This window comes from Collinsella aerofaciens, from assembly GCF_040926405.1.
Taxonomy (GTDB): Bacteria; Actinomycetota; Coriobacteriia; order Coriobacteriales; family Coriobacteriaceae; genus Collinsella.
In genome coordinates this window covers 7,676-65,346 of record NZ_JBCOIG010000001.1, presented here as the reverse complement: position 1 = coordinate 65,346, position 57,671 = coordinate 7,676, and the positions used below count along the sequence as shown (strand labels likewise).

Below are 57,671 nucleotides of genomic sequence, written 5' to 3'. Positions count from 1 at the left end.
ACGACGGGTGTGGAAGTCCTTCTGATGGGACTTCATGTGCTCGGTCAGCTCCTTGATGCGCTCGGACAGGATGGCGACCTGAACCTTGGGGTTGCCGGTGTCGACCGGGGTGTTACCGAACTGGGCAGTCAGCTCCGCCTTGCGCTCTTTGGAAACAGTCATTGTTTCACCTTTCTTTTTGCGTCGCCATCGGGCGACTCGATTCGCCTCGGACTGGGAAGCCGCCGGTGGAGCGAGCAACCAAGGTCGAGGTACCAACAGGTCGGTATGTTACCACAAGCAGCCCGCGCCTGCGCATCATCACCGACCCAACATGAATTCCATCGCACGGAGGCGCTGATCGGTGTGCGTCGCAGCCCAAACATGCGAAAGCCCCAGCAAAAAGGCTGCGGTATGCGGGTCGATTCGCTCGGCCAAAAGCGCATCGAAGGTCATGGACATGAGGGCGCGCAGCCATGCGGCCTCACCGGTCGACACCAGTTCGGCACCTGGAACGCTCGACGCGCACGACCCGCACATGAGGCCGCCCGCCTGGGGCGAAAAATACGACAGCATGGGGTCTCCGCACAGCACGCAGGCCGAAAAATCGGGTCGATAGCCAACGTGCGACAGCAGCTTAAAGACATATGCCGCCACAAGTAGATCCATATGCGCCGTGTCGAGCCCGCTGCCCACCAGGGCAAGCGCTCGCTGCGTGATGGCAAAGGTAAACGGGTCCTCGGCGTCCTCGAACGAGCACACGCGCGCGACCTCGGCGATCGCGCTTGCGGCGCAGGTCGTCTCGTAATCGGGCGCAACGCCGAGCGGCGCCTCCATAAGCTCGGCCTGGGAAACCACGTCGAGTGACCGTCCATGTGCGAGCAGCATATCTACCGTACAGAACAGCTCGCAGCGCGCAGCCAGGCGTCCGCCGGGTTTGCGGGCGCCCTTTGCCACGGCACGAACCTGCCGCCCCCGCTCGTCAAGCATCGTCAAGATCAGGTCGGTCTCTTTGAGCTTAGTCTTATCGAGCACGAGCACTTTCGTGCGATATGTCCGGGAGCCTGCCATGCGCGCCGCGCGTCCTTAGTCCTCGGCGTTATAGCCAAAGCGGCGAATCTGGGCCTCGTCGTCACGCCAGCCGGCCTTGACCTTCACGTCCAACTCCAAAAAGACCTGCGTGCCAAAAATGCGCTCAAGATCGCGACGGGCGTCGATACCGATATGCTTGATCATCTCGCCGCCCTTGCCGATGATGATGCCCTTTTGGCCCTCGCGCTCGACGTAAATGGTGGCGTGCACGCGCAGCACCTTCTTGGTCTGCTCGAGCGCATCGCAGATCACGCCAACGGAGTGCGGGATCTCATCACGGGTGCGGCGCAAGACCTTCTCGCGCACAAACTCGGCAACGAGCGTCTCATCGGAAGCGTCGGTACCCATGTCCTCGGGGAACCAACGCGGACCCTCGGGCAAAAAGTGCGCAACGGTCTCGATAAAGGCATCGACGTTGAAGTTCTTAACCGACGACGTCACAATCTCGTCGTCATATTCCATAAGCTCGTGGGCAGCCTTAAGCTGCTCCATGACCTGTGCGGGGTCGGCCTCATCGGCCTTGGTGAGCACCAGGACCTTCTTGCAACGAGCGCATCTGACGCGCTCGGCAACCCAGGCGTCTCCCCTGCCGATCGGCTTGGTGGCATCAATCAAAAACGCGACGACGTCGACATCGTTCAACTCGAACAGTGCGCTCTTGTTGAGCTCGGACCCCAGGCCGTCCTTGGGCTTATGAATACCCGGGGTATCGACAAAGACCAGCTGGTAGCCGGGACGGTTGACGACGGCGCGCATGCGGCGGCGGGTCGTCTGTGCCACCGGCGAGGTGATGGCGACCTTTTTGCCATAGCAGGCATTAAGCAGCGTGGACTTGCCGGCGTTGGGACGACCGACCAGGGCCACGAAGCCGCTGCGGAAACCGGGTTCCACGTCACCAAAGCCCATAGGACCGTCGTCCTCGTCGCACAGGGAGTCGAGTTCCTCGTCGCTCATGCCCTCAAACGGGTCGAACTCCTCGACATCCTCGAGCTCCTCGGTATCCACCGCGTCAAGGACCTCGTCATCCAAAACTTCATCGGTAGGCTGCATATTGTCGGACATGGGAATCCCCTTCTAAATAAAGCCGAGCGCGTGGGCAAATACCAGCACGCCCACAATCGCGGCGGTGATGGAAAGTATGTATACGGAAGCGGCGGCGATGTCCTTCGCACGCTTGGCCAGCGGATGGAGCTCCTGGGTCGCCAGGTCGACGATGGCCTCCATAGCGGTGTTGCACAGCTCGCCGTGAATCACCAGGCCGCAACAGATGATAATCGTGGCCCACTCGGCAATGTCGAGCCCCACGACGCAGCCGGCAATGACGGTGCACACGCCCGCAACGAGCATGATCTTAATGTTGCGCTCGGTCTTGACGGCGGTGACGAAGCCCTCCATGGCGTAGGAAAACGACTTTAAAAAGGACGGATGGTCCTTGTTCGATCCGGGAATCATAGACGGCTCCTAGTCGTGGGCGTGGTTGGTGATGGGGCCGACGTGGACTAGCTTAGGGTCCTCGCCGCGCTCGAGCGCCAGATCGCGCAGGATGGCGTCCTCGCGGGCCTCCATGACCTCGGCCTCGTCGTCCTCGATGTGGTCATAGCCCAGCAGGTGCAGCATTCCGTGTACGAGCATCAGACGGCACTCGTCAGCGGGGCTATTGCCAAAACCGGGGGCCTGACGGGCAATAACCTGCGGGGCCAAGATAATATCGCCGAGCTCGAGCGTCTCATCGGCGGGAATGTCATCGTCAAAGGCCGAATCGCACTCAAACGAGAGCACATCGGTGGTGCGGTCGATACCGCGCCACTCGTGGTTGAGCTCGTGCATCTCGTCCTCGTCGACATACGAAAGGGAAATCTCGACTCCACGTTCAACGCCCTCGGCGGCAAGCACAACCTCGCAGATGTGCTCCACCTCCTGCGCGTCGAGCAGCGTATCGAGCTCGGCATCGTTGCTGATCAATACACTCAACGGGACTCCTTTCGGTCGCGCGGGCGCTGCTCGCGCACGTCATCATAAGCTTCATATGCCTCGACGATACGACCCACCAGGGCATGGCGCACCACGTCGGCACGCTCGAGGTGAGAAAATGCGACATCGTCGACACGGCCCAAAATCTGCTCAACGTCAGCAAGACCGCCACGACGACCCACCAGGTCGCGCTGGCTCAGGTCGCCGGTAATCACGAACTTGGAGTTGAACCCAAGGCGTGTCAGGAACATCTTCATCTGCTCGGGCGTGGTATTTTGCGCCTCGTCGAGCACCACGAAGGCATCACTCAGCGTGCGGCCGCGCATGTAGGCAAGCGGGGCGATCTCGATCACGCCACGCTCCATAAGCTCATCGGTGCGCTCGCGATCCATCATGTCAAAAAGGGCGTCGTAGAGCGGACGCATGTAGGGGTCGATCTTTTCCTCAAGGGTACCGGGCAAAAAGCCCAGATTCTCCCCCGCCTCGACAACCGGACGCGTCAAGATCAAACGGCCCACCTCGTGACGCTTGAGCGCGGCAACGGCGAGCGCCATGGCCAGATAGGTCTTACCGGTACCGGCTGGACCCAAGCCAAAGGTGATGGTATGCGAGCGAATGGCATCCACGTAGCGCTTTTGCCCGAGCGTCTTGGGACGAATGACGCGGCCGCGATACGAAAGCAGCACGTCATCGCGAAGCGACGTAGCCTCGTGCTCACCGTCGCGCAAGACGGCCAGGCAGCGAGAGACATCGTCGGCAGACAGCGTGCGCCCGGCGGCCGCCTCGCGAAAAGCATGTTCGAAAAAACGCGCCACGAGTTCGACCTCATCCGGGTCACCGCTCACGGCGATGCTATCGCCACGGGCGACCACATGGGCGCGAACCAAGCTCTCGAGCGCACGAAGGACGCCGTCGCCGGCGCCCAAAACGCACGAGGGATCAATTCCCTCGGGAACGGTAAGTCTAATCTTCGAGGCTTCCATGAACCTCCCTGCGCGCATGGACCAAGCCGGAATCATCGACTCCGATGATAGCAACATCGAGCAGGCACGGGGCTGTAAGTCCACAGGTATCGTCAAGACGGGCATGATGGAACGAACCGAGCGTCAGGTTGTCGCCGTACTCGAGGACGGCACGCTCGACGGTGCCCACGCGACGACGAGCGTCGGCAATGGCGAGTTCCTGCGCCGCGGCTCGCATACGACGGCTGCGCTCGGCCATAACCTCGGGCGGCACCTGGTCGGGCATATCGGCAGCAAGGGTACCGGGACGCTTGCTATAGCGGAACACGTGCATACGCGAGAAACCCACACGACGGCACAGCGCCAGCGACTCCTCGAACTCCTCGTCCGTCTCACCAGGAAAACCGACGATGACATCGCACGAAAGAGACGCCTGGGGCAAGTTGGCGCGAATCATACGCACCGTGTCCTCAAAGGTCTCGGCGCTATAGGGGCGGCCCATGCGATGCAGGGTCGCCGTGCAGCCGGACTGCACGGGCAGGTGCAAAAACGGGGCGATACGCTGCGGATAGCGCGCCATCACCTTAAGCAGGCGCTCAGAGATATCCATGGGCTCGACCGAGGAAATGCGCACATGCGGAATAGACGTGCGCTCCATGATGGCCTCAAGCAGCTCATCGATTTCGACATGCTCGTCGGTCGCGCTCTTGCCATCGTAGGCACCCAGGTTCACACCGGTCAGCACCACCTCGGGCACGCCGGCCTCCTGGGCCTCACGAACTTGCTCGAGCACGGACTCGACGGGCACGGAGCGCTCGGGGCCGCGTGCCTTCCACACAATGCAATAGGTGCAGCGATGGTTGCAGCCGTCCTGAATCTTCACGCCCAGGCGAGAGCGACCGAGCGCATCGACCACCTCGCCATCGCTGCAGGCGGGGACGCTATCGGACTCAACGCCCAGCAGCTCGCAGACACGTTCGGCGACATCGATCTTGGACGGCTCGGCGATCACGCGATCCGAAAGCTCCAGCAGCTCCTCGGGATGCAAATTGACCACGCATCCGGTCACGACCACATAGGGCTCATTTTGATGGGCCAGTGCATGGCGAACGGCCTTACGGGTCTTGGCCTCGGCCTCGCCCGTAACAGCACAGGTGTTAATGACGATCAGATCGGCATCCTGGGGCTCCACCATAGCAAAGCCCAGGCGCATAAGATCGGCAGTGATACGGTCAGACTCAACCCGATTGACACGGCATCCGAGGTTGACGACGGAAATATGGGGTGCGAGCACGCGGGCTCCTTAATCGAGGATATCGTCGAGGGCACTCTTGATACGGTCGGTCACCGACTTCTTACCGGAAGCGACGTCATCGCCCATCTCATCGGCAAAAGCACGGAGCAGCTCGCGCTGCTTATTGGAAAGATTGGTGGGAACGACCACGCGCAGTTGCACGATCAGGCGGCCACGCGAACCGCCACCACCAATGCGCGGCATGCCGTAATTATTGACGCTCACGGTGTCGCCGTACTGGGCACCGGCGGGAACCGTCACCTTAACGACCTCGTCGGGCATAATGCCCTCGACCTCGATCTCGCAGCCGAGCGCAGCCTGCGCAATCGAGATATCGCTCACCAGGTACAGGTCGTCACCGTTGCGCTTAAAGCGCTCATGGTCGGCAACGCGCACGTTGACAATCAGGTCGCCCGAAGGCTCGCCGCGAAGGCCGGCCTCGCCAAAGCCGCTCACACGCAGCTGGCGACCGGTCGAAACGCCGGCGGGAATATCGATGTCGATCTTTTCATGCGAAGGCGTGCGGCCCTGGCCGTCACAGGTCTCGCAGGGATGATCGATGACCGTGCCCTCGCCGTGGCAGTCGGGGCAAGGCGAAGAGGACTGGACCTGGCCCAAAAAAGAGCGCTGGACCGTGGTGACATAGCCCGTGCCGTGGCAGCGGCTGCACTGTTTTTCGGTCGCACCGTCAGCCTTGCCCGTACCGTTGCAATCCTCGCAGGGAGCAAGGCGGTCATAGCTGATCGTCTTTTTGCAGCCGAGCGCCGCCTCCTCGAGCGTCACCGAAAGCGAGATGGCCATATCACGTCCGCGACGACGCTCACGACGGCTGCGGGCGCCACCGCCGGCACCGCCGCCAAAGAACGACGAGAACAAGTCGTCCATGCCCATGCCACCAAAGATATCGTTGATATCGACGTAGCCGGAGCCACCGGGGCCGTCGGCAGTGCCGTAACGGTCGTAGTTAGCACGCTTCTGCTCATCGGAAAGAACGGAATATGCCTCGTTGAGCTCTTTGAACTTAGCCTCGGCCTCGGGGTCGTCCGAAACGTCCGGGTGTACGGTACGGGCCTTCTTTAGAAACGCGCGCTTAATCGTCCGCGCGTCGGCATCCTTGTCGACGCCAAGCACCTCGTAGTAATCCCTATTTTCCGACACGACCGAATCCTTCCGACTTTCATTATTGTCACAGTGCGTCCTATACCCAAGCTGGGCCGGCCGCAAACAGAGGGTTTGATGTTATTGCATTGCGTAGGGCGAAAGCATGGCACGTTGCGAGCAGCTCGCAAACCAAACCGACACGAGCGCAAACATAAATCCGTTGGCAAAACCGTTGGCAAACTGCATCGCGCCGCGCTTCCACCACAGCAGGCTGCGGTGCAGCACGCCGTCCGAGAGCACCATGAACAGGCCCATGGCAAACGGAATAAAGCACATCACGGCAAAGGCCGAGAACACGCCCGAGATGGCCGATAGCACCAAAAACGGCGCCACGATGCCCATCAGGTAAAAACCGGTACGGGCCTTGCCTTCCAGGCGCTCGGCCTCAACATGGGCCCGACCGACCAGATCACCGCCAGAGGCGCCGTTGGTGCCGGCGTGACCCATGCCGCCAATACGGACCTCGTCGCCATCGTGCGTGCCGGCGGGAAACTCAATCGTCTGCTCGGAGGTCACACGGGTTCGCCCGCTGCCGCCGCAATCGGGACAGGGGTCGGCGACGACCTTACCGGAGCCACCGCACTCAGGGCAGACAGACTGGAACGTGCCGGCACCAAACAGAAAGGACAGGTCGACATCGATGTGGCCGCGACCGCCGCAGCTCGGACAGGTATGTGCATGCTCGGACGAAACAGAGCCCGAACCGCCGCAGTGACCACAGGTATCGAAGCGCGTATAGCGGACGGTCTTGCGGGCACCGCCCTTGGCCTCCTTGGCGTCGAGCTTAATATCGACGACCACGTTGGCGCCGTTCTCGGGATTATAGGCAGCCTGCCCGCGACGCGGCTGACCCCAGGCGCCACCAAAGGGAAAGCCGCCCTCAAAGGGATTGCCGTAGCCCGCGCTGCCGGCGTAACCGCCGCCATAGGGCGAAGCCGTGGGAGCGCCGGCAAAGGGATTGCCCGAGCGCATGGCGTCGTAGCGCGCACGCTTCTGCTCGTCCGAAAGCACAGCATAGGCCTCGGAAACCTCTTTGAACTTTTCCTCGGCATCCGGTTCTTTGTTGACGTCCGGATGGAGCTTGCGGGCCTTTTGCTGGAAGGCTTTCTGTATATCACGCGAGGTGGCGTCCTTGGAGACACCCAAAATCTCGTAGTAATCTTTTTCGTTCATCGTCGCCATGCGCGGCAACCTCCTGCTCACAGCAGCGTATATATTGCGGTAATTCTACCCGAGCGGCCTAGGCTAGACCCCAAAACAGCTCGAACAGCACATTTCCATCGAGCCAGCCCAAGTGAGTGGGCGCTAAACGAGCACGGACGCGACCTGCGATAACGTCTTTCGAGGTGACGCGCCCCGCATGTCCTTCAATATGATCGGGCACCCAGGTGGCAAGGCCCAACTCGACCGCACGGTCGCAGGCCGCCGCCAACTCATCTGCAGCGATCACGCTTGCCGAGCGAACCAACAGATCGGGCCCAATGCCACGCGTCATGCGACAGGCAAGCATCAAATCCTCGGCCGCCGCCTCGCGCTGCGACAGATACTCGGCATCAAACGTCGTCGCGGCATCGTCGCGTTGCACCAAGCGCACGCGATACGCATCGCCGCGAGCAAGCACGTCGGGAAACAGCCCGGCCAAGCGATCGAAATCCTCGGCGTCGAGCATACCGGCGGCAGAGCGGCCCAAACCCAGATAGCCCTGTCCGGTCCAATAGGCAATGTTGTGGGCGCACTCATGGCCGTCGAGCGCGTAGCTTGCCACCTCATACGGGTGATAGCCGGCCGCACTCAGGCGCTCACGCGCCGCATCCATGCATGCAGCCTGAAAATCCTCGTCGGGCTCGAGCGACTCGTCGCGACACGCCACGCGATAGAGCGGCGTGCCCTCCTCGAGCGTGAGCGCGTACACCGACACATGATGCGGCGCCGCCGCCAACACGCCATCGAGTGTGCGCTGCCAGCTTAGGTCGGTCTGCCCGGGAAGGCCGCACATCAGGTCGCACGACACGACAAGCCCAGCGTCCTTGACCGTCGTGATGGCAGCGAGCGCCCGATCGGCATCGTGAATGCGGCCGATGGCGGTAAGTTCGGCGTTATCGAGCGTTTGCACGCCCAGAGAGACGCGCGTGACACCCACCCCGGCAAGCGCAGTGGCAAGCTCTGCGGTCAGCGATTCGGGATTGGCCTCGCAGGTAAACTCAACAGGCTTGCACCACGCAGAGATACGCCGGGCAAATTCTACCAAACGCTCCCCCGCCAGCGACGGCGTGCCGCCGCCAACATAGACGGTGCGGATCTGTGCAAGCGCGCCTGCGTCGCCAAAAGCATCGAGGCGCGCATACAACTGCTCAAAATAGGTATCGAGCGCAACGCTCATGTTGCACGGAGCAAAACTGCGTGAGTCAAAGTCACAGTACCGGCATTTTTGGGCGCAAAACGGCACATGCACGTACAGCGCGGTAACGGCCACCGTTAGGCCTCCAACGGATGAGCGGGCACCGACTCGCCGGCGGCAAGTGCGGCCTCACAGGCCACCACATCGTGCTCGATATCATCGACCAGTGCCATGAACTCCTCGTATGTGGAGCAACGCACCACCTGAGCGCGCCAGGCGGCAGCATGGGGCATGCCCTTTAGATACCAGCTTGCGTACGTGCGGGCACGCGACATGAGCGGCAACAGCTCGTGCGTGAGCGTCAGGTGCTCGCGCAGGGCATCCAGGCGCTCAACCGAGGAGCGAGAAGGAACCGGCGTGCCATCGAGTGCAAGGGCTCGGGCATCGCCGAACACCCATGGATTGCCGTAGATGCCGCGCGCGATAAACACCGCGCTGGCACCCGAGCTTTGCAGATGCTCAGCAGCGTCCTCTGCCGAGAACACATCGCCCGAACCGATAACGGGAATCTCGACGGCGTCGGCCACCTCATCGACGACCGACCAATCGGCCTGGCCCGTATAGAGCTGCGTGGCGCAGCGACCATGTACCGCCACCGCGGCGGCCCCTGCTCCCTCAAGCATCTGGGCAAACGTCGCGGCGTTGCGGTCTTCGGCGTAAAAGCCCTTACGGATTTTTACGGTCACGGGCACATGCGCCGCGCCCACCGCCGCCTCGACGATCTGCTCGGCCAGATCGGGAGTGCGCATAAGCGCCGAGCCCTCGCCCTTGGTGACGACCTTGCGAGCCGGGCAGGCCATGTTGATATCGATCAGCGACAGGCGATCGCCCACACGCTCCTCGACGGCAGCAACAGCGCTCGCAAACTGATCGGGCTTGGAGCCAAAGAGCTGCACGCAGATCTGCTGCTCCTCATCGGCCGGCAGTACCAGGCGCCACGTCTTATTGCTGGCATAGGCAAGGCCCGCCACGCTCACCATCTCGCTATAGGCAAGATGGGCACCGCGACGGCGGCACATGATGCGATAGGCGGGATCGGTCACGCCCGCCATGGGAGCCATAAGGAACGGCTGCTCGGCATAGGCGCCAAGCAACCGCTTGCTGTATTCAGAAAGTGCCATGGACCTACTCGTCCACCTTGAGAATCGCCATAAAGGCCTCCTGCGGAACCTCGACCGAGCCGATGGCCTTCATGCGCTTTTTGCCCTCTTTCTGCTTCTCGAGCAGCTTGCGCTTTCGCGAGATATCGCCGCCATAACACTTGGCCAGCACGTCCTTGCGGCGCGCTTTGACGGTAGAGCGGGCAATGATCTTGTTGCCGATGGCGCCCTGGATAGGCACCTCGAACAGCTGGCGCGGAATGATTTCCTTGAGCTTGTCGCACAGACCGCGGGCCAGGCCATAAGCCTTATCCTTGTGCACGATAAACGACAGCGCGTCCACCTCGTCGCCCGAAAGCAGGATGTCGAGCTTGACGAGCTCGGAGGGGCGATATTCGTTGAACTCGTAGTCGAGCGAGGCGTAACCCTTGGTGCGGCTCTTGAGCTGGTCAAAAAAGTCCAGAATGAGCTCGGCAAGCGGCATGTCGAAACGCATCTCGACCGATTTGCTCGTGAGATGGATCATGTCGGTTGTAATGCCGCGATGCTCGATAGCGAGCTGCATGACGGCACCCGTATACTCGGGCGGACAGATAATCTTGGCCTTGAGGTAGGGCTCCTCGATGCGCTCGATGCGCGTAGCCTCGGGCAGATCCTGCGGGCTGCGAACATCAATCATCTCGCCGTCGGTCTTGTAGACGTGATAGTCCACCGAAGGGCTCGTGGCAATCAGGTCCAGGTTGAACTCGCGCTCCAGGCGCTCCTTGACGACCTCCATATGCAGCAGGCCCAAGAAGCCAACGCGGAAACCAAAGCCGAGCGCCACCGAAGTCTCGGGCTCCCACACCAACGACGGGTCGTTGACATGCAGCTTATCGAGCGCGTCACGCAGGTTCTCGTAGTCCTTGTTATCGATCGGGAACAGGCCCGTATAGACCATGGGCTTAGCCTCGCGGTAACCGGGAAGCGGCTCGGGGCAGGGGTTCGACGCCCAGGTAAGGGTGTCGCCCACGCGAACGGCCTCGGGGTCCTTCAGGCCCGTGACCACGTATCCGACCTCGCCGACCGTCAGCGCGTCGACCGGCGTCTCGGCGGGACGCTTGACGCCCACGCCATCGACCAAAAAGTCGCCCTTTGCCTGCATCATGCGCAAGGTATCGCCCTTTTTGATGGAGCCGTCAAAGATGCGCACCGTGGCGACGACGCCACGATACTCGTCGAAGTATGAATCCAGAATGAGTGCCTTGAGCGGCGCATTCGCATCGCCCTTGGGCGGAGAGATCAGAAAGACAATGGACTCCAGCAGATCGTGGATGCCCTCGCCGGTCTTGCCCGAGACACACACGGCATCATCGGCAGGGATCGCCAGGTCATCCTCGATCTCGGTCTTAACCTCGTCGGGATGAGCCGAGGGCAGGTCGATCTTGTTGATGGCCGGCACAATGTCCAGATTGGCGTTCATGGCAAGCGTCGCGTTGGAGACGGTCTGTGCCTCGACGCCCTGTGTGGCGTCGACAACGAGCACCGCGCCCTCACAGGCTGCCAGCGAGCGCGAGACCTCATAGGTAAAGTCCACGTGGCCCGGCGTATCGATCAGATTGAACTGATACGTCTCGCCATCGTCGGCGTCATAGGACACGCGAACGGCATTGGACTTGATCGTGATGCCGCGCTCGCGCTCGATATCCATGGTGTCGAGCAGCTGCGACTCCATGTCGCGCTCGTCGACGGTATGGGTGAGCTCGAGAATGCGGTCACTGATCGTGGACTTGCCATGGTCGATGTGCGCAACAATCGAGAAGTTGCGGATGTGGGAAATGTCAATTGAAGTATTCATGCGGACTATCTTACCCGAGCGGTACAAAAAATGGAGCCTGTTCCATAAAACAGGCTCCATTTATGCGCGTAATCTGTGTGGTGTGAAATTTACAACTTAAGCGTTGATGCTGTTCACGAGCTTGGCAAGACCGGACTTGCGGTTGGAAGCCTGGTTCTTGTGGATAACATGCTTGGCGGCAGCCATGTCGAGACGCTTGGTGACGGTCTTGAGGGCAGCCTGGGCCTTCTCGGCGTCGCCCTCGGCGACGGCGGACTGGACGTGCTTGGTCAGCGTCTTGAGCTCGGACTTGACAGCCTTGTTACGCATGCGAGCTGCCTCATTGGTGCGGATACGCTTCTTCTGAGACTTGATGTTTGCCACTTCTGGAGTTCCTTTCGAGTTCCTTGCAAAAAATGTATGACACCTCTGAGACACGGTGAGGTCATGCAAGCGCCTACTATAGCACGCTCCCCCTCAAAGGGATAGAACGAATTTGTCAAATAGGCAGGTATCATCACGATTTTCTCAAGATGTTCGTAATCCAGAGCAAAAGCGCGGCCTCAGAATCGGCCGAACCCTTGAGCGCGAGCTCTACATCGACCGCCCCCTCGAGCGCCGCGACGAGCTCTGCCATCGAAAAGCGACGTGCCCAGGTCAAGTGATTCTTGACCTGCCAGGACTGGAGCTTGAGCGTTGCGGCCAGCTCACGACCCTGTCCGCGCGCATCGAGCGCCTTGGCGACGATAAGCTCGCGGATGCGGCCGCACAGCAACGTGTAAGTCCACACGTAGCTCTTGGCGGGCAATAGATTGAAAAGCTCGAGCGAGCGTCGCATGTCACGTGCCGAGACCGCATTGAGAAAGTCCCAGGGTTGAACCTCGGCCGTACGTACAATCCAGCGCTCAACGTCGGTAAGCTCAATCTGGGGCGCCTCGACCATCTGGGCAAGCTTAGCCAAGTCGTTATCGAGCATGCGAGTGTTCTCGCCCGAACGCGAGACGAGCTCCTCGGCGGCCGCCGTCGAGATCGACTTGCCGCGCTGCGTCGCCATCTGCTGCACGCGACGCGGTAGCTCCCAGCGTTTGGTGCCGGAGCAATCGATCACGGCCTTCTTATCGATCTTGGCGATCGCCTTATACAGGCGTGTGTTCTTGGCAAGCGAGTCGGCAATGATGAGGCAGACCGTTGTGGGGCTGGGACTCGCCAAATACTCGACAAGCGGCTCCGAGACCGCCTTGGCGAGCTTTGAACAGCCGTCAAGGATTACCAGGCGAAACTCGCTGCCCATCGGAAAGGTGTTAAGCGATCCGATAATCGACTCGATATCGGGGTCTTTGGTCATATCGCGCTCGTCGAGGTTGAACTCGACCATGCCCGTCTTTTCCAGACGCGCTTTCATACGCGAGACGGCGTGATCGCGCTTGACGCCGTCGGTACCGACGATCAGATATGCCGGCAGCAGACCGGTTTCGGACATTGCGCTCCCCTCCCGCAGGCCTTCGTATTCGCTCCGTGCCATTCTAGCCCAGGGGCCCACCACACGCCAACGATGTCGTCACGGTTGCTGGCATCGCATCGCAAAGCCATTCGCAGTCGGCGTGACGGTAATGTCGCCGTGTTCGATAGTGCACGCGAACACGGCGCCCGCTTCCTTAACGGCATCGATGCAGGCATCGGACGGATGGCCGTATCGATTCCCTTCGCCCGCACTCGCGAGGGAAAGCTCGGGCTTCAGGACGTCCAGCAACTCATCATCGACTGAAACCTTAGAGCCGTGATGCCCAAGTTTAAGTACGTCGATATCCCCCACCTCCTGCACGAATTCCCGTTCTTGGTCGATCTCGGCATCACCGGTGAGGAGCATACGCAGGCCCTTGCCTTCCTGAACATATGAGAGCAGCAGGACAAGCGAGTCCTCATTTCCCTCACCATCCACGGACTCGAATGGCCACATCACGCGGGCGCAAAATGAGCCGATATCGACCGTATCCCCACGGCGCACCTGCCGATACTCCACGCCAGGTCGGTTCAATACCTCGGCAGGAGCATCCTCCAGCGCATCCGCCGCCACGGCAATCGTACCGACCGGAAACTGTTCGAGCACGGCAGGCAGACCACCCCAGTGATCCTCATCCCAATGCGTCACAAAGACGGCATCGATATGGTGCACGTTATTGCGAACCAACGCCGCCACCACGCGCTCGTCGAGCCCGCAGTCGACGAGTGCCACTGCACCGCCCTGGCGGATAAGAATCGCATCGGCCTGGCCCACATCGAGCACCGTCACAGAAGGCGGAGCGAATCGATCCCAGTAGACGTACGGAATCGCAGCCAGGAACACCAGACATGCAAGCCCCACCGCCACAGGACGTGCACGGGGACGCGGCCACCAGACCAGCAGCACCGCCAGCAAACACGGCACTAGATAAATCCACATGCTATCGGGCGGCACGCTCACGGATGCACCCGGCACGGCGGCAAACAGCTGCTCGAAGAACAGCGCGCAACGGGAGGCAATCATGGGCACAACGAGCGCCCAAGTCCGCAACGGTGCCACGAGCGAAAAGGGAACCAGCACGATCGACACGGCAAGCAGTACGCTCACCACCGGACCGATGACCGCATTTGCCAGCGGAGCAATGAGCGAGAACGTACCGAAGGCAGGAATGGTAATGGGAAGTGTCGCCAGTTGCGAGCACAGCGTGACGGAAAGCATGCTGGCAACGTCTGATGGCACACCCAGCTCACCCAAAGCGTAGGTCGCATAGGGGCAAAAGCACAGAATGGCTAAGACGCTGGCACATGAAAGCTGAAAACCCATCTCGAACAGCACCGTCGGCCGCAGTAGCACAAAGATGGACATGGTAACAAAGAGTGCCGATGCGCCGTGCCGGCGACGCCCCGCGCCGTTTACGACAAGCGTCGCGAACACCATGCAGCACGCGCGCACGGCCGAGGGAGACGCGCCCGTAAAGGCAGCGTAGCCCACAAGCGTTATCGCCAATATCGCCCGCTGAAGACCACGTGAACACCGAGTCTTTTGCAATACGCCCTCGATTACAAACCCCACGATAGCCAAATGGCTGCCCGAGACGGCGATAAGATGCGCCGTTCCCGTCACCGAAAACCAATCGCCAGCCGACTGGGCGCGCAGCTCGGACGAACGACCACAGACGACACCGGCTATGAGCGCACGCGCCAGGTCGGTCGCAGGCGCGATGGACGCAAGCAGCCCATTTCGCAGCCGAAGCAGCGGGCCCGGAGAGCCCTCATCGACCGGCACAATCCGAACGGCTTGAACCTTGCGCACCTCGCCTCGGAGCACACGCGATCGTCCATACGCATCGTTCTCAAAACGTGAAACGCGACCGATAACACGCATGTGCGCCCCGACCCTGAGCTCGCGGTCACACGATAGGCGAACCGTTGCCAAGTTCTTGCCGTCCGCGCGTGCCTCGCAGGTATAGGAATACACGTCGTCGTTTATGGATGGATCACCCTGCACGACAAACTCGAGGCTGCTTGCCGCTCGAGCGTCGAGCGCCTTCGAGGCGCTTAGCGCGCCCACAGCCCACCACGCCGAGACGACCGCTCCCGCCACGAGACCGACGGACGCGGCATACAGCCACCGCTTCCAAGGGGCAAGCCGCGCACAAAATTGAGCCAGCACAACGAATACCGCCGCCGCAACGGGAATGGCCCATAGCAGCCCGACCGCCGGCGCCTGCTCCCTCAGCAGCACATCAGCGGCCACGTTGAGCACCAAGGCGCAGCTCATGCACACGCCGGCACACAGAGCCATCGTCCACGGCATCAAGGGCCGCGGAGGCATCACATGCTCGCGCTCTGTCGCACTCATACGCAGATGCAATCTTTGATTTTGGCAAGCTTCTTCTCGCCGATCCCCGACACACGCATCAGATCGTCAACCGAGGCAAAAGCACCGTTCTTTGTACGCTCATCGATAATCGACTGGGCCATGGAGGGGCCGATGCCCGAGAGCGTCTGCAGCTCTGCCGCACTTGCCGTATTGATGTTTACTAGGCCTGTTGCGCCACTCACGCCCGATGATGCGGAAGCCCCACCATCAACACCGGCTTCCGAAATGGACGCCTCCTGTTCCCCTACCGTTGGAACGTGAATTTTTTGTCCATCAGTGACCTTAGATGCCCGATTGAGCCCCGTAACGTCTGCCTCGGGCGCCAGCCCGCCGGCGGCATCAATCGCCTGAGCCACCCGAGCGCCGTCCTTGAGCCGATATACGCCGGGCGACACAACGGCGCCATCAACATCGACATAAACCTCTGCCGCGGCAGAAGCCTTTGTCGAAGAACCTTCGGATGTCTTTCCGCTTGAGGCATCACCGGATCCCGGCTCCACCAACGAGCCCGAACCGTCAGTGCGCTCAAACGACACGCCACCGGAACCACCGCCAAGGTTCGCCATCGCCAGTCCACTCGCCATCGCAATGACGACCAGTATCGCCATCACCACTGCCTTATGACCGAGTAGCTTGTCCGCCAAGCGGTCCATCCGTTTGACCCGTTCGTGTTGTTCGCGCTGCGCCATAGCAAAACCTCCCAACAACATCGTGTCAGGAAAAGAGTCCTGCAACAGCCATTCTCCAAAAACCGGTTTTCGCGGTCAAACCAAAAGCCGACCAAAACCTTGCGAAATACTGTCCATTTATTCAGGCACACGTCAGCAAATGAACACTTAGCCGCAAAATGCCCAGATAGCAAAAGACCGACGATGCAGACGCATCGTCGGTCTATGCACAAAATTACTCGTGATCTTGGTAAATCTCACGCGGAGCAAGCTCCGAATGTTTGCGTTTTAAGGTCTTAGGGGCCTTATACGTGTTGCTCTCGAAGTCGATGTACTCGGTCTGCTTGAGCAGGCGCTCGATCATCTCCTCGTGATCGAACAACTCCCAGGCCTCATGCACGGCATCGAGTTTAGCGTGCGTCTCGGGACGGCGCGGCATAAACAGCGTGCAGCAGTCGGGAGCGGCCTCAGTCGAGATATCGAACGTACCGATCTCCTCGGCGCGCGCGATGATCTCCTGCTTGTCCGAACCGATGAGAGGACGGAACACGGGGATCTTCACGGCCTCGTTGACGGCCATGATATTCTCAAGCGTTTGGGAGGCAACCTGCCCAAGCGATTCGCCCGTCACGATGGCCTTGGCGCCCTCGATGTGCGCAATGCGCTCGGCAACCGAATACATAATACGGCGATACATGATCACGCGCAGGTTGCTGGGACAGGTGACCGAAATCTCACGCTGGCAGTCACCAAACGGCACCACGTACAGGCGGCCGATCTGGACACCCGGCTCAAGCGCACGGATGATGTCCTGCACCAAATACTCGCTCGTATCGGGCGTCTGCGGACGACCGGAGAAATGTACCGGCACGCACACCGCGCCGCGACGCGCGAGCATCCAGGTCGCCACCGGAGAATCGATACCCGACGACAGCAGCGTCACGACCTTGCCGGCAGAACCCACCGGCAGACCGCCCACACCGCGCTCGGAGCGCGCATACACGTAGACGCTACCCTGGACCACCAGTACGTGCACCATAGCGTCAGGATCGTGCATCTGAACCTTTTTATCAGGAAACGCCTCGCACAACACATCGCCCACCTGACGATTGATGTCAATCGAGGTGAGCTCATAGTCAGTATTGGAGCGCTTGGCGTGCACCTTAAACGAATCGAAAGGACCAAACTCGCGCAGCGCCTTGACGGCGGCGGCACAGTACTCCTGCGGGTCGCGGTTAGTGTGATACGCCAAAGACACACGAGCAACGCCGGGAACGGTGCGAATGACACGCGCCGCCTCATCGGCCTGATGCTCGTTAAAGGTCACGAGGATATAACCGGAAATTCGAGACACGGCATTCACGGAAAAGGCGGCCAAGGCCGCCTTGATGTTATCCATGAGGATATGCTCAAAATGTGCGCGGTTCTTGCCCTTCAGTCCAACCTCGTGATAGTGGACCAGACAGACGCGAGCTGCCATTTAGGCTTCAGCAACCTTGTGGCCGAGCGCCTTCTCGTAACGGGCCTCGTCGTAAGAGATGTCGCCATCGACAATCTCGTCCATAGCCATCGAGATGGTATCGGCACCGGAAAGCCCGATGGTGATGTCATCGACATCCTGGACGGCAAGCACGCGGTTGTGCTGGCCACGCAGCATGCTATTGATGTCGCAGGCGCGCTTGGAGGCAAGCGAAGCGAGCAGGAAGCGGTTGTGATCGGTCTTCTCCAGAAGATCGTCAATGCAAGGCTTTACAACGGACACGGACCTCAGATCCTTTCATGCATATCGAGAACGCGAACGAGCTCATCGGTCGCGCGGTCGAGATCGTCATTTACCACGACGTCGTCGTAGCGGTCGGCAAGGGCAAGCTCATCGGCGGCGTTTGCCATACGCAGCTCAATCGTCTCGGGCGTCTCGGTACCGCGACCGACTAGACGCTCGCGGAGTACCTCAAGCGAAGGCGGCTTGATAAAGATCAGCACGGCCTCGGGGAAACGCTCCTTCACCTGCAGGGCACCCTGGACATCGATCTCCAAGATGAGAGACGAACCAGAGGCGAGCTTGGACTGAACCTCGCTCACCAACGTGCCGTAGCAGTTACCGTGGACCTCGGCCCACTCAACAAACTCACCGTTTGCCACGCGGCGGTCGAACTCCTCACGCGTCAGGAAAAAGTAATTGACGCCATCGACCTCGCCTTTGCGTGGGGCTCGCGTGGTAGCCGAAACCGTCAGGCCCAGGTTAGAGCGACGCTCGCGAACACGAGTGACGAGCGTACCCTTGCCTGCGCCTGACGGTCCAGAAATCACAAAGAGCTTGGAATCCTGAGCGCTCACTTATTTGGTCAGCTGCTCGAGGAGCTGCTCGCGCTGACGGACGCCGAGGCCCTGGACGCGACGGGTAGCGGAGATACCGAGCTCCTCCATGATCTTGGCGGCCTTGGCCTTGCCATAACCAGGGAGAGACTCGATGAGGGTGGAAACCTTCATGCGGGAAGCGATGGGGTCATCGGAGTTGAGCACGGACTCGAGGGACTTCTCGCCCTTCTTGATCTGCTCGCGAAGCTCAGCGCGGGCGTGACGTGCGGCAGCAGCCTTCTCAAGAGCCTGCTTGCGCTGCTCATCGGTAAGCTGAGGGAGTGCCATTCGTACCTCCAAAAAGTTGGGTTATATCTGATTCAATAATTGGCATTTTAGCACGTAGAACGTACAAAATGCCCAATCGCGGCTCCATAGGTTAGACGATACCCGCAAAAAGTGCAATATACTGCGCCCAAAGTTAAGCCCCTGACCTGCGATTCCACACAAAGGATGGGAAAGTTTACGCAGGCACAGGGGCTATTTTGTGCTAATGAGACCCAAAAGTGGTGACTTAGGGGAATCTTTTAGGCGACGTTTTCGACCAGCTCAGCGACAATAGCGTCAAAGGCGGCAACCGGATCGTCGGCGCCGGTAATGGGGCGGCCCACCACGATATGGCTCGCGCCGCGCTCGATAGCCTGGGAAGGCGTGGCCACGCGGGACTGATCGCCCAGCGCAGCACCAACCGGACGCACGCCCGGGGTCACAATCAGCGCATCGGGGCCTAGCAGCTCACGCATGTCATGAGCCTCCATCGGCGAGCACACGATGCCGTCGATACCGTTGGCCTGGGCGAGTTTTGCCAGACGGGCGGCCTCCTCGGCAACGGGCGACTCGACGCCGATCTCGCTCAGCGCATCCTGATTCATGCTCGTAAGCACGGTGATGGCGACGAGCTTGGCTCGATCCTCGCGTGCCTCCTCGGCACCCTCACGGCAGGCGGCGAGCATAGCACCCGAACCCAAGCCGTGAACCGAAAGCAGGTCGGCACCGGCAAGCGAGGCCGAGCGAGCGGCACCGCGCACCTGATGCGGAATGTCATGGAACTTAAGGTCAAGGAAGACCTTAAAGCCCAGGTCCTTGAACGTCTTGACGATCTCGGGACCCTCGGCGTAATAGAGCGTCATGCCCACTTTAAGCCAGGCGGCATGGCCCGAAAGCTCATGGGCGAGCTCGAGCGCACGCTCACGGTCGCAGTCGAGGGCGACGATAACGCGGTCGCGGGCATCGGTCTCTAGCATTCGAAAGCACCTACCAACTCGTTGATGTCCTTCACGCCCTGGGACTCGGCCCAGGCCTCGAGCTCGCGCGCAATCTTGAGCGAAGCGCACGGATCGACGAAGTTGGCCATACCGACCGATACGCAGGTGGCGCCGGCCAGGATAAACTCGGCCGCATCCTCACCGGTCATGACGCCGCCGACGCCGTTGATGGGGATATCGACGGCCTGGGCAACCTCCCAGACCATACGCACGGCGATGTGATGGCACAGCGGGCCCGAAAGACCGCCCTTGGGCTTGGCCACACGCGACTTGCGGGTGTGAACGTCGATGGCCATACCCTGGATGGAGTTGATGACCGAAAGGCCGTCGGCGCCGGCGGCCTCGAGGGCGCGGGCGATCTCGGCGACGTTGACCGGGGCCATCTTCACAAACAGCGGCTTGTCGGTCACCTTGCGGCAGGCGGCCATGACGGCAGAGGCGCCCTCGGGCGTGGAGCCCATGGCGGCACCGCCGGCGGCAATGTTGGGACAGCTCACGTTGATCTCATAGCCGGCAGCCCAGGGGCACAGCTCGACATACATCTCGAGCGCACGGACGAACTCGTCCACGGAATGACCGGCAACCTGGCAGATGACCTGGCAGCCGTCCTTGGAGAGCTGCTCGAGCCACGGACCGGACTCGCGGGCGAAAGCGGCCACACCGGGGTTCTGCAGGCCCACGGAATTGATCATGCCGCCGGGGATCTCGGCCATGCGGGGTGCGGGATTGCCGGGCCAGGGCTCGGCAGCGCAACCCTTGGTGGTGATGGCACCCAGCTGGGAGACATCGAAGAAGTTCTGGAACTGCCAACCGTAGCCAAAGGTACCGGCTGCGGTGTTGATGGGGTTCTGCATCTTGACGCCGCCGAAATCGACGGCCATGTTCACGGTACCCACTAGAAGACCACCACCTTGGAAGCATCAAACACGGGGCCGCACATGCAGGCGCCCTTCATACCGTCGACCGTCTCGACATTGCAGGTGTTGCAGGCACCAAAGCCACAGCTCATCATGCGCTCGAGCGACACCTCGCAGTACGCGCCGGCCTCGGCGGCAGCGGCGGCGACCTTCTTCATCATGACGGCGGGACCACAGCTGGCGACGTAGTCGTAACCGCCCTCGCCGAGCAGCTCAGCGGCAGGATCGGTGCAGAAGCCGTGCGTGCCCAACGAGCCGTCGTCGGTGCATACGTTGACCGTAGCTCCCAGCGCGCGGAACTCATCGACGCCCACGGCCTTGGACGCGGTGCAAAAGCCCAGGCACACGTCGACGGCTACACCCTGCTTGGCAAGCATGTCAGCCAGGCAGAGCACAGGCGGAACGCCAATGCCGCCGGCGACGAGCAGTGCTTTCCTGGTACCCTCGGGCACGAACCAGCCGCGGCCGCCAGGGCCCAGCAGGTTGGAGGTGGAGCCAAGGGCCATCTGCGACAGACGACGGGTATCATCGCCCACGACGGCGTACCACAGCTCGACGGTGCCGGCCTCGGCGTCGGCACGATAGAAGCTCAGGGGCACGCGAAGCAGCGAGGACGCATCACCGGGTACGGCGATGTTCACAAACTGACCGGGCTTGAGCGCACTTGCAAGCTTGGGGGCCGAGATAACGAGCGAGAAGATGCCGTCGGCGATCTCCTGGTTCGAGACGACCTCGAAGTCGTGCATGCGTGCAGTGGAAGGTGTGGGCATAGACGCTCCAATCCCCCATGCGGTTGCATGGTTCAGGCGAACAGAAAGCGCGGCACCGCAAGGGCGCCGCGCACAAAAGCGATAAGGCTATGCTAGCAGATGCAGCCGTCGGCAAGCGTCTGCTTACCGCCGACGAACACATCGGTGGCACGACCGGTGAGCGTACGGCCGGCAAAACCGGAGTTCTCGGCGCGCGACTCGTAGCCGTCCTCGCCGACCGTCCAGGTTGCAGCGGGGTCGAAGACGGTCAGGTCGGCAACGGAGCCCGCCTTGACCTGAACCTGGTCGAGGCCCAGGATCTCACGCGGCTTGATGGCCATGAGCTCGACCATGCGGCCCACGCTCATCTTGCCCGTGTTGACCAGCTCGGTGAGTACGAGCGACAGCGAGGTCTCGAGGCCGGTCATACCAAAGGGCGCAAGCTCGAACTCGCGGGCCTTCTCCCACGGGGTGTGGGGAGCATGATCGGTGACGATAACGTCGACGGTGCCGTCGATGACACCCTGACGGATGGCCTCGGCGTCCTCGTCGGTGCGCAGCGGCGGATTGACCTTGAGCGAGGTGTTGTAGGTCTCGTCCAGGTCGTTCTCGGTCAGGAACATGTGGTGCGGGGTTGCCTCGCAGGTAACCTGAACGCCAGCGGCCTTGCCGGCACGCACGATCTCCAGGCCATGGGCGGTAGAGATGTGCTGGATGTGCAGCTTGGCACCGGTCAGCTTGGCGATCTCGATGTCGCGAGCGATCTGGAGCTCCTCGCCGGCAGCCGGCCAGCCCTCAAGAGCCAGACGGGTCGAGACCTTGCCCTCGTTGATCTGGCCGTGGCCGACCAGGTCCTCGTCCTGGCAGTGGCTCATAAAGACCTTGCCGAACATCTTGCCGTAGTCCATGCAGCGACGGAGCATGCCTGCACCCTGCACGCCGCGACCGTCGTCGGTGAAGGCGACGGCGCCGTGGGCGACCATATCGCCCATCTCGGACATGGCCTCGCCCTTAAGACCGCGGGTCATGGCGCCCGACGGATAGACGCGGCAGTGACCGACCTCGGCAGCGCGGGACTTGACGAACTCAACGACGGTACCGTTATCGGTAACGGGATCGGTGTTGGGCATAGCGCACACGCCGGTGAAGCCGCCCTTGGCAGCTGCGCGGGTGCCGCTCTCGATGTCCTCTTTGACCTCGTAGCCGGGCTCGCGCAGGTGGACGTGCATGTCCACCAAGCCAGGGACGAGGTGCTTACCGGAAAGGTCGCGGACCACGGCTCCCTCGGCGGCGAGGTTCTCGCCGACCTCGGCGATCTTGTCGCCGTCAATCAGGACGTCAACGACACCGTCAAGCTCGACGGACGGGTCGACGACGTGGGCATTCTTAAGAAGCAAGGCCATTATCGGCACCTCCAAGCAGCAGATACAGGATAGCCATACGCACGCAGATACCGGCGTAGACCTGCTCCAGGATGACGGAGCGTTGCGGGTGGTCGGCCATATAGGAGTCGAACTCGACGCCGCGGTTGATGGGGCCCGGGTGGCAGATGATCGCGTCGGGCTTCATGAGCTTCTCACGGTCCTTGGTCAGGCCGAAGAGCTTGTGGTACTCGCGAATGGTCGGGAACGGGGCACCCTCGAGGCGCTCCTGCTGTACGCGCAGCATGTAGACGACGTCCAGCTCGGGCAGGACGGAATCGAGGTCGCTCGTCACGTGGTCGCAGCCCAGAACCTCGGGCGCCGGCGGCAGCAGCGTGCCGGGGGCGACGGCGTAGGTCTCGCAGCCCATGATCTTCAACGCGGGAATCAGCGAGCCGCAAACGCGGGAGTGGGCGATGTCGCCGACGACAGCGACCTTCAGACCGTGGAAGTCACCCTTGTGCTCCCAGATGGTGTACAGGTCGAGCAGAGCCTGCGTGGGGTGGTTGTGCTTACCGTCACCGGCGCAGATAACACTCGCGGGCGAATTCTGCGTGACGATGTAGGGAGCACCGGCATGCTTGTCGCGCACGACAATGCAGTCAATCTTGTAGGCGTTGAGGGTCTCGACGGTATCGACGAGGCTCTCGCCCTTGACCGTGGAGGTCGAGGAGCCGCCAAAGTTGAGGCTGTCGGCCGAAAGACGCTTCTCGGCGAGCTCGAAGGAGCTGCGGGTACGCGTCGAGGGCTCGTTGAACATGTTGACGATGGTCTTGCCCTTGAGCGTGGGGACCTTCTTGATGGCACGCTCGTTGACCTCGGAGAACGCCTTGGCGGTCTCGAGGATGAGCTTGATGTCCTCTTCGGAGTACTCGGTAATGTCGATCAGGTGCTTATGATTAAACGCCACGGTACTACTCACCTCCCAGCGGCGCGGAGCCCACGTGGGAACCCGGCGCGACGTCGTTGATCTCGACAGCGGTGTGGCCGTCGACTTCCTTCATATATAGGTGCACGTTCTCCTCGTGCGACGAGGGAACGTTCTTGCCGACAAAGTCCGGCGAGATAGGGAGCTCGCGGTGACCGCGGTCAACGAGAACTGCCAGCTCGACTCGGCTCGGACGACCCAGGTCCATAACGGCGTCCAGAGCGGCGCGGATGGTGCGACCCGTGTACAGGATGTCGTCCACCAGCACGACACGCTTGCCGTCGACGCTGAAGGGAATGTTGGTAGCGTGGATCGCGGGAGCGAAATTGGTCGCATAGTCATCGCGATAGAAGCTGATGTCCAGGCTGCCGAGCGGAACGTCGACACCCTCGATCTCCTTGATCGCCTCGGCGAGCTTCTTTGCCAGAAGGTCGCCGCGCGTGACGATGCCGACCAGAGCGAGGTCTTCACAGCCCTCGTTGCGCTCGAGGATCTCGTGCGCGATGCGGGTCATCGCTCGGTTGACGGCGGTCTCGTCCATGATGACCGCCTTGGGGGAAGTCGTGCCCATCGATCTCCTTCCTCACATGTCTTGACTGCTGACACAGTCAAAAAAATAGATGCCCGACCGCTCAAAGCGGAACCAGACACCCACAGGAAGTACTGCTCATTGACAGCTATGTAATTCCATGCGGGTATCTCGTACCCCTTTAATGGTCAAGGCATAGTGTAGCCAACCTCGGGCTCAAATGCGAGCATAAATACTAGTCAATCCGTAAACGGAGCCAATCGCTCCATAAACCTATATATATTTGTGGGACGCGCTTGAAAACCTTGTTGCGAGCTGGCATAATCCCCTCTGCCGCACGCAAATCGGATCTACGTCCAGGGCCGTAGCGTGGGCACTATCGCCAAAAGAGGAATATCTCTGTGTAGATTGCGCACAGAGACATGCTTCTGTGCTATAGTTCAGGCTTGTTTGTTAACGCGACATGTTCGTTTGTCGCCCAAGGAGGGTCAGTTATGTCCAAAGTTTGCGAAGTTTGCGGTAAGCACCCCGTTGCCGGTCGCTCCATCAGCCACTCTCACCGCGTCACCAACCGTAAGTTCCGCCCCAACATCCAGCGCGTCTACGTCGTCGTCGATGGTCACCGTCGCAAGATGAACGTTTGCTCCACCTGCCTCAAGTCCGGCAAGGTTGCGCGCTCGTAAATAAGGTCTTACCAACAAGTACCTCGGACTCTCCGGGTCAAAGACCTCGCGTTCATATAGAACTTACCAAAGGCGCCCTCCCCTACGGAGGGCGCCTTTTTGCACTCATTGGGGACAGACTTATATGAGGGTTTGCAGATGTCAAAGGGATCATAGCCCAGCTGGTATGCCTTGTAACTAACGGTACGCCTCGAGCGAGTCGGACGCACCTTACACGGGATTGAAATGGATGTAATCGAGTAGCTGCACCGCCTGTGTGTCCGACTCAACCGCGACCCGCGAATAGCGATCATCAAACAGATGTCCCGTTTTCCCATTGAAATACTCATGAGAGTCTGTACCCAATGAGCGGGGCGATGCAGCAGGCAAATAGTTTTAGTTAAAACGCTTCAGTTTATTGAAGCGTTTTAGTGTGCCTTTTACGGGAATCTTACCGTTCACCGAATAATTTCTTGCTATCATGCAAGGCGTAGGGTAAATCTCCGATCGCAAGGAGACACAAATGGTGAAAAAGTCACCGGAAAACACTACTCCCGCAATTGTGGACAACGTAGAGGCGCTTGAGGCTAAGCTCGCTCAGATGCGAGAGGCCCAGGCGCTTTTTGCTACGTACACGCAGGAGCAGGTCGACAAGATCTTCTATGAGGCCGCCATGGCCGCCAACAAGGCTCGTATCCCGTTGGCGAAGATGGCCATCGAGGAGACCGGCCGCGGCGTTCTTGAGGACAAGGTCATCAAGAACCACTACGCCGCAGAGTACATCTACAACGCTTACAAGAATACCAAGACCTGTGGTGTCCTGGAGCGCGACGAGGCTTACGGCATCACCAAGATCGCCGAGCCCATCGGCATCGTGGGCGCCGTCATCCCGACGACCAACCCCACCTCCACCGCGATCTTCAAGACGCTGATCTGCCTGAAGACCCGCAACGCCATCATCATCTCCCCGCACCCGGCTGCCGCCAAGTGCACCATCGCCGCCGCCAAGCTCGTGCTTGACGCCGCCGTCAAGGCCGGCGCCCCCGAGGGCATCATCGGCTGGGTCGATGTCCCCTCCATCGAGCTGACTAACATGGTCATGCGCGACGTCGACATCATCCTCGCCACCGGTGGCCCGGGCATGGTCAAGGCCGCCTACTCCTCGGGCAAGCCCGCCCTGGGCGTTGGCGCCGGTAACACCCCGGTCGTCATCGACGACACCGCCGACGTTCTGCTCGCAGTCAACTCCATCATCCACTCCAAGACCTTCGACAACGGCATGATCTGCGCTTCCGAGCAGTCCGTGACCGTCATCGACACCATCTACGACCAGGTCAAGGCCGAGTTCCAGAAGCGCGGCTGCTACTTCGTCAAGCAGGGTGCCGAGATGGAGGCCCTGCGTGCCGCCATGTTCAAGAACGGCGCCCTCGATCACCGCATCCCCGGCATGGCTGCCGCCAAGATCGCCGAGCTCGCCGGCATCGAGGTTCCCGCCAAGACTAAGATCCTGATCGCCGAGGTCACCTCCACCGACCCCGCCAAGGAGGAGTTCTCCCACGAGAAGCTCTCCCCGGTCCTGGCCATGTACCACGCCAAGGACTTCCAGGAGGCCGTCGACAAGGCCGAGCACCTGGTGCTCGCCGGTGGCCCGGGCCACACCGCCTCTCTGTACGTGCACCCCGCCCAGGCCGAGAAGATCAGCCTGTTCGAGCACGTCATGAAGGCCTGCCGCATCGTCATCAACACCCCGTCCTCGCACGGTGGCATCGGTGACCTGTACAACTTTGGCATGAAGCCGTCTCTGACCCTGGGCTGCGGCTCCTGGGGCGGCAACTCCGTCTCCGAGAACGTTGGGGTGAAGCACTTGATCAACGTTAAGACTGTGGCCGAGCGCCGTGAGAACATGCTGTGGTTCCGCGCTCCCGAGAAGGTCTACTTCAAGAAGGGTTCCACGCCCGTCGCCCTCGACGAGCTGGGCAACGTCATGGGCAAGAAGCGCGCCTTCATCGTTACCGACCAGTTCCTCTTCAAGAATGGCAACACCCGCGCCATCGAGGCCAAGCTCGACGAGATGGGCATCGCCCACGACTGCTTCTACGACGTCGAGCCCGATCCGTCGCTGCAGTGCGCACGTCGCGGCGCCAAGCAGATGGCTCTCTTTGAGCCGGACGTCATCATCGCCGTCGGCGGTGGCTCCGCTATGGACGCCGGCAAGATCATGTGGATGATGTACGAGCACCCCGAGTGCAAGTTTGAGGACATGGCCATGGACTTCATGGACATCCGCAAGCGTATCTTCACCTTCCCCGAGATGGGCAAGAAGGCCTACTTCGTCGCCGTCCCGACCTCCTCGGGTACCGGCTCCGAGTGCACGCCGTTCGCCATCATCACCGACAAGGAGACCGGCATCAAGTGGCCGCTCGCCGACTACGCGCTGCTCCCCAACATGGCTATCGTCGACGCCGACAACTGCATGACCGCCCCGCGCGGCCTGACCGCTGCCTCCGGCATCGACGTCATGACCCACGCCATCGAGTCCTACGTCTCCATCATGGCTTCCGACTACACCAAGGGCCTCTCCGAGCGCGCTGCCAAGCTCGTCTTTGAGAACCTGCCCTCCAGCTTCACGAACGGCGCCAAGGACCCGCACGCCCGCGAGGAGATGCACAACGCCTCCTGCATGGCCGGTATGGCCTTCGCCAACGCCTTCCTGGGCCTCAACCACTCCATGGCTCACAAGCTCGGCGCTTTCCATCACCTGCCCCACGGCATCGCTAACGCCGTCATCCTGACCCGCGTCATGCGCTACAACGCCGCCGAGGCTCCCGTCAAGATGGGTACCTTCTCCCAGTATCCTTACCCCAACGCGCTGCACAACTACGCCGAGATGGCCAAGTACTGCGGCATCGAGGGCAAGGACGACAAGGAGGTCTTCGAGAACTTCATCACGAAGCTCGAGGAGCTCAAGGACTTCATCGGTGTCAAGAAGACCATCGCCGACTACGGTGTTGACGAGCAGTACTTCCTCGACACCCTCGACGAGATGACCGAGCAGGCATTCAACGACCAGTGCACCGGCGCTAACCCGCGCTACCCGCTCATGAGCGAGATCAAGGAGCTCTACCTGGACGCCTACTACGGCCGCGAGCCCCAGGACTACGCCGTCTGCTAGTTTTTAGCACGGTTTTTTGCGGCGGGGGTGCACGGGTGTTTCACACACCCCCGCCGTCGCTTCTATCGCATCGTTGAAAGGATGCAACCATGCTGCTACCCGATTCCAAGACCGAGCTCGTCCGCCGTGGCAACAAGGTCGTTTACGACCTGGGCGACAAGATCGTCAAGGTCTTTAACGAGACCAAGCCTGTCTCCGACGTGTTCAACGAGGCTTTGAATCTTGCCCGCATCAATGAGTGCGGCATCCGCAGCCCCAAGGCTCTCGAGGTTTCCCAGCTCGAGAACGCCAACGGCTGGGCGCTCGTGACCGAGAAGGTTCCGGGCACCACCCTTGCCGAGAAGATGACTGCCGAGCCCCAGCGCTTTGGTGAGTACCTCGAGATGTTCGTCGACCTCCAGATCGAGATCCACGGCTACACCTCCCCGCTGCTCAACCGTCAGCGCGACAAGTTCGCCCGCATGATCGACAGCCTTGATCAGCTCAATGCCACCACGCGCTACAACCTTCAGGAGCGTCTGGACGGCATGACCAAGGAGTTCAAGGTCTGCCACGGCGACTTCAACCCCTCCAACGTCATCGTCGGCGACGACGGCCAGCTCTATGTGTGCGACTGGGCACACGCCACCCAGGGCTCCCCTGCTGCCGACGTTGCCACCACCTACCTGCTCTTTGCCCTCAACAGCAAGGACCAGGCCGAGGCCTACCTGGAGCTCTACTGCGACCGTGCCGACATGCCCATGCAGGTCGTGCGTCAGTGGACGAGCATCGTCGCCGCTTCCGAGCTCGCTCGTAATCGCAACGTGAACGATGAGTTCCTGAAGAACTGGATCGACGTCGTCGATTATCAGTAATATCTGAGCGATTTATTTCGCATCGGAGGCACAAGGAAAACCCCGCAGCTCGCATGGGCTGTGGGGTTTTCCTTTTAGATATCGAAGATGCTACAAGATAATAGGACGGCCCCGCATCTCCCCGATTGGAGAAATGCGGGGCCGTCCCACATATCGAACTACAAGCGAAATCGTCGATTAACGGCGGGCTGCCTTAACAAGCTCGGCAACCTTGGCAACGACCTCGTCGATCGCCACGTCCTCGCGCTCGCCCGTAGCACGGTCCTTGAGCTCAACGGTGCCATTCTTAAGGCCGCGCTTGCCCAGAACCACCTGATACGGGAAGCCCATGAGGTCGTTATCGGCAAACTTAAAGCCCGGACGCTCATCGCGATCGTCGACGACGACCTCGATGCCCTCGGCACACAGGCCATCAACAATCTGCTCGCAGACGGTAGCGCACTCTTCCTTCTTGGGATCAAGCGGAATCACCGCGACCTCGTACGGGGCAACGGAGACCGGCCAGACGATACCGTGCTCGTCGTTGTGCTGCTCCACGACGGCAGCAAGCGAGCGGGACACGCCCACGCCGTAGCAACCCATGATGAGCGGCTTCTCCTTGCCGTCCTCATCCATAAAGGTGGCACCCATGGCCTCGGAGTACTTGGTGCCCAGCTGGAAGACCTGAGAGACCTCGATGCCGCGGGCAGCGGAGAGCGGCTTGCCGCAGTGCGGGCAGGGGTCGCCGGCGACAACGGTGACCAGATCGGCCCACTCATCGACGGTAAAGTCGCGCTCGGGGCAGGCACCGGTAAAGTGATAATCGACCTCGTTGGCACCGCAGGCCCACTGTTTGGGCTCGCGCAGGCTCTCGTCGCAGACCAGACGAATGCCATCGGGCAGGTTAACCGGTCCGATAAAGCCCTTGTGCAGACCGTTCGCCTGAAGCTCCTCGTCGGTCATCATGCGATAGCCCTTGCCAAAGACGTGCTCGGCCTTGCAATCGTTGAGCTCGTGATCGCCCGGAACAATGGCCACGACCGGCTTGCCCTCGGCGTCGATGAGTGCCAGCGACTTGCGCGTGCCGTTCTCGGGGAACCCAAAGAACTTAGCAACAGCCTCAATGGTGCCCATGCCCGGAGTCTCAACCTTGGTGAGCGTACCGTCACCAGGACCCTCGGTCACGACGACCTTGGTGCTTGCAGCCTCGTCATCGGCAGCGAAGCCGCAATCGTCGCAGTAGACGAGCGAAGCCTCGCCGGCGTCAGCCAAAGCCATGTACTCGACGGAGGTATCGCCACCGATCTCGCCAGAATCGGCGACGACGGGCAGAGCCTTGATGTAGCAGCGCTCGCAGATATTGGCGTACGCCTGCTTCATCTTGTCGTACTCCTCCTGCAGGCTCTCCTGCGTGGCGGAGAAGCTGTAGGCGTCCTTCATGATGAACTCGCGGCCGCGCATCAGGCCAAAGCGGGGACGGAACTCGTCGCGGAACTTGTCCTGAATGTGATACAGGTTGACGGGCAGCTGCTTATAGGAGCGTAGCTCGTTGCGCACCAGGGCCGTGACGGTCTCCTCGTGCGTGGGGCCCAGGACGAACTCGCGACCATGACGGTCGTCAAAGCGCACAAGCTCCTTGCCATAGGCGTCGATGCGGCCGGACTCGCGCCACAACTCGGCGTCGACCATGATAGGCATCATAAGCTCCTGGGCGCCGGCAGCGTCCATCTCGTCGCGCACGATGTTCTCGATCTTACGGATCGAGCGCCAGGCAAGCGGCAGGTAGGAATACAGGCCGGCGGCCTCCTTGCGGATCATGCCGGCACGGAGCAGCAGGCGGTGACTGGCGAGCTCAGCGTCCGCCGGATCCTCTTTAAGCGTCGGCGCATAGAGCTTAGACATATACATTGCTCGGGTCATTTATTTCTCCTCAATAAGCTTGTCGACCTCTGCCATAAGCGCGTCGACAATTTGGTCCTCAGCTACTTTACCAATGATCTGGCCATGCGAAAAGAGCAAGGCCTGACCACGTCCGCAAGCAACGCCCAGGTCGGCATCAGAAGCCTCGCCGGGGCCATTAACGGCACATCCCATAACGGCAATCGAAAGCGGCGCGGTATAGTTCTTAAGCCGCTCGGTTACTTCCTCGGCAATGGGAATAAGGTTAACCTGGCAGCGGGCGCACGTGGGGCACGAGACAATCTCGGGGCCACGGCGACGCAGGCCCAACGACTGCAGAATACCCCAGGCAACCGGCGGCTCCTCAACCGGATCGGCTGTGAGCGACACACGCATGGTGTCGCCAATGCCTTCGGAAAGCAAGATACCCAAGCCTACAGAGCTCTTGATGGTGCCCTGGAGCTTGGTCCCCGCCTCCGTCACGCCCAGGTGAAGCGGAACGTGGGGAATCTCACGCGACAGGGCTCGATAGGTATCGAGCGTCGTTTGCACGCTATGGGCCTTGGCCGAAAGCACAATGTTCGTAAAGCCGCGGTCCTCAAAGTGCTTGACGAAGCGCTCGCTCGACATCACGAGCTTTTCGGGCTGCGTGAGGTCGTCGCGCTCGGCGATATCCTGCTCAAGCGAACCAGCGTTGACACCGATGCGAATTGCGCAGCCCGCAGCACCCGCGGCATCGATGACAGCATCGACCTTGGCCCAATCGCCGATATTACCGGGATTGATGCGGAGCTTGGCGGCACCGGCCTCCACAGCGCCAATGGCCAGCTTGTGGTTAAAGTGGATATCGGCAACGATTGGCACCGGAGACTCGGCACAGATGGTGCGGAAACCCTCAAGCGCGGCCTCAGTGGGCACGCTCACACGCACGATATCGCAGCCAGCCTGCGCCAACGCGCACACTTGCGCAAGTGTTGCCTTGGCATCAGCGGTATCGGTGCAGGTCATGGATTGGACCACCACCGGCGCACCGCCACCGATCTGCACACCGCCCACATGCACGGGGCGCGTCAAATCGCGAGGCAAAGGATGGGATAAAGACAATCCAAACACTCCCCTACAGAATAAATCGAAGGATGTCGGAACGAAGCATATAGACAAACAGCAGCACAAAGAGCGCGATGCCCACATAGCTCACAATCGTCTGGACCTTGAGCGGAAGCTCGCGGCCCACAATCTTTTGAATGATCTCGATGACCAGCTTGCCGCCATCGAGTGGTGGGATGGGCAGCAGGTTCATAAAGCCAAGCGAGAACGAAATGAGGGCGGCAAACGAAAGGAATGTGGCAGGACCGGCAGCAGCAGCCTGTGAGGACATAACGCTAATACCCACGATCGAAGAAGACTGATCGAGAATCTCCATCGTATGCTGCGGCTGGAGCAGGCGCATCACGCCCTCCGCGGTCTGCACAACATAGGAGAATGACAGACGCGCCGAGGTGATGGGGTCCAAACGGACTACCTGCGTAGAGGCATACACACCTAGGCGCTCGTCCTCTTTGAGCGCAACCGTGGTCGAATGCTGCTTGCCGTCACGCTCGTACTCGATGGCGATATCGTCCTTACCGGCGGCCTTGCCGATGGCATCGTAAACGTTCATCCATGTGGAGCACGATACACCGTCAACCGAAAGGATCGCATCACCAGCCTCGATACCCGCCTTGGCGGCAATAGACCCCTCGTCAACCTGACCGATCACGTTGGTATCGATCGGCACGGTGACGCCCGCAATGGAATAGATGCTCATAAGCAGCAAAAAACCCGTCAGGATATTGACGAGAATGCCCGCGAGCAGCATAAAGGCGCGCTTGAGAAAGCCCTGGCCAAGATAAGTGTGCGAGCGCTCTTGCGCCAAGAAATCAGCCTCGCCGCACGGCAGCTCCCACACATCGCCCTCGGCAGTCGCATGCTCTCGATCGAACCGGCGGCCGTCAAAGGTGGTGTAACCCGCCGCGTCTCGCGGCAGCGTCTGATACTTGGTGGGATAGTAGCTCGGCGAGGGTTTCTCCCCTTCCTCATACCAGGGAGCGATGGAGCCCCAGCCCAGCAACAGAGCACAAGCCTCGAGCACATCCTCCTCGGAAAGCTCGAGCTCGACAGCAAGGTCGGCCACGGTCACGCGACCATGACGGTAGATAGCCGCGAGCACGCGATCGGCGCAGGAGACATCGGTCGGATCCATACCGCAGATGGCAGCGTAGCCACCCAGCAGCAGCGGGGTCACGCCAAACTTGGTTCCAATGCGACGCGACGTGTAATGGATGTCAAAGCGGCACGGCAGGCCCAAAAAGAACTCGGTCACACGGACGCCGCAGGCACGCGCCGCCAAAAAGTGGCCGCCCTCGTGCAAAAACACGAGGACGGAAAGCATCAGCAGGCCCCAAAAGACCGATGAGAGAACGCTCAGAACAGTATCCATAAAACGAAAAAGCAATCCTTATGGGTTAGGAACGGGTTGCGGAGAGTACCTGCGCAGCCTTTTCACGCGCCCACGCATCGATGTCGCGAAGCTGCTCAAACGAATCGACCGCCTGCATATCGTGGGCATCCATGCAGGATTCCACAATGCGATCGATATCGGTAAAGCTGCAGCCATCGTGCAGGAAGGCATCGACGGCGACCTCGTTGGCGGCATTGAGCACGCACGGCATGGTGCCACCCGTCTTGCCGGCACGCTCGGCCAGTGCCAGACAGCGGAAGGTATCCATGTCGGCAGCATCAAACGTGAGCTGCCCCAGCTCGCGGAAATCGATACGAGGCGCCGGGGTATCCCAACGCTCGGGATACGAGAACGCGAACTGGATGGGAATACGCATGTCGGAAGCACCGAGATGCGCCATCACGGAGCCGTCGGCAAACTCGACCATAGAGTGAATCTTGGACTGACGCTGCACGACCACGTTAATGAAATCGAGGTCGCAGTTAAACAGATGCATGGCCTCAATGCGCTCCAGGCCCTTATTCATGAGGGTGGCGGAGTCGATGGTGATCTTAGCACCCATGGCCCACGTGGGATGTGCGAGGGCATCGGCACGCGTCACGCGATTTAGCTCGTCGCGCGTGCGGCCAAAGAACGGACCGCCCGAGCAGGTGAGCCAAATACAATGAGCCTCGCGCGGGTTCTCCCCCAGATAGCACTGGTAGATGGCGGAGTGCTCAGAGTCGACTGGAATAAACTGGCCCGGTTGCGCCAACGGCATAAGCAAGTCGCCACCGACGACGAGGGACTCCTTGTTGGCAAGGGCAAGACGCTTATTCGAGGTCAAGGCCGCATGGCTCGCCTCGAGACCGGCGGCACCCACAATAGCGACGAGTACGCAGTCGACATCGTCGCGACGCGCGAGCTCGCAAACCGCCTGCGCGCCAACGCCGAGCTTCGTTCCCTCGGGCAACTCCTGCAGCACGGCGTCATCGCCATGAGCGACATCGGCCACGGCAACCGCCGAAACCGAGAACTCGCGGGCAGCGGCAACAAGCTCGGAGGTACTGGAGTTAACGGACAGCGCCGTCACCTGCAGGCGATCGGCATGCTGGCGGCACACATCGAGCGCCTGGGTGCCGATGGAGCCCGTACAACCCAGGATGGCAACACGGAGGCGTCCATCGGGGCCATACGTCGTCTGGAATGACATTACAGCACGCCTCCGATCATCAGCATCAGCTGCGCGGTGATGCAGCCGAAGATAAGCGAATCGCTACGATCGAGCATGCCGCCGTGGCCCGGGATAAGGTTGCCGGAATCTTTGACGCCCACACCGCGCTTGATGCGCGACTCGATAAGGTCGCCGATAACGCCCAGAATGGACACGACCACGCCGCACAGCAGCGCATAGGGCAGGCTGAGCTTGAAGAAATGCGTCGCCCACAGGATGAGCCAAATCAAAACCGAGCCCAGGATGCCGCCAACAAACCCCTCCCAGCTCTTTTTGGGAGAGATCTTGGGAACCATCTTGTGTTTGCCGATACGGCTACCCACGATATAGGCAAACGAATCGGAGACCCAGAGAGACGCGCAAACACCCACCGAAAGCAGGGCGCCGGCAAAACCGGGCACGGCATCGCGCAGCAGCACGATAGCCGACAGCATAAAACCGGTGTAGATGGGACCCATGAGTGTCACGGCAACATCGGATATACGGGTACGCGGCGACCAGACATACCAAATGCCCACAGCGAGCATCAGGGCAAAAAGCAGGGCATTCAGCAGCATCGAATCGCCCAACGCCGACAGCGGAAAGAGCACGGCGGCAGCGATACCCATGCGCTCGTTAGCCATCTTGCCATCGAGCCTTGTCATACGGAAAAACTCATAGCAGCACAGACCGCTCATGACGGAAACAAAGATGGCCGTGGGCACGATACCCAAAACCAGGCACAGGATAAAGACAACGGCGTAGACGATACCGGCGGCGGCACGGGTAATAAAGCCCGCCAGCCACGAACCGGTGCCGCTCTTCACTGCAGGCGTTCCCGCAGTGGCAGCTTTGCGCGCAGGCGTCTTGGGAGCAGATGCCTTGGGACGATCGGACACGATTAAGCCTCCTCGGTCTTGCTCAGTCCACCAAACCTACGGTCACGGCCCTGATAGGCCAAAATGGCGTCGACAAGGCCCCAACGATCAAAGTCGGGCCAATAGGTATCGGTGACGTAGAATTCGGAATAAGCCACCTGCCACAGCAGATAGTTCGAAAGGCGCAGCTCACCAGAAGTGCGAATCACAAGCTCAGGATCGGGAAGGCCGGCGGTATAGAGGTGGGAAGCCACCATGTCGTCATCAATTGCGCCAGGATCGATCTTACCGGCGGCAGCGTCGAGTGCGATCTGACGGACAGCGCGGGTAATCTCGGCACGCGCGCCGTAGTTGACGGCAAGCGCCAGCGTCATGCCGGTGTGATTGGCGCACTCGGCAAGACCGCGTTCAAAAACGTCGCGGGTCTTCTTGGGCAGCGCGGAAATGTCACCCAAAAAGACAACGCGCACGTTTTCGCGCTTCAGAAGCGGCAGCTCGTCGATAAACGTCTTGGCAAACAGGTGCATCAAGACGTTGACCTCATGCTGCGGGCGGTTCCAGTTTTCGGTAGAAAACGCATAGGCCGAAAGCACGTCGACGCCCAGACGCACGCAGGCGGTAATAATCTCACGAAGGGAGACGATACCCGCCTTGTGGCCCTCGGTGCGTGCAAGACCGCGCGATGTGGCCCAACGACCATTGCCGTCCATGATGCACGAGATATGGTGCGGAATGTTATTGAGGTCAAGGTCGGAAAAACCGACGCCCGCAGGGGCGTCGGCAAAGTACTCGACCAGTTTATGCTCGTCGTATTGCACCTTAGATCTCCATGACCTCGGCTTCTTTTTCCTTCAGAAGCTCCTCGACCTTGGCGACATACTCATCGGTGTGCTTCTGGACCTTGGCCTGCTCGCGACGGACATCGTCCTCGGTGAGCTCCTTATCGCGCTCAAGCTTGTTGTTGAAGTCGCGACGGATGTTACGGATAGACACCTTGGCCTGCTCGGCGTACTCGCGGCACTCCTTGACGAGCTCGCGACGGCGCTCCTCGGTGGGAGCCGGGAACGGCAGACGAACGACGGTGCCATCGGAGTTGGGGGTAATACCCAGATCGGAAGCGCCGATGGCCTTGACGATAGCGTTGATGAGTGCCTTGTCCCACGGCTCGATGAGCAGCATGTGGGCCTCGGGGGTCTTGACGGCGGCAACCTGCGTGACCGGCGTGGGAACACCGTAATAATCGACGGTGATGTCGGACAGAATGTTGGCATTGGCGCGGCCGGTACGGACCTTGGAGAAGTTATGCTTGAGGGACTCGAGCGACTTGTCCATATGGGCGGTGATGTTCTCTGCCATGCTTAATCCTCCTGATAGACGAGCGTGCCGACGGGCTCACCCGCGAGCGCGCGCTTGACGGTGTCCTCGCCATCGATGTTGAGGACCAAAATCGGCATACGGTTATCCTGGCACAGTGCCGTAGCGGTGGAATCCATAACCTGCAGACCGCGGACGAGAACCTCGTGATAGGTAATCTTGTCAAAACGGACGGCATCAGCGCACTTGACGGGATCCTTATCGTAGATGCCGTCAACCTTGGTGGCTTTAATCAGAATCTCGGCGCCGATCTCGCACGCACGAAGAGCCGCGGCGGTGTCGGTCGTAAAGTACGGATTGCCCGAACCGGCGGCAAAAATAACGACGTTGCCCTTGGAAAGGTGGTTGATGGCGCGACGGCGAATATAGGGCTCGCAGATCTCGTTCATCTGGATAGCGCTCATCACGCGGCAGGGAACATCGTTATGCTCGAAGGCATCCTGCAGGGCGAGCGCGTTCATAACGGTTGCCAGCATGCCCATGTAGTCGGCCTGAGCACGCTCCATGCCACCGGCAGCGCCTGCCATGCCGCGGAAAATATTGCCGCCGCCGACAACGACGCCGACCTCATGGCCAACGGCGAGCAGCTCCTTGACCTGCTTAGCAAGATGGTCGGTAACCTTGGGGTCGATGCCATATTGGCCGTCGCCCATCAGCGCTTCGCCGGAAAGCTTAAGAAGCACGCGTTTATATCGGATGTCGGACAAAGCGATCCTCCTTTAGATTGAACTCTCAACATTCTATCAAAGGCTCTAAGAAGAGCCATGAAAAAGCAGGCTGTGAGTAAAACCCACAGCCTGCTCATTACCAGCTACAAGAGCTTATTTACTCGCCACGGACCAGACGGTCAAAGGCAACGACGGTAATGGTGTCGCCGAGCTCCTTGGAGACCTGCTCAGCGTACTTCTTGATGGTGAGGGAGCTGTCCTTGATGAACTCCTGCTCGGTGAGCACGGACTGCTTGTAGAACTTCTCCAGACGGCCGACAGCCATCTTCTCCTGGATAGCCTCGGGCTTACCGGACTCGGCAGCCTGAGCCATGTAGATCTGCTTCTCGTGCTCGACGGTCTCGGCCGGAACCTGATCGCGGGTAGCGCAGATCGGGGCGACGGCGGCAACCTGAAGGGCAACGTCGTGAGCGAAGGTCTTGAAGGATTCAGCCTGAGCGGTCTCAGCCTTCTCGAAGGCGAACTCGACGAGGACGCCGATCTTACCACCCATGTGGATGTAAGAAGCGAGCGCGCCGTTCTCAGCCTTGCGGGCAGCGAAGCGGGAGATCTTCATGTTCTCGCCCATGATGTGAATCATCTCGGTGAGCTCGGAGGAAACGGTCTCCTCGCCCATCGGCTTCTCGAGCAGAGCGTCGACGTCAGCAGGCTCGGTGGTAGCGACAACCTCAGCGACCTTGGAAGCAAAGCCGGTGAACTTGGCGTTAGAGCCAACGAAGTCGGTCTCGCAGGAGAGCTCGAGCAGAGCGCCGGTCTTGCCATCCTCGGAGACGAACGCGGCGACAGCGCCCTCGTTGGTCTCACGGCCAGCCTTCTTGGCAGCCTTGGCAAGGCCGTTCTTACGCAGAACGTCGACAGCGGCGTCCATGTCGCCGTCAGCCTCGACGAGAGCCTTCTTGCACTCCATCATCGGGGAGTCGGTCATCTCGCGGAGCTGCTTGACCATAGCGGCGGTAATCTGGGCCATTGTGGTTCCTTTCAAAGAGATGAAAAAGAATTAACTAAGACTGATTTACTCGGCCTTGGGCTCAGCGGCCATCTCGGCCTCGGAGACCTGCTCCTTACCAGAGCCAGCGAGGCAGGCGTCAGCCATGAGCTCGCACATAAGGGTGACAGCGGAGATAGCGTCATCGTTGCAGGGGATGCCGTACTCGACCTCGTCGGGATCGGAGTTGGTGTCGATCAGGGCGACGACGGGGATGTTCAGGCGCTGAGCCTCCTTGATGGCGTTCTCCTCGCGCTTGGTGTCGATGACGAAGAGAGCCTGGGGCAGACCCTTCATGTCGCGGGCGCCACCGAGGTTGGTCTGGAGCTTGGTGAGCTCCTTGCCGAGAACAGCCTGCTCCTTCTTAGGCAGAACAGCCATGCGGCCGTCCTCGACCATGGCCTCGAGCTCCTCCATGCGGTTGATGCGGGAGCGGATGGTGACGAAGTTGGTCAGCATACCGCCGAGCCAACGCTGGTTGATGTAAGGCATGTTGGCGCGCTCAGCAGCGTTCTTGACGGCCTCCTGAGCCTGCTTCTTGGTGCCGACGAACAGCACGTTGCCACCCTTGGCGACGTTCTTGACGAAGGTGTAGGCCTGGTCGGCGTCGAGGATGGTCTGCTTGAGGTCGAGGATGTAGATGCCGTTGCGCTCACCGAAGATGAACGGCTTCATCTTGGGGTTCCAGCGACGGGTCTGGTGACCGAAGTGGCAGCCGGCCTCGAGCAGGGTGCGGATATTAATCTTGGTAGCCATGTTAAACCTCCTGTGGTTTGCCTCCGCGCGGGGTCATCCTCCAAAACCAACCCGGACATGTGCTACCAAAGCCCGGGCACCACGGTATGAAGTAGCCGCGCGTGCGTGATAAAAACATGTTGCCGTGAAGCAACCCGATGAATGATAGCAGGAATGCCTCTTCCTGCCAACCCGCAATCAAAACCACACACCTGAGTGCGGCGCGGGACGTCCCAGCCACTATTCGCCGCGGGGATGGGCTTGAGCCACGGCACGTTTAAGCCGATCGGGTGTGAGATGCGTGTAGATCTGCGTCGTGGACAGGCTCGCATGACCTAGCAGCTCTTGAACCGAGCGCAGGTCCGCACCGCCCTCGAGCAAGTCGGTCGCAAAGGTATGGCGCATCGCATGCGGGGCGATGTCAGCCGGAATGCCGGCGAGCGTCGCCAGCGTATGGAACCGCCGCCGGAGCATCGCGGAGCTCATGCGATTGCCGCGCGCCGATATAAGCAGCGGATGCGGCCCGGTAGCGAGGTCGCGGCGCTTTGCCCGAGCGAGCAACTCCGGCCTCCCCTCTTCAATATAGAGACGCGTCACATCGAGCGCACGACGATACAGAGGGACGATACGCTCCTTGCTCCCCTTGCCCCACAGGCGCAGCGTGCGCTCGGACCATGAGATGGATTCCACATTGAGCGCCGCAAGCTCTGAGATGCGGGCACCCGAGGCATAGAGCAACTCGAGCATCGCCGCATCGCGCAGTCCCGCGGGTGTTGAGGTATCAGGCGTCTTGAGCAGCGCCTCGACCTGCTGGGTCGTAAGGACGCCCGGCAGGTCACGCGGCAGCTTGGGCGACGCGATCGCCGAGACCGCATCGCCCTCGACAATCCCCTCGGCAGCCATCCAGCGATAGAGAGATCGGATAGCCGACAGGTGCGCCGCAAGCGTTCGGGGAGCTACCTGCTCACGCGAAAGCTCAGCAAGATAGCGACGAATGGTGCGCACGTCGGCAGCGAAAGCATCAATATCCTCGCGCTCGCACCAGGCAGCAAAGCGCTCCAGTCTCGAGCCATAGGCCGTCACCGTGTTGGGAGAAAGCCCCTCAACGCGTGCGATATAGGCGATAAAAGAGTCGACGGTGTCGTACAGGTCAAAGGCTATGACCGGTCGCCTCCAAACAAGTCGGAACGCGTGGCCAAGTAGGCATCGAGGGCCTCGAGCGCACGGTCCGCATAGGCCTGATAGCGGTCGCGCTTGCTGCGGCGCTTACCGTCCTCGAGCGGCGGCACCAGGCCAAAGTTGACATGCATGGGCTGATAGCCCACGGTGGCAGGATCGGTCGCATAGCCCACGAGCGCACCCAGGGCGCCCACGCGGGGCAACTCGACGGAATCGGCGCCGATAGCCTCTGCATAGGTGTTGAGCGCCGCGAGCAGACCGGTCGCCACGGCTTCCATGTACCCCTCGGTGCCGGTGATCTGACCGGCCAGGCGCACGCCGGTACCGGGCACGGCAAAGGTGCCATCGAGCACGTGCGGGGCGTCGACAAAGGTATTGCGGTGCATGACACCGTAGCGGAAGAACTCAGCGTTCTCCAGGCCCGGCACCATATGGAAGACGCGCTTCTGCTCGCCAAAGGTCAGGTTGGTCTGGAAGCCCACCAGGTTATAGGCGGTCTTCTCCTTGTTCTCGGCACGCAGCTGAATCGCCGCCCAAGGGCGACGTCCGGTACGCGGGTCGGTGAGGCCGACGGGCTTCATGGCGCCAAAGCGAATGGCGTCCTTGCCGGTGCGCGCAACCTCCTCGGCAGGCTGGCAGGCCTGGAACAGATCGCCGCCCTCAAAGTCCTTGAGCACCACGCGGTCGGCCGTGGTGAGCGCCTCGATAAAGGCCTCGTACTCCTCCTTGTTGAGCGGAGCGTTGAGATAGTCGCCGCTCCCCTGCTCCTCGTAGCGCGACTGCGAAAACAGCACGTCCATATCGAGCGTGGAGGCATCGACGATCGGCGCCGCGGCATCGAAGAACGCAAGGGCGTCGCCACCGACGAGCTTCATGACCTCTTCGCTCAGCGGCGGTGAACACAGCGGGCCCGCGGCAATGACCACGTGGCCCTCGGGGATCTGGGTGACCTCGCCGTGAACGACCTCGATATTGGGGCGGGCGGCAACCTCAGCCTCGACGAGCTCGGAGAATGTAACACGGTCGACCGCCAGGGCGCCACCAGCGGGAACAGCAGCGCGATGGGCGCAGTCGAGCAGGACTGAACCCATGCGCTCAAGCTCGGCCTTCAGCAAACCAGCCGCGGAATCCGGACGGGTCGACTTAAACGAATTGGAGCAGACGAGCTCTGCCAGGTGATCGGTATGGTGAGCCGGGGAGCTCACCTGGGGGCGCATCTCGCACAGCTTTACGGCAAACCCGCGGTCTGCCAGCTGGATCGCGCATTCCGAACCCGCCAGACCGCCACCGATAACCGTCACCTGATCGAACTGCATCTGCAAACACCTTTCTAATTGACACGTTTTCCATTGTGACCGAAGGGCGTCTGGGCGTGAAGGGCAAACTTGGAGGGCGCATACCTTCCATCCATCATGCGCTCGATAAGGCCCTCGAGTTCAAGCGAACCCAAGAGTTTGAGTACGCCGACAGCATCGAGTGAGACGAGCGCCGCGATGTCGTCGACCTTGAGCGGAGAGGCGATGAGCGCATGCATCACGGTCTGCTGTGTTGGATTCAGGTCGGCAATGCCGGGAGCATCGGGGCGCGAGTAGCGCAGGGTGCCGTATATGCGAGAGATAGCCATCTCGATGGACTCCTCGTCGACAATGCAGCAGGCACCGTTCGCAATGAGGTAATTCGTGCCACGCGACTCGGGCGATAGGATCGACCCCGGCACGGCAAGAAGTTCGCGCCCCAAATCCATAGTAGCCTCGGCTGTAGAAAACGTCCCGGAAGGCATACCCGCCTCGGATACAAAGAGGGCTTGCGACAGGGCCGCGATCACGCGATTGCGACGCGGAAAGGCAAACTTGCGCGGACCCATGCCCCACGGAGAGATCGACACGACCGCGCCGCCCGTATCGAGCGTGCGCGTAATAAGCCCCGCGCTCGAACGCGGGTAGACCACGTCGGCGCCCGTCCCCAGCACCACGACGTGTTTGCCGCCGGCGTTGACCGCAGCCCAACCCGAGGCCTGGTCACAACCGACCGCACCGCCCGAAACTACCGTCACTCCCGCCTCAACCGCCACCTTCGCCGCAAGCTCTGCCACGGCAAGACCATACGGCGAGGCCTTTCGCGCACCGATGATGGAGAGCGCGGGCGTCGAAAGCACCTCGGGGTTGCCGCGCACATAGAGCGTCTGGGGTACATCAGATAGCTCCAAAACGCTCTCGGGATACAACGCATCACCTGGATGCAGCTCGAAGGTCCCCTCAGCTATCATTGGTCCCTCCTTCCCTGGTACATCGCCGCCTCGAGCACGTGGTCCTGCGTCACTTGCTCGCTCTCGGCGACGTCAGCGATTGTACGCGCGATACGCACCAGGCGTACGATGCCGCGGCCCGTGAGATGCGTGCGTTTGGATAGGCCAAGTACGCATTTCTCGGCAGCATCATCGAGCTCGAAGGTCGAAACGACGCCGTCAATAGACCGCGTCTCGTCATCCTCGGCCTCGGCATCCGCATCGTCCATACGGAACTCGCGCCAGGCGCGAAAGGCACGACCGCGCACAACGTAGTCACGTAACTCGGCCGACGACATACCCTCCGCACCCTCGATAATCACTTGAGGGTCGGGACGGGTCACATCGATCATCATGTCGATACGGTCGGCCAAGGGACCGCGCAGTTTAGACCGATAGCGCTCGACCATCGCCGCCGAGCAGCGACACGGTACCTCGCGATCGCCCAAAAAGCCGCAGGGGCAGGGATTGCTCGCAGCCAGCAGCTGAAAGCGCGACGGGAAGGTAAAAGCCCCGTCGACGCGTACGATCCTCACGTAGCCGCGCTCGATGGGCTGACGCAGCGTCTGCAGCACGCCAGTGGGAAACTCGGCAAGCTCGTCCAAAAAGAGCACGCCGCCATGAGCAAGGCTGATCTCACCCGGGTGCACCGGGCGCCCGCCGCCGATAAGGCCTGCGGTCGAAATACTGTGGTGGGGACTGCGGAAGGGGCGGTGCCCCGCCAACAAGCCATCAATGTTCTCACCCAAAACCGAATGGATGCACAGTGCCTCCTGCTGATCCTCAACGGAAAGCTCGGGCAGGATGCCGGTCATACGGCGTGCGAGCATCGTCTTGCCCGATCCCGGAGACCCGATCATGAGCAAGCCGAGTTCTCCTGCCGCCGCAAGCGCCATGCCGCGTTTAGCGACTTCCTGCCCCAGCACGTCTGCATAGTCGAGCTCGGGCTCAAAGGTCGCCTCGACACCCTCGGAATCCAAGTAGTGCCGTGCGGCATCGCCCATGCCGTGAGCAAGCTGAGACAGATGGTCGATAAAGCCGCAATCTACGCCCGCGAGTGGCACATGCTGGTCGGACCTGCCGGCGATAAAAGACAGCCCCATGTCGCGAGCCAATAGCTGAAACGCCACCTCGCCCTTGACGGGAAGCACCGTACCGTCCAGACCAAGCTCACCTGCGATAAGGCAGCGATCGAGGTTGTCACGGGGAATCTGCTCATCGGCCGCTAGAACCGCGATGGCGATGGGCAGGTCAAAGCCGCTACCGGTCTTGCGGATATCGCCGGGTGCCAGGTTAACGGTAATGCCCGAGCGCGGGATCTCGAACCCGGCGGAGCGCATCGCGCAGCGAATACGACCGCGTGACTCCATCACCTCCATACTCGGGATGCCGAGCATCTGAATGCCCGGAACGCCGCCGGCAAGCGAGACCTCGACCGTGACGTGAATCGCCTCGACGCCGCGGATGCAGGCCGCGTGAACGGCAAACGTCTCGAACGCCATCACGACACCTGCCAATCGAACGCGTTGTACTGATGCTCGATCTCGGCGATATGCCCGCCGCGAATGGTGACACCCACTGCATCGAAGCGGATCGCCTTGAGCGGATAGTGCTCCATGAGATAGCAACTTGCGATACGGCGATACCGACGCTGCTTTTGGGCATCCACGGCCTCCTCGGGAAAGACCCGCGTGGTGCAATCCAGGGCGACGCGCCTGGTCTTGACCTCGGCCATCACCACGACATCGTCAAGCTCATCGAGCAGCACCAGATCGGCCTCGCCCTCGGTGCAACGATAACCCTGCTCCAGCAAGGTGTAGCCGCGCTCGTTAAAGTAGTCGATGGTGATCAGCTCGCCCAGCATGCCCAGCTCACGGGGACTGAGTCCCTTGATAAACTCGGGCGTCATCGCCCCGCAGTCGAGCTCGCCGTTTTCCCAACGCTCCTTGAGCTGCTGCGTCTTGCTCTTTTTGCTTGCGGCACTCATGGGGTCTCCTTTCCCGCACACTGCATTGCCCCGATGATGAGGGCACCTTTCATGCGGGTAAGTACAGGAAGCAAACCAAAAGCTGACCAAATGCCGTCAAAAAAAGGGCCGTACGCAGCAATGCTGTTGCATACGGCCCGCTACCAGCAGGTTTATAAAACCCTAGAGGTCCCTGTCTCCACAATTGACCTAGAAAAGGCGCTCAGTCTGCAGAAAGTTTCCGCAAAAGCTCACACGATGCAGTGGACAAAGTCCATGTTTTCGAATGGCCTCGATGTGCTCGGGGCTCGCATAGCCCTTCGATTCGGCCAGATGGTACTCGGGGTACTCGGCGTCGTACTCGACCATCATCTCGTCACGCGTGACCTTTGCCATGATGGATGCCGCGGCGATACAGGCGATCTTGGCATCGCCCTTCACCACGTCGCGCTCATTGGGAACGGCGCCCAAGGGGTTGCCATCCATGAGGACGCAGTCGGGTTCAAGTCCCGTATCGGCCACCGCACCCGCAACGGCAGCGCGGATGGCGCGGGCCATACCCATCTCATCGATATCTGCAGGAGCGATATGGCAAAAGCCGATAGCAGTCGCCACCTCGGCAATCTTAACCGAGAGCAGCTCGCGGCGCGCCGGCGTGAGCTTTTTGGAATCGTTGATGCCCCAGATGCGCGGCTCCATCGGAAGGCACACGGCACACACGGTCAAGGGCCCCGCTACCGAGCCACGGCCCACCTCGTCGACGCCCACGACCACGCCATCACCGCCGAGCTCATGCATAAGCTCGTACATGCCGTTGACGCGCTCGCGCTCGGCAAGCTCCTTGGCATGGCGCTTAAGGGCACGCTCGCAAGCCTTGATCACCTGCTGGCGCGGGTCCTCGCGATAATGCTCCACGAGGGCGGGGATCTCCTCAAACGTTGCGCTCGCTAGCTCTCCGGCAACCTGCGATGCCGAAACCGAGCTCGTCATATTGGCCATACCAGGCCCTCCTTGCATGCAAATCAGATAAAAAGAAGGGCCACCCGAAGGTGGCCCTTGTGTCCAAACGAGTGGACAGACGCTGCGATCTTCTTAGCGCTTCTCGGGGATGCGAGCAGCCTTGCCCACCTTGTCGCGGAGGTAGTACAGCTTGGCGCGACGGACGCGACCATGACGAACGACCTCGAGCTTGGCGATCTTGGGGCTGTGAAGCGGGAAGGTACGCTCAACACCGACACCGAAGGACATCTTGCGGACGGTGAAGGTCTCGCGGGCACCGGCGCCGGCCATGCGGATGACGTCGCCCTGGAAGACCTGGATGCGCTCGCGGTCGCCTTCCTTAATGCGGTAGTGAACCTTGACGTTGTCGGCGACGCGAACCTGAGGAATGTCCTCGCGGATCTGCTGACGCTCGATTGCGCGGATGTAATCCATGTGCAATTCCTTACTCTTCTAGAGGTGCCGTACCACCTTGGCCGGCACGTAGTTGAACAAACGTATTCGAGTATACACGCGCGGGTTTCTGCTGCAAGAACAATTTTTTACGCAGACAAAAAGACAAAACCCGCACATGATAACCGTCCGCCTCACGAATGAGACGGACGGCATGAAGGGGGGCTACGTTAGGCGTCTGAACCCAAAACGTTACGCGGAGCGCTTCGCCTCGAGCTTGGCCTGGGCGGCAGCCAGGCGTGCGAGGGGCACGCGGTAGGGCGAGCAGGACACATAGTCCACGTCGGCCACGTTGAACAGGCCCTTAATGGATTTGGGGTCGCCGCCGTGCTCGCCGCACACGCCAAAGTGCATGTCGGGGTTGGTGGCGCGGCCCTTCTCGACGGCCATGCGCACCAGCTCGAGCACCGCGGTATCGATGGTCTCGAAGGGATTGTCCTTCAGGATCTTCTTATGCATGTACAGCGGGATGAACTTAGCCTCGGCGTCGTCACGCGAGAAACCGAAGGTCGTCTGGGTGAGGTCGTTAGTGCCAAAACAGAAGAAGTCTGCATAATGGGCGATCTCGTCAGCGACCATGCAGGCGCGCGGCAGCTCGAGCATCGTGCCCACGGGAATATTGAGCTCGACGGCCTCTTCGTCGGAAACCTCGGCGATTACGCGCTCGATAACCTCGCGGATCTGGACATGCTCGGCCGTGATGGAAACGAGCGGAACCATGATCTCAGGGCGCGGATCGACGCCTTCCTTGATAAGACGGGCAGCAGCCGTAGCGACGGCGCGAACCTGCATGAGCGGCAGATCGCTAAAGACGACGGACAGGCGCACACCGCGCAGGCCGAGCATCGGGTTGGACTCGACCATACCGTCAATACGACGCAGACGGGTGCGCAGGGCGGCAAGCTCTTCCTCGTTGGCGCCAGCGGCTTCCTTCTTGGTGATGGCGACCTCGAGCTCGCGAGGATCATCCAGGAACTCATGAAGCGGCGGATCGAGCAGCCGGACGACCACATCGCGACCGGACATGGTCTTGAACATCGCCAGGAAGTCCTCGGTCTGAACCTTGAGCAGGTCGGCCAGGGCCTGCTGCTTCACGGTCTCATCGTCAGACAGGATAAAGCTCTGGATGATGTTCTTGCGATCGCCCAGGAACATGTGCTCGGTGCGGCACAGGCCAATAGCCTCGGCGCCAAACTCGAGGGCGAGCTCGGCATCCTCGGGATTGTCGGCGTTGACGCGCACATGGTTGGCATGGCCACAGGTCTCGTCCAGGCGAATCTCGTCGGCCCAGGACAGGATGGTGTCCAGGTCGCCGGTAAGCTCGGCGGAGGCCAGGTCGACGGGACCGTCGACGACGATGCCCTGGGTGCCGTCGATGGAGATGACATCGCCCTCGTGCAGTACGCGGTCGCTGCCCTCGATGCGCACGACCTTCTCGGCGGCGTCAATATGGAAGCGCTCAACGCCGCAGACGCAGGGCGTACCCATGCCGCGGGCGATAACGGCGGCATGGCTCGTCTTGCCACCGTGGCTGGTCAGGATGCCCTCGGCGGCGACCATGCCCTTCAGGTCGTCGGGGTTGGTCTCCCAACGAACCAGAATGACCTTGTGGCCCTCGTTGGCGCGCGCGACGGCGTCATCGCTCGAGAACACGACCTCGCCCACGGCGGCACCGGGGCTGGCGTTCAGACCGCTGGCCAGCGCCTCGTACTTCTTGGAGGCGTCAAACTGCGGGTGCAGGAGTTGGTCGAGCTGCGCGGGATCGATGCGGCTCACGGCCTCCTCGCGGGTGATCAGGCCCTCCTCGACCATTTCGATAGCGATGCGCAGGGCGGCGGTGGCGGTGCGCTTGCCCACGCGGGTCTGGAGCATCCAGAGCTTGCCCTGCTCGATGGTGAACTCGATATCGCACATATCGCGATAATGATCCTCGAGCGTCAGGAACACGCGCTCGAGCTCCTCACCTGCGGACTCGAGGCCCGGGGTGGTCTTGAGGTCGGCAATGGGCTCGGTGTTGCGGATGCCGGCGACGACGTCCTCGCCCTGGGCGTTAACCAGAAAATCGCCGTAGAACTCCTTGGTGCCGTCGGCCGGGTTGCGCGTAAAGGCGACGCCGGTCGCAGAGGTCTCGCCCTTGTTGCCAAAGGCCATGGCCTGCACGTTGACGGCGGTGCCGAGGTCGTCGGAAATGCCATGCTGCTTGCGGTAGATGCAGGCACGCTCGTTCATCCAGCTGCCAAAGACGGCCTGGATGGCAAGGCGTAGCTGAAGCTCCGGGTCGTGCGGGAAGATGGGCTTGCCGTCAGCGACCTCGAGCTCGGGATACAGGGCGGCATCGACGTTCTCGGAGAAGATGCCCTTAAAGGTCTCGACGAGTTCCTGCAGGTCCTCGGCCGAAAGCTCGGAGTCGACGCGAACGCCGGCGACCAGGCGGGCCTGGGTCAGGGCGTTCTCGAACAGGTCGGCATCGACACCCATGACGACGTTTGAGAACATCTGGATAAAGCGGCGGTAGCTATCCCAGGCAAAACGCAGGTTTTGCGTCTGGGCAATGAGACCCTGAACGGAGTCGTCGTTGAGACCCAAGTTGAGGACCGTGTCCATCATACCGGGCATGGAGAACGGAGCGCCCGAGCGAACCGACACGAGCAGCGGATCGGAGGCGTCGCCGAGCTTTTTGCCGCAACGGGCCTCGAGGTCTGCCTCGGCAGCAACGATCTCATCGAGTGCGCCCTCGGGCCACACGTTGCCGGCACCGGAGTACTCGACACAGGTCTGGCAGGTAATGGTAAAGCCACCGGGAACCGGCAGGCCGATACGGCTCATCTCGGCAAGGTTTGCGCCCTTGCCGCCAAGCACGAAGTTCATGGACTTGTCGCCCTCAGTGACACAGGCGCCCTGGGCGTCGGTCCCAAAACGGTAAACCCTCTTGCAATCGCTCACGATACTTCCCCTTCCATACGCTCTCGCGCACGACCGTGGTGACGAATCGACCCGCCGGTTACGGGCCGTGAGGGAACTATACGGCGGGCTTTATGCCGACATGAGAAGAGGATGCGCGGTTTGGTAAACGTGGTAAATGCGGCGGTAAACGGTAGGTAAAGGTGGTTACCTTATGGAGATACCACTACAAGAAACTCGCAGGTCAAATGCAAGTTATTTGCTAAATCGCTTTATCAGTATCAGGTTTTTTAAGCTAATCCAATAAGCTAGCTTTGTTGGGTGCGGCGGGCGGCACGGCGGGCTCTTGCCTCTTGAATTTCTTCGAGGTGGGCAATGATCTCGGAGGCACTCTCCTCGATCGCCTTGCCGTCGGTGCGCACCACAAAGCAACCCAGACGTTTCATGAGGGCACGAGCCTCCTCGAGCTCGCCGCGCACGCTCTCGGGCTCGGCATAAGAGCCGGCGACGGCGCGGGCATAGTCGTCGCCCAGGCGGCTATCGCGAATCTCGGCAATCACATCGACGGTCGAAATTAGGCCGAACAACCGCATCGGATCGACCTCGTAAATCGACTTGGGCGGCTCTATGCCCTGGGCCAACGGAACGTTGGCGACCTTGTAGCCCTGATAGGCCAAATACATCGACAGCGGCGTCTTGGACGTGCGGGATACACCCAGCAGCACGATATCGGCATCCGACAGATCATCGCAGCCGCGCCCGTCATCGTGCTCAACGAAATACTCCATAGCCTCGATACGATGGAAATAGCGATCGTCGGTCTTGTGAATCACACCCGCAACGCCCTTGAGAGGCACGCCAATAAGCGACGACAGCACGGCAAGCGTCGGGCCGATCAGGTCGACCGAGCGAATGTGCAGCATGCCCAGATAATCGAGCACGCGGGCGCGAAGCGCTGGGTCGACGATAGTGTGGAACACGGCAATATCACGATGGTCCGCATCGACGCGCGGACCCACAAACGACTTGACCTGCTCCACCGAGTTCACCTTGGGCAGGCGCAAGAGACGAAAAGCCCCTTCATCAAATTGCCCGGACGCCGCAAGCACCACCTCACAAGCGGTATCACCGAGCGAGTCGGAGATAACGATAACGGTGGGACGAGCGGTGACCGGGCAATCCATGCGGGGCTCCTTTTGCGCTTATGCGCAGGCTGGCTTACTTTTTGCGGGCAAGCTCACCGATGTTGGCGATGCCGGAGAAAACGGCCTCGAAGCGGTTGAGCAGCTTAAGGCGATTATCGCGGAGCTGCTCGTCCTTGTCCATGACCATGACCTCATCGAAGAAACGGTCGATGGGCGCGCGCAGGGCGGCCAGAGCGGCAAACGCGGCAGGATAATCCTCGGCGGCGAGAGCGGCGTCGACGGCGGTCTGAGCGGCCTCGGAGGCATCGGCAAGCGCAAGCTCGACCTCGCCCATCAGGGCGCGATCATACTCCGCGCCCAGCTCGGGCTTGGAGATGTGCGCCGCGCGGGCGTAGGCGGTTGCCAGGTTGTCGAAGGTCTCGGCGTCGTTCTTGCGGGCCTCATCGAGGGCGGCGCAGCGGGCGAAGAAGAGCGACGGGGCAATGATGTGCACCGCGGAGACGGCGGCAACGGTGTCGGCCGGAATCTTCTCGTCGCGGGCCATGCTCACCAGACGGCCGTGGAAGAAGTCACGAACCTGCTGGGCGACCTCGGCGGCGTCGAACTCAATGCCCTGCTCGCTATAGAGCTCGAGCGCAAAGTCGATGAGCGACGTGGGGTCGATCGGCAGACGGTCGCGCAGGATGTTGATGATGCCGATGGCGGCGCGACGCAGCGCGTACGGGTCGGACGAGCCGGTCGGGGGCTCGCCGATGGCAAAGATACCCGCAATGGTATCGAGCTTGTCGGCACAGGCCACGATGCAGCCAGCGGTGCCCTCGGGCAGCTCATCGCCGGCAAAGCGGGGACGATAGTGATCGCGAATGGCGTGGGCGACCTCGTCGTTCTCCCCCATCGCGGAAGCGTAATAACCGCCCATAACGCCCTGCTGGCTCGTGAACTCAACGACGGCGTTGGATACAAGGTCGGCCTTGCACAGGTGAGCGGCGCGAGCGGCATCGGCGGCAAGGTGGGCGCCCAGATGGGCCTCGCGGGCGATGGCGAGCGCGAGCTGCTCAATACGCTCGGACTTGGCGAGCACGCTACCGAGCTTCTCCTGGAAGGCGACCTTGGCCAGACGCTCACGGAACTCGTCGAGGGAAATCTTCAGGTCCTCCTCGTAGAAGAACTTGGCATCGTCCAGACGGGCACGCACGACGCGCTCGTTGCCGTCGATCACGCGCTCGGCGTTCTCGGGCTTGCTGTTGGAGACGACCACGAACTCACGCGTGAGCTTGCCCTCGCCGTCATAGATCGGGAAGTAGCGCTGGTTGGTGAGCATGGACTCGCAGATGATCTCGTGCGGGACCTTGAGGAACTCCTCATCGAAGGTACCGACAAGCACCGTCGGCCACTCGCAGAGGTTGATGACCTCCTCGAAGACCTTCTTGGGCGTGTCGACATGGCAACCGGGGCGCGCAGCCTCGACCTCGGCGATACCGGCAAGGATGGCTTCACGACGACGCTCGGCAGAAAGCACGCCGGCGTCCTCGAGCACCTGCTCGTAGACGGCGGGGCTGGCGACCACATGGTCACCAGGGCCAAGTACGCGATGACCACGCGTGGTGTTGCCACTCGTCACGTCGGCAAACGACACGGGCACAACATCCTCGCCCAAAAGGCAGCAGATCCAGCGGACCGGACGAACAAAGGTCGCATGCTCGTGACCCCAACGCTGGCTGCGGTAGTTGGGCCACTGCAGGCCGGCGATGGTCTTCTCGCACAGAGCGGTCAGAATCGGCGTAGCCGGTGCGGAGGGAATGTTCTTCTCGGCGAACACATACTCGCGACCGTCAGTGTCCTCGCGACGGACCAGGTCCTCGGCAGCCACACCGCACTTGCGAGCGAAGCCCTGGGCGGCCTTGGTGGCGTTGCCGTCGGCATCAAAGGCAATGTTTGCCGCGGGACCACGCTTGACCTCGTGAACCTCATCGGTCGCGGTGGCGACGTTAGCCACGAGCGCAGCCAGGCGACGCGGGCTCGAGATCACGCGGACCTCGCCGTGGGCCAGACCGGCCTCGTCGAGACCCTTGGCGATCATGGTGCCAAGCTGCTTGACGGCATTGTTCAGCGGCGCGGAGGGCATCTCCTCCGTACCGATCTCAAACAGGAAATCCTTAGCGTCTGCCATGGCTTACGCCACCTCGCCTTCCTGATCGGCATTCTCGTTGACTTCGGCGACCTCGGCCATATAGGCCTCGCAGCACGCCTTAGCGACGGCGCGGACGCGCAGGATGTAGTTAGCGCGCTCGACCGCGGACAGGGCGCCACGGGCATCGAGCAGGTTGAAGGCGTGGCTGCACTTCATGACGCAGTCATATGCCGGCAGCGGCAGCTTGCGCTCCAGGCAGGAGTGGCACTCGGCCTCGTAGTCGTCAAACTTCTGACGCATCATCTCGACGTTGGCGACCTCAAAGTTATAGGCACTGAACTCGCGCTCGTTCTCGAGGAACACGTCGCCATAGGTCATGGGCGTTCCGTCGGGCAGGTAGCTCCACACCAGGTCGTAGACGGAGTTGACGCCCTGAGCGTACATGGCAATGCGCTCCAGGCCATAGGTGATCTCGACGGGCACGGGATCGACCTCGATGCCGCCCACCTGCTGGAAGTACGTAAACTGCGTGACCTCCATGCCGTTGAGCCAGACCTCCCAGCCAAGGCCCCAGGCGCCGAGCGTCGGGCTCTCCCAGTCGTCCTCGACAAAGCGGACGTCATGGTCGTTGGGATCCAGGCCAATGGCGGCCAGCGAACCTAGGTAGAGCTCCTGGGCGTTGACCGGCGACGGCTTGATGAGCACCTGGAACTGATAGTAGTGCTGCATGCGGTTGGGGTTCTCGCCGTAGCGGCCGTCGGCGGGACGGCGGCAGGGCTGCGCATAGCAGGTGCGCCACTCGGCGGGACCGAGCGAGCGCAGCGTGGTCGCGGTATGGAAGGTACCGGCACCGACCTCGGAGTCATAGGGCTGCATAATGACGCAGCCCTGCTCGCCCCAGTACTGCTGGAGGCGCAGGATGATGTCTTGGAAGGAAAGCGATGAAGCGTTCATGCCTCTAATATCCCCTCGTCGAAACGATTACACGGTTAGGTACTGTACTATAGCGGTTTTTAGTCGATAGCGCCGATGCGGTTGAGCGGCCAGTAGCGCACAAGCGCCACAGCGATCAAATCAGAGCGATCGACGGGACCAAAGTAGCGTGAGTCGGCAGAGTTTTCGCGGTTGTCGCCCATCACCCACACGCACCCGTCGGGAACGGTGTAGGGATAGCTTACCTGAGCGCCGGGCGCTTGGACCGAAAGTGGCCAGCTCATGCCCGTCGTATAGTCCTCGTCGAGCGCTTGGCCGTCAACGACCACCTTGCCATCCTGCAGGTCGACCGTCTGGCCGGCCGTGGCAATAACGCGCTTGACAAGAACATCATGCTCGGAGGTGCCATCGGGGTTGTGAAACACCACGATATCGCCCTGCTTGACGGGCTGACCGAGCTCGAGGCTCACCTTTTGCGCCAGGATCTGGTCGCCAATCTCGATTGTGTCCTCCATAGAGCCGGTGGGCACCACAAAGGGCTCGACCACAAACGAGCGAATCAAGAAGGTGGCGACCAGTGCGATCGCGATGACCGCGATCCACTCAAAAGCACCCCTCAACGCGGAATGTTGCGTAGGAACCATTCTCACTCCTCGCTCTGCGAATACGAAGCGTCCAAAATCTCCTGCGCGTAAGCGCGCTCCTCGGGCGTGAGCCGCGCTGTCTCGATCAGATCGGGACGCCAGCGGCAGGTGCGCTCGATGGCGTTCTTACGACGCCAGGCATCGACCTTGGCGTGATCGCCGCTCACAAGCACCGGCGGCACGCCCTCGCCGTTGAACTCGGCGGGGCGGGTGTACTGCGCGTACTCGAGCAGTCCTCCGTCCTCGGCGGTCGAGAATGACTCGTCCACATTGCTCATCTCGTCGCCCAGGGCGCCGGGAATCAGGCGTACGACGGCATCGGCAACGACCATAGCGGGAAGCTCGCCGCCCGTGAGCACGTAGTCGCCGATCGACAGACGCTCATCGGCATACGCATACGCGCGCTCGTCGACGCCCTCGTAGCGGCTGCACACAAACAGCAGGCGCTCACTTTTGAGCAGGCGCTCGGCCACATGCTGCGTAAAGGGCTCGCCACAGGGGGTGAAGAACACAACCGTGGGCTTGGGACCCTCTGCGCCAATGGCCTCGATGGCCTCTGCGATAGGCTCGACCTTCATGAGCATGCCCTGCCCGCCGCCGTACGGCTCGTCATCGACGGTACGATGGCGGTCGTGCGTCCAGTCGCGCAGGTTATACGCCTTGAAATCAAAAAGGCCGGCCTTGCGGGCGCGGCCCAAGATCGATGTGGACATGACGGGCTCAAACATCTCGGGAAAGACCGAAAGGGTCTCGATCAGCATGTTGTCCTCCCTACTTGTCCATATCGATCAGGCCGTCCATAACGTGGACGGAAATTGTTCCTGTGTCGGGAAGATCGAGCACGACCTGCTCGATCACGGGAATCAGTACCTCGCCGTACCGATCGCCCTCGACAACCCAAACATCGTTAGCGAGCGTCGACATGATCTCGACGATCGTGCCGAGCGAACCGAAGCGCTCGTCGACCACCTCGCGACCCATCAGGTCGGTATAGGCAGCGTCGAGCGAATCGAGCTCAAAGTCGTCACGATTTGCCAGCACGTAGCATCCCGTGATGCCCTCGGCGGCCGTCAAGTCGTCAATGCCCTCAAACGAGACCAGATCGCCATCGCCCGTATCGGTGACGGACACGACCGTGCAAAAGCGGTCGCGCTTGAGCGCCGGCGGCGTCAGGGCGACGCGCATACCAGGCTCTAATACAGAAGGAAGCCCCCGCAGCGGCTGCGCGAGGACCTCCCCCTTCCTTCCGTGCGGCTTGACCACACGGGCGATGTTTTTGTACTGGGACCTCAAGGTCCTAGCCCAGAACCTCTACCTCGACAGCAGTGTCGAGGCGAGCGGCCAGTGCACGGGCGAGCGTGCGAATGGCCTTGATGGTACGGCCACGACGGCCGATGACCTTAGCGACGTCATCCTCGGCGACCGAAACCTCAATCGTAGAGGCGTCGTCACCATCGATGACCTCAAGGCTCACGGAATCCGGGTCGTCGACGATCTGAACAACGAGATATTCGACGAGATCGGCGATGCGATCTGAGAGCATTGCCTCACCCTCGAGCTGTGCAGCGTCAACCTCAGGCACGATTTACTCCTCGGCGCCCTCAGCGGCCTCAGCGGCAGCCTTAGCGGCCTCGGCCTCTTTGGCGAGCTGCTTCTTGGACTTCTTGACGACGGTCTCGGTCTTCTCGCCCTCGTTGGCGGCCTTGACCAGAGCGGCGACGGCGTCGGTGAGCTGAGCGCCCTTGGACTGCCAGTCGGCGATCTTCTCGAGGTCGAGGTTGATGGTCTTGGGGGCGGTCATCGGGTTGTAGCGGCCAACCTCCTCGATGATACGACCGTCACGCGGGGCGCGGGAATCGGCGACGACGACACGGTAGTACGGACGCTTCTTAGCGCCGTGACGAGCAAGGCGAATCTTGACTGCCAAAGGAAACTCCTCCAACCAAGCAGCTTTAGGCTGCAACTACAAACAAACAGTTGAACATAATACGCCATCGACGCGGGCAGGTGAAGTCCGTGAGACCAACTTCTTCGGTGTAGTCGAGGGCAAATCCATATCTTAGACAAGAATTCGGGATTTGCAAGCACATACACGCACCCCACATGAGCTGCGCGGTATACTCATGACATGGAAAGACGCGAACATACATACGGTTATGAGGATGCCACAGGCGTCACGCCGCCTCCCTGGACGGGTCCGGCGGTGGGCCTGATGGACCTCGATGCGTTTTTTGCGAGCGTGGAGATGCTCGATCATCCCGAATGGCGCGGCAAGCCGCTCATCGTGGGCGGAGACGCCGATTCGCGTGGCGTCGTGTCCACGTGTTCGTATGAGGCACGTCGCTTTGGCGTGCACTCCGCCATGCCCTCAGCCGAGGCGCGGCGCTTGTGCCCGCAAGCCATTTGGACGCACGGGCACTTTGATCGCTACCGCGAGGTGAGCGCGCACGTTATGGCAATTCTCGCCGACGAGACCCCGCGCGTTGAGCGCGTATCCATCGACGAAGCCTTCATCGATATCACACCGGGTCGCTTTGCGCCCGAAGACCCGCTGCTGGTTGCGCGGCGTATAAGCGGTCGCGTGGCAGAGCTGGGAGTGACATGCTCCATTGGCGTGGGCTGCAACAAGACGGTCGCAAAAATCGCAAGCGAGCGGGATAAGCCGTTTGGGCTGACCATCGTGCGCCCCGGAACCGAGCAGCGCTTTTTGGCCGCGCTGCCGGTATCTGCCATGAGCGGCATCGGGCGCTCGGCCGAGGAGCGACTGCGCCGCATGCGCATCTACACCCTCGACGAGCTATCACGTGCACCGGAATCCACCTTGGCCTCTATTTTTGGCGTCAACGGCGAACGCATGCGCCAGCGTGCGCAAGGACTCGAAATCTCCGAAGTCACGAGTCTCGATGAAGAGCGTGAGGTCAAGTCGGTCAGTAATGAACGCACCTTTGCGAAAGATTTGACTGAGCGTGGGGATATTGAGGCGGCGATTGCGCTGTTGGGAGAGTCAGTGGGACGCCGCCTGCGCCGTCAGGGGCTGACGGGTGCCACGGTAACGCTCAAGCTTAAGTATTCGTATGGCAGCGGGCGTACGGCACAGCGCCGGCTGCCTCATCCGACCGACGATGAGAACATCTTCGTGGCGGTTGCACTCGAACTGCTCGACAACATCTGGCAGGATGGCATGCATGTTCGCTTAGCGGGCATCGGCATGAGCGACTTCGACCACCAAGGCGGCATCCAGACTGACCTGTTCTGCGAGATCGATGACCGCGGAGCCCAATCCAGCGACCGCCGCGACCTCTCCGTCGCCATCGACGCCGTCCGAGACAAATTCGGCGACACCGCCCTTTCCTTCGGCCGCCAATCCCGCTTCAATAACTAGTCTTTTTTGGACGGGGGGTTGCTGCCTTCCGTCCGACACGGCATTGGTAGTCAATTTGGGACGGGGCTATTTTAGCTACCCCTATATATCGGTTGAGATTCATTCGGCCTAATTCATTCACCGTCAGCCAAAGGGTAGCTAAAAAAGCCCCGTCCCAAATTGACTACCCCGGATGTCCGGTTTGGCGGCCGCAGCAAAATTATCC

Annotated in this window: 56 protein-coding genes (1 of these 56 cut by a window edge); 4 read left to right on the top strand and 52 right to left on the bottom strand. The window is 61.0% G+C overall.

The annotated features are described in order from the left end of the window. The 26 genes from rpsO to pyrR all read right to left on the bottom strand — a co-directional run. Positions 1-162, bottom strand: the 5' portion of a protein-coding gene (gene rpsO / locus AB5758_RS00325) for a 30S ribosomal protein S15 (RefSeq protein WP_035138510.1). 117 nt of this gene lie to the left of the window's left edge; the window shows 162 of its 279 coding nt (coding positions 1-162); its start codon is at positions 160-162; its stop codon lies off the left edge, out of view. Positions 163-300: 138 nt separating this feature from the next. Then, entirely contained in the window at positions 301-1,050 is a 750-nt protein-coding gene (gene recO / locus AB5758_RS00320) for a DNA repair protein RecO (RefSeq protein ID WP_117629181.1), read from the bottom strand. Between the two features lie 15 nt (positions 1,051-1,065). Then, complete coding sequence (gene era / locus AB5758_RS00315; protein ID WP_368141125.1) at positions 1,066-2,133, bottom strand: GTPase Era; 1,068 nt, start codon at positions 2,131-2,133, stop codon at positions 1,066-1,068. Positions 2,134-2,145: 12 nt separating this feature from the next. Beyond that, positions 2,146-2,523 carry a diacylglycerol kinase family protein gene (locus AB5758_RS00310; protein ID WP_225093629.1) on the bottom strand — a complete coding sequence of 126 codons (378 nt, stop codon included), beginning with the start codon at positions 2,521-2,523 and terminating at the stop codon, positions 2,146-2,148. 9 nt (positions 2,524-2,532) lie between these two features. Beyond that, on the bottom strand, positions 2,533-3,042 hold the full coding sequence (ybeY, locus tag AB5758_RS00305; RefSeq protein WP_117770331.1) for an rRNA maturation RNase YbeY: 510 nt from the start codon (positions 3,040-3,042) through the stop codon (positions 2,533-2,535). After that, positions 3,039-4,025, bottom strand: coding sequence for a PhoH family protein (locus tag AB5758_RS00300; RefSeq protein WP_195520394.1), 987 nt, complete (start codon positions 4,023-4,025; stop codon positions 3,039-3,041). Before AB5758_RS00300 ends, ybeY begins: the two co-directional genes overlap by 4 nt. After that, positions 4,006-5,298: a MiaB/RimO family radical SAM methylthiotransferase gene (locus AB5758_RS00295; protein WP_271736554.1), complete on the bottom strand. Its 1,293-nt coding sequence runs from the start codon at positions 5,296-5,298 to the stop codon at positions 4,006-4,008. The genes AB5758_RS00300 and AB5758_RS00295 overlap by 20 nt, the downstream gene beginning before the upstream one ends. A gap of 9 nt (positions 5,299-5,307) precedes the next feature. Next, the gene (dnaJ, locus tag AB5758_RS00290) at positions 5,308-6,456 is read right to left on the bottom strand and encodes a molecular chaperone DnaJ (RefSeq protein ID WP_271736552.1); all 1,149 of its coding nucleotides are present in this window, start codon (positions 6,454-6,456) and stop codon (positions 5,308-5,310) included. Positions 6,457-6,537: 81 nt separating this feature from the next. Then, complete coding sequence (locus AB5758_RS00285) at positions 6,538-7,641, bottom strand: DnaJ domain-containing protein (RefSeq protein ID WP_171021457.1); 1,104 nt, start codon at positions 7,639-7,641, stop codon at positions 6,538-6,540. Between the two features lie 58 nt (positions 7,642-7,699). After that, complete coding sequence (locus AB5758_RS00280) at positions 7,700-8,911, bottom strand: coproporphyrinogen-III oxidase family protein (RefSeq protein WP_368155322.1); 1,212 nt, start codon at positions 8,909-8,911, stop codon at positions 7,700-7,702. 23 nt (positions 8,912-8,934) lie between these two features. Beyond that, positions 8,935-9,978, bottom strand: a complete 1,044-nt coding sequence (gene dusB / locus AB5758_RS00275) for a tRNA dihydrouridine synthase DusB (protein WP_138374182.1) — start codon at positions 9,976-9,978, stop codon at positions 8,935-8,937. Between the two features lie 4 nt (positions 9,979-9,982). Then, positions 9,983-11,794 (bottom strand): translation elongation factor 4, encoded by a 1,812-nt coding sequence (gene lepA, locus AB5758_RS00270; RefSeq protein WP_117770326.1) that lies wholly within the window; start codon positions 11,792-11,794, stop codon positions 9,983-9,985. A 96-nt stretch (positions 11,795-11,890) separates the two neighbouring features. Beyond that, positions 11,891-12,157 (bottom strand): 30S ribosomal protein S20, encoded by a 267-nt coding sequence (rpsT, locus tag AB5758_RS00265; RefSeq protein WP_022094714.1) that lies wholly within the window; start codon positions 12,155-12,157, stop codon positions 11,891-11,893. Positions 12,158-12,290: 133 nt separating this feature from the next. Continuing rightward, entirely contained in the window at positions 12,291-13,253 is a 963-nt protein-coding gene (gene holA, locus AB5758_RS00260; RefSeq protein ID WP_271736547.1) for a DNA polymerase III subunit delta, read from the bottom strand. Between the two features lie 78 nt (positions 13,254-13,331). Continuing rightward, positions 13,332-15,635 (bottom strand): DNA internalization-related competence protein ComEC/Rec2, encoded by a 2,304-nt coding sequence (locus AB5758_RS00255; protein ID WP_271736545.1) that lies wholly within the window; start codon positions 15,633-15,635, stop codon positions 13,332-13,334. Beyond that, positions 15,632-16,345 carry a helix-hairpin-helix domain-containing protein gene (locus tag AB5758_RS00250; RefSeq protein WP_368141128.1) on the bottom strand — a complete coding sequence of 238 codons (714 nt, stop codon included), beginning with the start codon at positions 16,343-16,345 and terminating at the stop codon, positions 15,632-15,634. Before AB5758_RS00250 ends, AB5758_RS00255 begins: the two co-directional genes overlap by 4 nt. A 214-nt stretch (positions 16,346-16,559) precedes the next feature. Then, a complete protein-coding gene (thiI, locus tag AB5758_RS00245) occupies positions 16,560-17,804 on the bottom strand; it encodes a tRNA uracil 4-sulfurtransferase ThiI (RefSeq protein WP_368141129.1) in 1,245 nt (414 codons plus the stop codon). After that, positions 17,805-18,086, bottom strand: coding sequence for a DNA-directed RNA polymerase subunit omega (locus tag AB5758_RS00240; RefSeq protein ID WP_035138532.1), 282 nt, complete (start codon positions 18,084-18,086; stop codon positions 17,805-17,807). It lies immediately after the preceding gene. Positions 18,087-18,091: 5 nt separating this feature from the next. Next, a complete protein-coding gene (gene gmk / locus AB5758_RS00235) occupies positions 18,092-18,661 on the bottom strand; it encodes a guanylate kinase (RefSeq protein WP_138374178.1) in 570 nt (189 codons plus the stop codon). Then, complete coding sequence (gene mihF, locus AB5758_RS00230; protein WP_006236130.1) at positions 18,662-18,970, bottom strand: integration host factor, actinobacterial type; 309 nt, start codon at positions 18,968-18,970, stop codon at positions 18,662-18,664. A 239-nt stretch (positions 18,971-19,209) separates the two neighbouring features. Continuing rightward, positions 19,210-19,926: an orotidine-5'-phosphate decarboxylase gene (gene pyrF / locus AB5758_RS00225; RefSeq protein WP_035138533.1), complete on the bottom strand. Its 717-nt coding sequence runs from the start codon at positions 19,924-19,926 to the stop codon at positions 19,210-19,212. Beyond that, a complete protein-coding gene (locus AB5758_RS00220) occupies positions 19,920-20,828 on the bottom strand; it encodes a dihydroorotate dehydrogenase (protein WP_271736567.1) in 909 nt (302 codons plus the stop codon). Before AB5758_RS00220 ends, pyrF begins: the two co-directional genes overlap by 7 nt. Before the next feature lie 14 nt (positions 20,829-20,842). Next, on the bottom strand, positions 20,843-21,610 hold the full coding sequence (locus tag AB5758_RS00215; RefSeq protein WP_271736565.1) for a dihydroorotate dehydrogenase electron transfer subunit: 768 nt from the start codon (positions 21,608-21,610) through the stop codon (positions 20,843-20,845). A gap of 116 nt (positions 21,611-21,726) precedes the next feature. Continuing rightward, on the bottom strand, positions 21,727-23,016 hold the full coding sequence (locus tag AB5758_RS00210) for a dihydroorotase (protein WP_368141131.1): 1,290 nt from the start codon (positions 23,014-23,016) through the stop codon (positions 21,727-21,729). Then, positions 23,000-23,944, bottom strand: coding sequence for an aspartate carbamoyltransferase catalytic subunit (locus AB5758_RS00205; protein WP_035138537.1), 945 nt, complete (start codon positions 23,942-23,944; stop codon positions 23,000-23,002). Before AB5758_RS00205 ends, AB5758_RS00210 begins: the two co-directional genes overlap by 17 nt. Before the next feature lie 4 nt (positions 23,945-23,948). Then, positions 23,949-24,533: a bifunctional pyr operon transcriptional regulator/uracil phosphoribosyltransferase PyrR gene (pyrR, locus tag AB5758_RS00200; protein ID WP_271736539.1), complete on the bottom strand. Its 585-nt coding sequence runs from the start codon at positions 24,531-24,533 to the stop codon at positions 23,949-23,951. 452 nt (positions 24,534-24,985) lie between these two features. Between pyrR and rpmB the strand changes: the two genes are divergently transcribed. The 3 genes from rpmB to AB5758_RS00185 all read left to right on the top strand — a co-directional run bounded on the left by rpmB (position 24,986) and on the right by AB5758_RS00185 (position 29,179). After that, the gene (gene rpmB, locus AB5758_RS00195) at positions 24,986-25,174 is read left to right on the top strand and encodes a 50S ribosomal protein L28 (RefSeq protein ID WP_022094725.1); all 189 of its coding nucleotides are present in this window, start codon (positions 24,986-24,988) and stop codon (positions 25,172-25,174) included. A 502-nt stretch (positions 25,175-25,676) separates the two neighbouring features. After that, a complete protein-coding gene (gene adhE, locus AB5758_RS00190) occupies positions 25,677-28,325 on the top strand; it encodes a bifunctional acetaldehyde-CoA/alcohol dehydrogenase (protein WP_161160261.1) in 2,649 nt (882 codons plus the stop codon). A gap of 89 nt (positions 28,326-28,414) precedes the next feature. Further along, the gene (locus tag AB5758_RS00185; RefSeq protein WP_271736536.1) at positions 28,415-29,179 is read left to right on the top strand and encodes an aminoglycoside phosphotransferase family protein; all 765 of its coding nucleotides are present in this window, start codon (positions 28,415-28,417) and stop codon (positions 29,177-29,179) included. Positions 29,180-29,356: 177 nt separating this feature from the next. Here AB5758_RS00185 and AB5758_RS00180 read toward each other — a convergent pair whose 3' ends face one another. From AB5758_RS00180 to rpsP, 26 genes are all read right to left on the bottom strand, one after another. Next, on the bottom strand, positions 29,357-31,078 hold the full coding sequence (locus AB5758_RS00180; RefSeq protein WP_368141132.1) for a proline--tRNA ligase: 1,722 nt from the start codon (positions 31,076-31,078) through the stop codon (positions 29,357-29,359). Further along, positions 31,079-32,161, bottom strand: coding sequence for a flavodoxin-dependent (E)-4-hydroxy-3-methylbut-2-enyl-diphosphate synthase (ispG, locus tag AB5758_RS00175; RefSeq protein ID WP_271736533.1), 1,083 nt, complete (start codon positions 32,159-32,161; stop codon positions 31,079-31,081). Positions 32,162-32,174: 13 nt separating this feature from the next. Beyond that, the gene (locus AB5758_RS00170; RefSeq protein ID WP_195644953.1) at positions 32,175-33,536 is read right to left on the bottom strand and encodes a M50 family metallopeptidase; all 1,362 of its coding nucleotides are present in this window, start codon (positions 33,534-33,536) and stop codon (positions 32,175-32,177) included. 25 nt (positions 33,537-33,561) lie between these two features. Continuing rightward, on the bottom strand, positions 33,562-34,749 hold the full coding sequence (dxr, locus tag AB5758_RS00165; RefSeq protein ID WP_368141133.1) for a 1-deoxy-D-xylulose-5-phosphate reductoisomerase: 1,188 nt from the start codon (positions 34,747-34,749) through the stop codon (positions 33,562-33,564). Then, positions 34,749-35,648, bottom strand: coding sequence for a phosphatidate cytidylyltransferase (locus AB5758_RS00160; RefSeq protein ID WP_271736527.1), 900 nt, complete (start codon positions 35,646-35,648; stop codon positions 34,749-34,751). Before AB5758_RS00160 ends, dxr begins: the two co-directional genes overlap by 1 nt. A 2-nt stretch (positions 35,649-35,650) precedes the next feature. After that, positions 35,651-36,445, bottom strand: coding sequence for an undecaprenyl pyrophosphate synthase (uppS, locus tag AB5758_RS00155; protein ID WP_055309876.1), 795 nt, complete (start codon positions 36,443-36,445; stop codon positions 35,651-35,653). 1 nt (position 36,446) lies between these two features. Continuing rightward, positions 36,447-36,983, bottom strand: a complete 537-nt coding sequence (gene frr, locus AB5758_RS00150) for a ribosome recycling factor (RefSeq protein ID WP_368141134.1) — start codon at positions 36,981-36,983, stop codon at positions 36,447-36,449. 2 nt (positions 36,984-36,985) lie between these two features. Next, a complete protein-coding gene (gene pyrH, locus AB5758_RS00145) occupies positions 36,986-37,708 on the bottom strand; it encodes a UMP kinase (protein ID WP_040359955.1) in 723 nt (240 codons plus the stop codon). A gap of 118 nt (positions 37,709-37,826) precedes the next feature. Beyond that, a complete protein-coding gene (tsf, locus tag AB5758_RS00140) occupies positions 37,827-38,696 on the bottom strand; it encodes a translation elongation factor Ts (RefSeq protein ID WP_022094736.1) in 870 nt (289 codons plus the stop codon). Positions 38,697-38,741: 45 nt separating this feature from the next. Next, the gene (gene rpsB / locus AB5758_RS00135) at positions 38,742-39,470 is read right to left on the bottom strand and encodes a 30S ribosomal protein S2 (RefSeq protein WP_006236109.1); all 729 of its coding nucleotides are present in this window, start codon (positions 39,468-39,470) and stop codon (positions 38,742-38,744) included. A gap of 219 nt (positions 39,471-39,689) precedes the next feature. Further along, entirely contained in the window at positions 39,690-40,598 is a 909-nt protein-coding gene (locus AB5758_RS00130) for a tyrosine recombinase (protein ID WP_229108111.1), read from the bottom strand. Between the two features lie 8 nt (positions 40,599-40,606). Then, the gene (gene trmFO / locus AB5758_RS00125) at positions 40,607-41,944 is read right to left on the bottom strand and encodes a methylenetetrahydrofolate--tRNA-(uracil(54)-C(5))-methyltransferase (FADH(2)-oxidizing) TrmFO (RefSeq protein ID WP_368141135.1); all 1,338 of its coding nucleotides are present in this window, start codon (positions 41,942-41,944) and stop codon (positions 40,607-40,609) included. Between the two features lie 14 nt (positions 41,945-41,958). Continuing rightward, positions 41,959-42,894, bottom strand: a complete 936-nt coding sequence (locus AB5758_RS00120) for a DNA-processing protein DprA (RefSeq protein ID WP_138374170.1) — start codon at positions 42,892-42,894, stop codon at positions 41,959-41,961. Further along, positions 42,891-44,414, bottom strand: coding sequence for a YifB family Mg chelatase-like AAA ATPase (locus AB5758_RS00115; protein ID WP_138374169.1), 1,524 nt, complete (start codon positions 44,412-44,414; stop codon positions 42,891-42,893). The genes AB5758_RS00120 and AB5758_RS00115 overlap by 4 nt, the downstream gene beginning before the upstream one ends. Next, positions 44,414-44,899: a YraN family protein gene (locus AB5758_RS00110; RefSeq protein WP_055285132.1), complete on the bottom strand. Its 486-nt coding sequence runs from the start codon at positions 44,897-44,899 to the stop codon at positions 44,414-44,416. Before AB5758_RS00110 ends, AB5758_RS00115 begins: the two co-directional genes overlap by 1 nt. A gap of 189 nt (positions 44,900-45,088) precedes the next feature. Beyond that, a complete protein-coding gene (gene rnhB / locus AB5758_RS00105) occupies positions 45,089-45,877 on the bottom strand; it encodes a ribonuclease HII (protein WP_138374168.1) in 789 nt (262 codons plus the stop codon). Positions 45,878-45,970: 93 nt separating this feature from the next. After that, the gene (gene rplS, locus AB5758_RS00100) at positions 45,971-46,312 is read right to left on the bottom strand and encodes a 50S ribosomal protein L19 (protein WP_006236098.1); all 342 of its coding nucleotides are present in this window, start codon (positions 46,310-46,312) and stop codon (positions 45,971-45,973) included. Between the two features lie 210 nt (positions 46,313-46,522). Next, a complete protein-coding gene (gene ppdK, locus AB5758_RS00095; RefSeq protein WP_368141136.1) occupies positions 46,523-49,273 on the bottom strand; it encodes a pyruvate, phosphate dikinase in 2,751 nt (916 codons plus the stop codon). A 266-nt stretch (positions 49,274-49,539) separates the two neighbouring features. Beyond that, positions 49,540-50,415 carry a pyruvate, water dikinase regulatory protein gene (locus AB5758_RS00090; protein WP_347478520.1) on the bottom strand — a complete coding sequence of 292 codons (876 nt, stop codon included), beginning with the start codon at positions 50,413-50,415 and terminating at the stop codon, positions 49,540-49,542. 34 nt (positions 50,416-50,449) lie between these two features. Next, entirely contained in the window at positions 50,450-52,546 is a 2,097-nt protein-coding gene (gene glyS / locus AB5758_RS00085; protein WP_368141137.1) for a glycine--tRNA ligase subunit beta, read from the bottom strand. Between the two features lie 3 nt (positions 52,547-52,549). After that, positions 52,550-53,461 (bottom strand): glycine--tRNA ligase subunit alpha, encoded by a 912-nt coding sequence (locus AB5758_RS00080; RefSeq protein WP_138374988.1) that lies wholly within the window; start codon positions 53,459-53,461, stop codon positions 52,550-52,552. A gap of 59 nt (positions 53,462-53,520) precedes the next feature. Further along, positions 53,521-54,084 (bottom strand): signal peptidase I, encoded by a 564-nt coding sequence (lepB, locus tag AB5758_RS00075; protein WP_138374987.1) that lies wholly within the window; start codon positions 54,082-54,084, stop codon positions 53,521-53,523. 2 nt (positions 54,085-54,086) lie between these two features. Further along, entirely contained in the window at positions 54,087-54,845 is a 759-nt protein-coding gene (trmD, locus tag AB5758_RS00070; protein ID WP_138374986.1) for a tRNA (guanosine(37)-N1)-methyltransferase TrmD, read from the bottom strand. 10 nt (positions 54,846-54,855) lie between these two features. Further along, on the bottom strand, positions 54,856-55,347 hold the full coding sequence (rimM, locus tag AB5758_RS00065) for a ribosome maturation factor RimM (protein ID WP_225094251.1): 492 nt from the start codon (positions 55,345-55,347) through the stop codon (positions 54,856-54,858). Positions 55,348-55,381: 34 nt separating this feature from the next. Further along, entirely contained in the window at positions 55,382-55,627 is a 246-nt protein-coding gene (locus tag AB5758_RS00060) for a KH domain-containing protein (protein ID WP_171021534.1), read from the bottom strand. A gap of 42 nt (positions 55,628-55,669) precedes the next feature. Beyond that, positions 55,670-56,011 carry a 30S ribosomal protein S16 gene (rpsP, locus tag AB5758_RS00055; RefSeq protein WP_022094749.1) on the bottom strand — a complete coding sequence of 114 codons (342 nt, stop codon included), beginning with the start codon at positions 56,009-56,011 and terminating at the stop codon, positions 55,670-55,672. Positions 56,012-56,212: 201 nt separating this feature from the next. Here rpsP and dinB point away from each other — a divergent pair, with 201 nt between their 5' ends. Next, entirely contained in the window at positions 56,213-57,466 is a 1,254-nt protein-coding gene (dinB, locus tag AB5758_RS00050) for a DNA polymerase IV (RefSeq protein WP_368141138.1), read from the top strand. The last annotated feature ends 205 nt before the right edge of the window (positions 57,467-57,671 follow it).

Excerpts from the sequence above, each read along its gene's own strand:
- recO (WP_117629181.1), bottom strand. The coding sequence starts at position 1,050 with ATGGCAGGCTCCCGGACATATCGCACGAAAGTGCTCGTGCTCGATAAG.
- era (WP_368141125.1), bottom strand. The coding sequence starts at position 2,133 with ATGTCCGACAATATGCAGCCTACCGATGAAGTTTTGGATGACGAGGTC.
- AB5758_RS00310 (WP_225093629.1), bottom strand. The coding sequence starts at position 2,523 with ATGATTCCCGGATCGAACAAGGACCATCCGTCCTTTTTAAAGTCGTTT.
- AB5758_RS00300 (WP_195520394.1), bottom strand. The coding sequence starts at position 4,025 with ATGGAAGCCTCGAAGATTAGACTTACCGTTCCCGAGGGAATTGATCCC.
- AB5758_RS00285 (WP_171021457.1), bottom strand. The coding sequence starts at position 7,641 with ATGGCGACGATGAACGAAAAAGATTACTACGAGATTTTGGGTGTCTCC.
- dusB (WP_138374182.1), bottom strand. The coding sequence starts at position 9,978 with ATGGCACTTTCTGAATACAGCAAGCGGTTGCTTGGCGCCTATGCCGAG.
- lepA (WP_117770326.1), bottom strand. The coding sequence starts at position 11,794 with ATGAATACTTCAATTGACATTTCCCACATCCGCAACTTCTCGATTGTT.
- holA (WP_271736547.1), bottom strand. The coding sequence starts at position 13,253 with ATGTCCGAAACCGGTCTGCTGCCGGCATATCTGATCGTCGGTACCGAC.
- AB5758_RS00255 (WP_271736545.1), bottom strand. The coding sequence starts at position 15,635 with ATGAGTGCGACAGAGCGCGAGCATGTGATGCCTCCGCGGCCCTTGATG.
- AB5758_RS00250 (WP_368141128.1), bottom strand. The coding sequence starts at position 16,345 with ATGGCGCAGCGCGAACAACACGAACGGGTCAAACGGATGGACCGCTTG.
- thiI (WP_368141129.1), bottom strand. The coding sequence starts at position 17,804 with ATGGCAGCTCGCGTCTGTCTGGTCCACTATCACGAGGTTGGACTGAAG.
- mihF (WP_006236130.1), bottom strand. The coding sequence starts at position 18,970 with ATGGCACTCCCTCAGCTTACCGATGAGCAGCGCAAGCAGGCTCTTGAG.
- pyrF (WP_035138533.1), bottom strand. The coding sequence starts at position 19,926 with ATGCTAGAGACCGATGCCCGCGACCGCGTTATCGTCGCCCTCGACTGC.
- AB5758_RS00220 (WP_271736567.1), bottom strand. The coding sequence starts at position 20,828 with ATGGCCGTCGATTTCGGCGGCGTCAAGATGCAGAACCCCATCAACACC.
- AB5758_RS00215 (WP_271736565.1), bottom strand. The coding sequence starts at position 21,610 with ATGCACGACTTCGAGGTCGTCTCGAACCAGGAGATCGCCGACGGCATC.
- AB5758_RS00210 (WP_368141131.1), bottom strand. The coding sequence starts at position 23,016 with ATGGCCTTGCTTCTTAAGAATGCCCACGTCGTCGACCCGTCCGTCGAG.
- pyrR (WP_271736539.1), bottom strand. The coding sequence starts at position 24,533 with ATGGGCACGACTTCCCCCAAGGCGGTCATCATGGACGAGACCGCCGTC.
- rpmB (WP_022094725.1), top strand. The coding sequence starts at position 24,986 with ATGTCCAAAGTTTGCGAAGTTTGCGGTAAGCACCCCGTTGCCGGTCGC.
- adhE (WP_161160261.1), top strand. The coding sequence starts at position 25,677 with ATGGTGAAAAAGTCACCGGAAAACACTACTCCCGCAATTGTGGACAAC.
- AB5758_RS00185 (WP_271736536.1), top strand. The coding sequence starts at position 28,415 with ATGCTGCTACCCGATTCCAAGACCGAGCTCGTCCGCCGTGGCAACAAG.
- AB5758_RS00180 (WP_368141132.1), bottom strand. The coding sequence starts at position 31,078 with ATGACCCGAGCAATGTATATGTCTAAGCTCTATGCGCCGACGCTTAAA.
- AB5758_RS00170 (WP_195644953.1), bottom strand. The coding sequence starts at position 33,536 with ATGGATACTGTTCTGAGCGTTCTCTCATCGGTCTTTTGGGGCCTGCTG.
- dxr (WP_368141133.1), bottom strand. The coding sequence starts at position 34,749 with ATGTCATTCCAGACGACGTATGGCCCCGATGGACGCCTCCGTGTTGCC.
- frr (WP_368141134.1), bottom strand. The coding sequence starts at position 36,983 with ATGGCAGAGAACATCACCGCCCATATGGACAAGTCGCTCGAGTCCCTC.
- tsf (WP_022094736.1), bottom strand. The coding sequence starts at position 38,696 with ATGGCCCAGATTACCGCCGCTATGGTCAAGCAGCTCCGCGAGATGACC.
- rpsB (WP_006236109.1), bottom strand. The coding sequence starts at position 39,470 with ATGGCTACCAAGATTAATATCCGCACCCTGCTCGAGGCCGGCTGCCAC.
- trmFO (WP_368141135.1), bottom strand. The coding sequence starts at position 41,944 with ATGCAGTTCGATCAGGTGACGGTTATCGGTGGCGGTCTGGCGGGTTCG.
- AB5758_RS00120 (WP_138374170.1), bottom strand. The coding sequence starts at position 42,894 with ATGATAGCTGAGGGGACCTTCGAGCTGCATCCAGGTGATGCGTTGTAT.
- AB5758_RS00115 (WP_138374169.1), bottom strand. The coding sequence starts at position 44,414 with ATGGCGTTCGAGACGTTTGCCGTTCACGCGGCCTGCATCCGCGGCGTC.
- AB5758_RS00110 (WP_055285132.1), bottom strand. The coding sequence starts at position 44,899 with ATGAGTGCCGCAAGCAAAAAGAGCAAGACGCAGCAGCTCAAGGAGCGT.
- rnhB (WP_138374168.1), bottom strand. The coding sequence starts at position 45,877 with ATGGCCAATATGACGAGCTCGGTTTCGGCATCGCAGGTTGCCGGAGAG.
- rplS (WP_006236098.1), bottom strand. The coding sequence starts at position 46,312 with ATGGATTACATCCGCGCAATCGAGCGTCAGCAGATCCGCGAGGACATT.
- AB5758_RS00090 (WP_347478520.1), bottom strand. The coding sequence starts at position 50,415 with ATGGATTGCCCGGTCACCGCTCGTCCCACCGTTATCGTTATCTCCGAC.
- glyS (WP_368141137.1), bottom strand. The coding sequence starts at position 52,546 with ATGGCAGACGCTAAGGATTTCCTGTTTGAGATCGGTACGGAGGAGATG.
- AB5758_RS00080 (WP_138374988.1), bottom strand. The coding sequence starts at position 53,461 with ATGAACGCTTCATCGCTTTCCTTCCAAGACATCATCCTGCGCCTCCAG.
- lepB (WP_138374987.1), bottom strand. The coding sequence starts at position 54,084 with ATGGTTCCTACGCAACATTCCGCGTTGAGGGGTGCTTTTGAGTGGATC.
- trmD (WP_138374986.1), bottom strand. The coding sequence starts at position 54,845 with ATGCTGATCGAGACCCTTTCGGTCTTTCCCGAGATGTTTGAGCCCGTC.
- AB5758_RS00060 (WP_171021534.1), bottom strand. The coding sequence starts at position 55,627 with ATGCTCTCAGATCGCATCGCCGATCTCGTCGAATATCTCGTTGTTCAG.
- dinB (WP_368141138.1), top strand. The coding sequence starts at position 56,213 with ATGGAAAGACGCGAACATACATACGGTTATGAGGATGCCACAGGCGTC.